The sequence below is a fragment of the Pseudomonas sp. RA_15y_Pfl1_P11 genome (assembly GCF_963970975.1).
GTDB classification, from domain to species: Bacteria; Pseudomonadota; Gammaproteobacteria; order Pseudomonadales; family Pseudomonadaceae; genus Aquipseudomonas; species Aquipseudomonas tritici.
Window position 1 is genome coordinate 112035 of sequence record NZ_CAXAOY010000003.1, and the last position, 55843, is coordinate 167877.

56 protein-coding genes, 1 other RNA gene, 2 pseudogenes and 1 riboswitch (2 of these 60 only partly in view) are annotated in these 55843 nt (G+C 60.1%); of the genes and pseudogenes, 40 read left to right on the forward strand and 19 right to left on the reverse strand.

Going from position 1 to position 55843, the window contains the following annotated elements; all coding sequences use genetic code 11:
* The 9 genes from mlaE to hisC form a co-directional block, all read left to right on the forward strand.
* Window positions 1–180, forward strand: partial view of a lipid asymmetry maintenance ABC transporter permease subunit MlaE gene (mlaE, locus tag AACY44_RS04580; RefSeq protein WP_339417522.1) — the 3' portion only. It extends 618 nt beyond the left edge of the window; the window shows 180 of its 798 coding nt (coding positions 619–798); the start codon falls outside the window, past its left edge; it ends in the stop codon at window positions 178–180.
* Entirely contained in the window at window positions 180–647 is a 468-nt protein-coding gene (gene mlaD, locus AACY44_RS04585; RefSeq protein WP_012722246.1) for an outer membrane lipid asymmetry maintenance protein MlaD, read from the forward strand. The genes mlaE and mlaD overlap by 1 nt, the downstream gene beginning before the upstream one ends.
* 11 nt (window positions 648–658) lie before the next feature.
* Complete coding sequence (locus tag AACY44_RS04590; protein WP_339417524.1) at window positions 659–1306, forward strand: MlaC/ttg2D family ABC transporter substrate-binding protein; 648 nt, start codon at window positions 659–661, stop codon at window positions 1304–1306.
* Entirely contained in the window at window positions 1303–1608 is a 306-nt protein-coding gene (locus AACY44_RS04595) for an STAS domain-containing protein (protein WP_339417525.1), read from the forward strand. Before AACY44_RS04590 ends, AACY44_RS04595 begins: the two co-directional genes overlap by 4 nt.
* A gap of 114 nt (window positions 1609–1722) precedes the next feature.
* Entirely contained in the window at window positions 1723–1962 is a 240-nt protein-coding gene (locus AACY44_RS04600) for a BolA family protein (protein ID WP_049709972.1), read from the forward strand.
* A gap of 23 nt (window positions 1963–1985) precedes the next feature.
* Window positions 1986–3251 carry a UDP-N-acetylglucosamine 1-carboxyvinyltransferase gene (murA, locus tag AACY44_RS04605; protein WP_339417528.1) on the forward strand — a complete coding sequence of 422 codons (1266 nt, stop codon included), beginning with the start codon at window positions 1986–1988 and terminating at the stop codon, window positions 3249–3251.
* A 165-nt stretch (window positions 3252–3416) separates the two neighbouring features.
* Window positions 3417–4052, forward strand: coding sequence for an ATP phosphoribosyltransferase (hisG, locus tag AACY44_RS04610; protein ID WP_049709970.1), 636 nt, complete (start codon window positions 3417–3419; stop codon window positions 4050–4052).
* A gap of 368 nt (window positions 4053–4420) precedes the next feature.
* A complete protein-coding gene (gene hisD, locus AACY44_RS04615) occupies window positions 4421–5740 on the forward strand; it encodes a histidinol dehydrogenase (RefSeq protein WP_339417530.1) in 1320 nt (439 codons plus the stop codon).
* A 3-nt stretch (window positions 5741–5743) separates the two neighbouring features.
* On the forward strand, window positions 5744–6796 hold the full coding sequence (gene hisC, locus AACY44_RS04620; RefSeq protein ID WP_339417531.1) for a histidinol-phosphate transaminase: 1053 nt from the start codon (window positions 5744–5746) through the stop codon (window positions 6794–6796).
* Between the two features lie 65 nt (window positions 6797–6861).
* Here the strand turns inward: hisC and AACY44_RS04625 are convergent, their stop codons facing one another.
* Window positions 6862–8136, reverse strand: coding sequence for a uracil-xanthine permease family protein (locus AACY44_RS04625; RefSeq protein ID WP_339417532.1), 1275 nt, complete (start codon window positions 8134–8136; stop codon window positions 6862–6864).
* Between the two features lie 2 nt (window positions 8137–8138).
* Window positions 8139–8777: a uracil phosphoribosyltransferase gene (gene upp / locus AACY44_RS04630; protein WP_339468488.1), complete on the reverse strand. Its 639-nt coding sequence runs from the start codon at window positions 8775–8777 to the stop codon at window positions 8139–8141.
* Window positions 8778–8940: 163 nt separating this feature from the next.
* Between upp and AACY44_RS04635 the strand changes: the two genes are divergently transcribed.
* From AACY44_RS04635 to AACY44_RS04650, 4 genes are all read left to right on the forward strand, one after another.
* On the forward strand, window positions 8941–9498 hold the full coding sequence (locus AACY44_RS04635) for a hypoxanthine-guanine phosphoribosyltransferase (protein ID WP_339417533.1): 558 nt from the start codon (window positions 8941–8943) through the stop codon (window positions 9496–9498).
* Window positions 9499–9501: 3 nt separating this feature from the next.
* A complete protein-coding gene (locus AACY44_RS04640) occupies window positions 9502–9969 on the forward strand; it encodes a WbuC family cupin fold metalloprotein (protein WP_339417535.1) in 468 nt (155 codons plus the stop codon).
* A 35-nt stretch (window positions 9970–10004) separates the two neighbouring features.
* Window positions 10005–10490, forward strand: a complete 486-nt coding sequence (locus AACY44_RS04645; protein ID WP_339417538.1) for a hypothetical protein — start codon at window positions 10005–10007, stop codon at window positions 10488–10490.
* Between the two features lie 153 nt (window positions 10491–10643).
* Window positions 10644–10931 (forward strand): PA4642 family protein, encoded by a 288-nt coding sequence (locus AACY44_RS04650; protein WP_339417539.1) that lies wholly within the window; start codon window positions 10644–10646, stop codon window positions 10929–10931.
* A gap of 67 nt (window positions 10932–10998) precedes the next feature.
* Here AACY44_RS04650 and mqo read toward each other — a convergent pair whose 3' ends face one another.
* A complete protein-coding gene (gene mqo, locus AACY44_RS04655) occupies window positions 10999–12507 on the reverse strand; it encodes a malate dehydrogenase (quinone) (protein WP_339529863.1) in 1509 nt (502 codons plus the stop codon).
* Window positions 12508–13233: 726 nt separating this feature from the next.
* Window positions 13234–13467 (reverse strand): hypothetical protein, encoded by a 234-nt coding sequence (locus tag AACY44_RS04660; protein ID WP_065875076.1) that lies wholly within the window; start codon window positions 13465–13467, stop codon window positions 13234–13236.
* 194 nt (window positions 13468–13661) lie between these two features.
* Here AACY44_RS04660 and AACY44_RS04665 point away from each other — a divergent pair, with 194 nt between their 5' ends.
* Window positions 13662–14249: a YajG family lipoprotein gene (locus AACY44_RS04665; RefSeq protein WP_065875075.1), complete on the forward strand. Its 588-nt coding sequence runs from the start codon at window positions 13662–13664 to the stop codon at window positions 14247–14249.
* A gap of 54 nt (window positions 14250–14303) precedes the next feature.
* On the opposite strand, the gene AACY44_RS04670 is transcribed toward AACY44_RS04665, so the two are convergent.
* Entirely contained in the window at window positions 14304–14513 is a 210-nt protein-coding gene (locus AACY44_RS04670) for a hypothetical protein (RefSeq protein ID WP_049709958.1), read from the reverse strand.
* 183 nt (window positions 14514–14696) lie between these two features.
* Between AACY44_RS04670 and AACY44_RS04675 the strand changes: the two genes are divergently transcribed.
* Window positions 14697–14954, forward strand: a complete 258-nt coding sequence (locus AACY44_RS04675; RefSeq protein WP_339436111.1) for a hypothetical protein — start codon at window positions 14697–14699, stop codon at window positions 14952–14954.
* A gap of 119 nt (window positions 14955–15073) precedes the next feature.
* Here the strand turns inward: AACY44_RS04675 and AACY44_RS04680 are convergent, their stop codons facing one another.
* A complete protein-coding gene (locus AACY44_RS04680) occupies window positions 15074–16237 on the reverse strand; it encodes a 1-acyl-sn-glycerol-3-phosphate acyltransferase (protein ID WP_175402970.1) in 1164 nt (387 codons plus the stop codon).
* 133 nt (window positions 16238–16370) lie between these two features.
* On the opposite strand from AACY44_RS04680, the gene AACY44_RS04685 reads away from it, so the two are divergent.
* From AACY44_RS04685 to AACY44_RS04695, 3 genes are read left to right on the forward strand one after another with little or no spacing between them, the layout of a single operon-like run.
* On the forward strand, window positions 16371–16553 hold the full coding sequence (locus AACY44_RS04685; protein WP_065875072.1) for a CPXCG motif-containing cysteine-rich protein: 183 nt from the start codon (window positions 16371–16373) through the stop codon (window positions 16551–16553).
* An 11-nt stretch (window positions 16554–16564) separates the two neighbouring features.
* The gene (locus AACY44_RS04690; RefSeq protein WP_003171843.1) at window positions 16565–16825 is read left to right on the forward strand and encodes a putative signal transducing protein; all 261 of its coding nucleotides are present in this window, start codon (window positions 16565–16567) and stop codon (window positions 16823–16825) included.
* A 36-nt stretch (window positions 16826–16861) separates the two neighbouring features.
* On the forward strand, window positions 16862–17482 hold the full coding sequence (locus AACY44_RS04695) for an SOS response-associated peptidase (RefSeq protein ID WP_339436110.1): 621 nt from the start codon (window positions 16862–16864) through the stop codon (window positions 17480–17482).
* 59 nt (window positions 17483–17541) lie between these two features.
* Here AACY44_RS04695 and AACY44_RS27645 read toward each other — a convergent pair whose 3' ends face one another.
* Both AACY44_RS27645 and AACY44_RS27650 read right to left on the reverse strand, forming a co-directional pair.
* Complete coding sequence (locus AACY44_RS27645) at window positions 17542–18384, reverse strand: methyl-accepting chemotaxis protein (RefSeq protein ID WP_370468017.1); 843 nt, start codon at window positions 18382–18384, stop codon at window positions 17542–17544.
* Between the two features lie 15 nt (window positions 18385–18399).
* A pseudogene (locus AACY44_RS27650) lies at window positions 18400–19749 on the reverse strand (HAMP domain-containing protein); the annotation flags it as partial.
* Window positions 19750–19922: 173 nt separating this feature from the next.
* Here AACY44_RS27650 and AACY44_RS04705 point away from each other — a divergent pair.
* Complete coding sequence (locus AACY44_RS04705; protein ID WP_339417550.1) at window positions 19923–20741, forward strand: M48 family metallopeptidase; 819 nt, start codon at window positions 19923–19925, stop codon at window positions 20739–20741.
* Window positions 20742–20809: 68 nt separating this feature from the next.
* Here AACY44_RS04705 and AACY44_RS04710 read toward each other — a convergent pair whose 3' ends face one another.
* The 3 genes from AACY44_RS04710 to AACY44_RS04720 form a co-directional block, all read right to left on the reverse strand.
* A complete protein-coding gene (locus tag AACY44_RS04710; protein WP_339417552.1) occupies window positions 20810–21394 on the reverse strand; it encodes a TMEM165/GDT1 family protein in 585 nt (194 codons plus the stop codon).
* Window positions 21395–21482: 88 nt separating this feature from the next.
* A riboswitch (yybP-ykoY riboswitch) is annotated at window positions 21483–21604 on the reverse strand.
* A 50-nt stretch (window positions 21605–21654) separates the two neighbouring features.
* Window positions 21655–22653, reverse strand: coding sequence for a class I SAM-dependent methyltransferase (locus AACY44_RS04715; protein ID WP_339417553.1), 999 nt, complete (start codon window positions 22651–22653; stop codon window positions 21655–21657).
* A 30-nt stretch (window positions 22654–22683) separates the two neighbouring features.
* On the reverse strand, window positions 22684–23649 hold the full coding sequence (locus AACY44_RS04720) for a 2-hydroxyacid dehydrogenase (protein ID WP_339427149.1): 966 nt from the start codon (window positions 23647–23649) through the stop codon (window positions 22684–22686).
* An 84-nt stretch (window positions 23650–23733) separates the two neighbouring features.
* Here AACY44_RS04720 and AACY44_RS04725 point away from each other — a divergent pair, with 84 nt between their 5' ends.
* The 5 genes from AACY44_RS04725 to AACY44_RS04745 all read left to right on the forward strand — a co-directional run bounded on the left by AACY44_RS04725 (window position 23734) and on the right by AACY44_RS04745 (window position 32734).
* The gene (locus AACY44_RS04725; protein WP_339417556.1) at window positions 23734–24366 is read left to right on the forward strand and encodes a LysE family translocator; all 633 of its coding nucleotides are present in this window, start codon (window positions 23734–23736) and stop codon (window positions 24364–24366) included.
* A gap of 175 nt (window positions 24367–24541) precedes the next feature.
* Window positions 24542–26224: a fatty acid--CoA ligase gene (locus AACY44_RS04730; protein WP_339417557.1), complete on the forward strand. Its 1683-nt coding sequence runs from the start codon at window positions 24542–24544 to the stop codon at window positions 26222–26224.
* A gap of 331 nt (window positions 26225–26555) precedes the next feature.
* Window positions 26556–28424, forward strand: coding sequence for a DUF1302 domain-containing protein (locus tag AACY44_RS04735; RefSeq protein WP_339417558.1), 1869 nt, complete (start codon window positions 26556–26558; stop codon window positions 28422–28424).
* A 29-nt stretch (window positions 28425–28453) separates the two neighbouring features.
* Window positions 28454–29818 (forward strand): DUF1329 domain-containing protein, encoded by a 1365-nt coding sequence (locus tag AACY44_RS04740; protein WP_339417560.1) that lies wholly within the window; start codon window positions 28454–28456, stop codon window positions 29816–29818.
* Window positions 29819–30004: 186 nt separating this feature from the next.
* Window positions 30005–32734, forward strand: coding sequence for a LuxR C-terminal-related transcriptional regulator (locus tag AACY44_RS04745; RefSeq protein ID WP_339427148.1), 2730 nt, complete (start codon window positions 30005–30007; stop codon window positions 32732–32734).
* Between the two features lie 12 nt (window positions 32735–32746).
* Here the strand turns inward: AACY44_RS04745 and AACY44_RS04750 are convergent, their stop codons facing one another.
* From AACY44_RS04750 to AACY44_RS04765, 4 genes are read right to left on the reverse strand one after another with little or no spacing between them, the layout of a single operon-like run.
* On the reverse strand, window positions 32747–33307 hold the full coding sequence (locus AACY44_RS04750; RefSeq protein ID WP_339417562.1) for a PqiC family protein: 561 nt from the start codon (window positions 33305–33307) through the stop codon (window positions 32747–32749).
* A gap of 17 nt (window positions 33308–33324) precedes the next feature.
* On the reverse strand, window positions 33325–34980 hold the full coding sequence (locus AACY44_RS04755; RefSeq protein WP_339529867.1) for a PqiB family protein: 1656 nt from the start codon (window positions 34978–34980) through the stop codon (window positions 33325–33327).
* Window positions 34961–35605, reverse strand: a complete 645-nt coding sequence (locus tag AACY44_RS04760; RefSeq protein ID WP_339417565.1) for a paraquat-inducible protein A — start codon at window positions 35603–35605, stop codon at window positions 34961–34963. Before AACY44_RS04760 ends, AACY44_RS04755 begins: the two co-directional genes overlap by 20 nt.
* Window positions 35602–36192 (reverse strand): paraquat-inducible protein A, encoded by a 591-nt coding sequence (locus AACY44_RS04765; RefSeq protein ID WP_339417567.1) that lies wholly within the window; start codon window positions 36190–36192, stop codon window positions 35602–35604. Before AACY44_RS04765 ends, AACY44_RS04760 begins: the two co-directional genes overlap by 4 nt.
* Window positions 36193–36354: 162 nt before the next feature.
* On the opposite strand from AACY44_RS04765, the gene AACY44_RS04770 reads away from it, so the two are divergent.
* From AACY44_RS04770 to AACY44_RS04780, 3 genes and pseudogenes are all read left to right on the forward strand, one after another.
* On the forward strand, window positions 36355–36999 hold the full coding sequence (locus AACY44_RS04770) for an MBL fold metallo-hydrolase (RefSeq protein WP_339417568.1): 645 nt from the start codon (window positions 36355–36357) through the stop codon (window positions 36997–36999).
* 191 nt (window positions 37000–37190) lie between these two features.
* Window positions 37191–37964 (forward strand): OmpA family protein, encoded by a 774-nt coding sequence (locus AACY44_RS04775; protein ID WP_339417569.1) that lies wholly within the window; start codon window positions 37191–37193, stop codon window positions 37962–37964.
* Window positions 37965–38231: 267 nt separating this feature from the next.
* Window positions 38232–38791, forward strand: a pseudogene (locus AACY44_RS04780) (IS4 family transposase); the annotation flags it as partial.
* Window positions 38792–38916: 125 nt separating this feature from the next.
* Here AACY44_RS04780 and AACY44_RS04785 read toward each other — a convergent pair.
* The 4 genes from AACY44_RS04785 to AACY44_RS04800 form a co-directional block, all read right to left on the reverse strand.
* The gene (locus tag AACY44_RS04785; RefSeq protein ID WP_065875057.1) at window positions 38917–39498 is read right to left on the reverse strand and encodes a BON domain-containing protein; all 582 of its coding nucleotides are present in this window, start codon (window positions 39496–39498) and stop codon (window positions 38917–38919) included.
* The gene (locus AACY44_RS04790; protein ID WP_007904374.1) at window positions 39495–40088 is read right to left on the reverse strand and encodes a phosphoheptose isomerase; all 594 of its coding nucleotides are present in this window, start codon (window positions 40086–40088) and stop codon (window positions 39495–39497) included. Before AACY44_RS04790 ends, AACY44_RS04785 begins: the two co-directional genes overlap by 4 nt.
* 92 nt (window positions 40089–40180) lie before the next feature.
* Window positions 40181–40552 carry a YraN family protein gene (locus AACY44_RS04795; protein WP_061435353.1) on the reverse strand — a complete coding sequence of 124 codons (372 nt, stop codon included), beginning with the start codon at window positions 40550–40552 and terminating at the stop codon, window positions 40181–40183.
* Window positions 40552–42363 carry a penicillin-binding protein activator gene (locus AACY44_RS04800; RefSeq protein ID WP_339417571.1) on the reverse strand — a complete coding sequence of 604 codons (1812 nt, stop codon included), beginning with the start codon at window positions 42361–42363 and terminating at the stop codon, window positions 40552–40554. The genes AACY44_RS04795 and AACY44_RS04800 overlap by 1 nt, the downstream gene beginning before the upstream one ends.
* 176 nt (window positions 42364–42539) lie before the next feature.
* On the opposite strand from AACY44_RS04800, the gene rsmI reads away from it, so the two are divergent.
* The 13 genes from rsmI to murC all read left to right on the forward strand — a co-directional run.
* Window positions 42540–43445 (forward strand): 16S rRNA (cytidine(1402)-2'-O)-methyltransferase, encoded by a 906-nt coding sequence (gene rsmI / locus AACY44_RS04805; RefSeq protein ID WP_339417572.1) that lies wholly within the window; start codon window positions 42540–42542, stop codon window positions 43443–43445.
* Between the two features lie 96 nt (window positions 43446–43541).
* Window positions 43542–43895: RNase P RNA component class A (rnpB, locus tag AACY44_RS04810), an RNA gene on the forward strand.
* Between the two features lie 353 nt (window positions 43896–44248).
* Window positions 44249–44704 (forward strand): division/cell wall cluster transcriptional repressor MraZ, encoded by a 456-nt coding sequence (mraZ, locus tag AACY44_RS04815; protein WP_339417574.1) that lies wholly within the window; start codon window positions 44249–44251, stop codon window positions 44702–44704.
* Window positions 44701–45648 carry a 16S rRNA (cytosine(1402)-N(4))-methyltransferase RsmH gene (gene rsmH, locus AACY44_RS04820; protein ID WP_370467843.1) on the forward strand — a complete coding sequence of 316 codons (948 nt, stop codon included), beginning with the start codon at window positions 44701–44703 and terminating at the stop codon, window positions 45646–45648. Before mraZ ends, rsmH begins: the two co-directional genes overlap by 4 nt.
* Window positions 45645–45938, forward strand: coding sequence for a cell division protein FtsL (ftsL, locus tag AACY44_RS04825; protein WP_339417576.1), 294 nt, complete (start codon window positions 45645–45647; stop codon window positions 45936–45938). Before rsmH ends, ftsL begins: the two co-directional genes overlap by 4 nt.
* A complete protein-coding gene (locus AACY44_RS04830) occupies window positions 45938–47680 on the forward strand; it encodes a peptidoglycan D,D-transpeptidase FtsI family protein (RefSeq protein ID WP_339417606.1) in 1743 nt (580 codons plus the stop codon). The genes ftsL and AACY44_RS04830 overlap by 1 nt, the downstream gene beginning before the upstream one ends.
* Entirely contained in the window at window positions 47680–49143 is a 1464-nt protein-coding gene (locus AACY44_RS04835; RefSeq protein WP_339417578.1) for a UDP-N-acetylmuramoyl-L-alanyl-D-glutamate--2,6-diaminopimelate ligase, read from the forward strand. The genes AACY44_RS04830 and AACY44_RS04835 overlap by 1 nt, the downstream gene beginning before the upstream one ends.
* The gene (locus AACY44_RS04840) at window positions 49136–50509 is read left to right on the forward strand and encodes a UDP-N-acetylmuramoyl-tripeptide--D-alanyl-D-alanine ligase (protein ID WP_339417580.1); all 1374 of its coding nucleotides are present in this window, start codon (window positions 49136–49138) and stop codon (window positions 50507–50509) included. Before AACY44_RS04835 ends, AACY44_RS04840 begins: the two co-directional genes overlap by 8 nt.
* The gene (gene mraY, locus AACY44_RS04845) at window positions 50509–51591 is read left to right on the forward strand and encodes a phospho-N-acetylmuramoyl-pentapeptide-transferase (RefSeq protein ID WP_065875052.1); all 1083 of its coding nucleotides are present in this window, start codon (window positions 50509–50511) and stop codon (window positions 51589–51591) included. The genes AACY44_RS04840 and mraY overlap by 1 nt, the downstream gene beginning before the upstream one ends.
* 6 nt (window positions 51592–51597) lie before the next feature.
* Entirely contained in the window at window positions 51598–52944 is a 1347-nt protein-coding gene (murD, locus tag AACY44_RS04850) for a UDP-N-acetylmuramoyl-L-alanine--D-glutamate ligase (RefSeq protein ID WP_339417581.1), read from the forward strand.
* Window positions 52941–54164 carry a putative lipid II flippase FtsW gene (gene ftsW, locus AACY44_RS04855; RefSeq protein ID WP_339417582.1) on the forward strand — a complete coding sequence of 408 codons (1224 nt, stop codon included), beginning with the start codon at window positions 52941–52943 and terminating at the stop codon, window positions 54162–54164. Before murD ends, ftsW begins: the two co-directional genes overlap by 4 nt.
* Window positions 54154–55224, forward strand: coding sequence for an undecaprenyldiphospho-muramoylpentapeptide beta-N-acetylglucosaminyltransferase (murG, locus tag AACY44_RS04860; RefSeq protein WP_339417583.1), 1071 nt, complete (start codon window positions 54154–54156; stop codon window positions 55222–55224). The genes ftsW and murG overlap by 11 nt, the downstream gene beginning before the upstream one ends.
* Window positions 55217–55843: the 5' end (the start) of a UDP-N-acetylmuramate--L-alanine ligase gene (gene murC / locus AACY44_RS04865; protein WP_339417584.1), read on the forward strand. Its footprint extends 819 nt past the window's final position; 627 of the gene's 1446 nt are visible here — the first part of the coding sequence; its start codon is at window positions 55217–55219; its stop codon lies beyond the right edge, outside the window. The genes murG and murC overlap by 8 nt, the downstream gene beginning before the upstream one ends.

Here is a 55843-nt window from a genome sequence, read left to right on the forward strand (position 1 = left end):
ATCATAAAGAGCATCGTCTTCGCTTTTGTAGTGACCTGGATCGCCGTATTCCAAGGCTACGACTGTGAGCCCACTTCAGAAGGGATCAGTCGCGCCACCACCAAGACCGTTGTGTACGCCTCGCTGGCTGTACTGGGCCTTGACTTCATTTTGACCGCCTTGATGTTTGGAGATTTCTGATGCAAAACCGCACTGTGGAAATCGGTGTAGGCCTTTTCTTGCTGGCTGGCATCCTGGCTTTATTGTTGTTGGCCCTGCGAGTCAGCGGCCTTTCGGCCAGCCCTACCGCCGATACTTATAAACTTTACGCGTACTTCGACAATATCGCCGGTTTGACGGTCAGAGCTAAAGTGACCATGGCCGGTGTGACCATCGGCAAGGTCACGGCAATCGATCTGGACCGCGACAGCTTCACCGGGCGAGTGACCATGCAGCTGGATAAGAAGGTGGATAACCTGCCAACTGACTCCACTGCATCTATCCTCACTGCGGGTTTGCTGGGCGAGAAATACATCGGTGTCAGCGTGGGCGGGGAATCAGCTCTGCTCAAGGATGGTTCGACAATCCACGACACACAGTCGTCGCTGGTGCTTGAAGACCTGATCGGTAAATTCCTGCTTAATACGGTCAATAAAGACGCTAAATGAGGAATCTGTACATGATCTCTACCTTGCGACGTGGCCTCCTGGTACTGCTTGCAGCGCTGCCGTTGATGGCCAACGCAGCAGGTTCTGCGCACGAATTGGTGCAGGACACAACCAACAAGATGTTGGCTGACCTGTCGGCCAACAAAGAAAAGTACAAACAAGATCCAAGTCAGTTCTACAGCGCGCTCAATACTATTGTCGGTCCTGTTGTGGATGCCGAAGGCATTTCCCGCAGCATCATGACGGTCAAGTACTCGCGCAAGGCTACCCCGGCGCAGATGCAGACCTTTCAGGAAAACTTCAAGAAAGGCCTGTTCCAGTTCTACGGTAACGCGCTGCTTGAGTACAACAACCAGGGTATTACCGTCGCTCCAGCCGGGGATGAATCAGGTGATCGCACCAGCGTGAACATGAGCGTCAAGGGCAACAATGGCGCTGTCTACCCTGTGCAGTACACGCTGGAGAAGGTCAACGGCGAGTGGAAGCTGCGGAACGTGATCATCAATGGCATCAACATCGGCAAGCTATTCCGTGATCAGTTCTCTGATGCCATGCAACGCAATGGCAATGACCTGGACAAAACCATCAATGGTTGGGCCGGTGAAGTGGCCAAGGCCAAGGAAGAAACCGATAAAACTGCCGGGACGCCCGCACAATGACCGAGTCGGCTGTTCGTCTCGGCGACGCCGGCGAGCTCTTCATCAGCGGCGTGCTGGATTACCGCACCGGGCCTGACCTGCGCAAGCAGGGCCAGGCACTGATCAACACCAGCGCTGCGCCTGCACTGGTGCTGGATTGTTCGGGTGTGACCAAGTCCAGCAGCGTTGGTTTGTCGCTGCTGTTGTGCTTTATGCGTGACGCCGAAGCGGTTAATAAGCCGTTTAGCATCCGTGCGATGCCCGAAGACATGCGCGAAATTGCCGAAGTTTCCGAGCTGACCGAGTTGTTGGCGCATCCTTAATACACATTATTAGAGAAGCCCCCCGTCAGAGTCCTGCTATGCGGGGTTCGCAGGCGCGGGGCTTTTTTGTATGATGTGCGACCCGCGCGCACTGGGCGCCGATAGAGGTTGATCATGCAGGCCCTAGAAGTTAAAAGCTTCCTTGAAGGAAAGCTGCCCGAAACGAGTGTTGAAGTCGAAGGCGAAGGCTGCAACTTCCAGCTGAATGTGATTAGCGATGAACTGGCGGCACTTAGCCCGGTCAAGCGTCAGCAGCAGATCTATGCCCATTTGAACCCGTGGATCACCGATGGCAGCATCCATGCGGTCACTATGAAATTTTTCAGCCGCGCGGCCTGGGCCGAGCGCACCTGAGCCCCCAAGGCGTCGAGATTCTTATGGATAAATTGATTATTACCGGCGGTGCCCGTCTTGATGGCGAGATCCGCATCTCCGGTGCAAAAAACTCCGCCTTGCCGATCCTGGCAGCGACCCTGCTGTGCGATGGCCCGGTCACCGTGGCCAACCTGCCACACCTGCACGACATCACCACGATGATCGAACTGTTCGGTCGCATGGGCATCGAGCCGGTGATCGACGAGAAGCTGTCCGTCGAAATCGACCCACGCACCATCAAGACCCTGATCGCCCCGTACGAGTTGGTGAAAACCATGCGTGCGTCGATCCTGGTGCTCGGCCCGATGGTTGCCCGTTTCGGCGAAGCTGAAGTGGCATTGCCTGGTGGTTGCGCCATTGGTTCGCGTCCGGTCGACCTGCACATCCGTGGCCTCGAAGCCATGGGCGCGACCATCGACGTCGAAGGCGGCTACATCAAGGCCAAGGCGCCTGAAGGAGGCCTGCGTGGCGCCAGCTTCTTCTTTGATACCGTCAGTGTGACCGGTACCGAGAACATCATGATGGCCGCAGCCCTTGCCAAAGGCCGTAGCGTGCTGCAAAACGCCGCCCGTGAGCCTGAAGTCGTCGACCTGGCGAACTTCCTGAACGCTATGGGTGCCAAGGTCTCCGGCGCCGGCACTGATACCATCACCATTGACGGTGTTGAGCGCCTGCACACGACCACCTACAAGGTCATGCCGGACCGCATCGAAACCGGTACCTACCTGGTTGCTGCTGCTGTTACCGGTGGCCGCGTCAAGGTCAAGGACACCGATCCGACCATCCTGGAAGCGGTCCTGGAAAAACTGCGCGAAGCTGGCGCAGAAATCACCACCGGTGAAGACTGGATCGAGCTGAACATGCACGGCAAGCGTCCTAAGGCCGTCAACGTACGTACCGCTCCGTACCCGGCGTTCCCGACCGACATGCAAGCGCAGTTCATCTCCTTGAACGCCATTGCTGAAGGCACCGGTGCCGTGATCGAGACCATCTTCGAAAACCGCTTCATGCACGTGTATGAACTGCACCGCATGGGCGCCAAGATCCAGGTTGAAGGCAACACCGCCATCGTTACCGGTACCGAGAAACTCAAGGGCGCGCCAGTCATGGCGACTGACCTGCGGGCTTCGGCGAGCCTGGTGATCTCGGCGCTGATTGCTGAAGGCGACACTCTGATCGACCGCATCTACCACATAGATCGTGGCTACGAGTGCATCGAAGAAAAACTGCAGATGCTCGGCGCTAAAATCCGCCGCGTACCGGGCTAGTTCCGGGCTTGTAGTGAGCGGGGCAAGCCCGCTCACTACAAGATGATTGCCGCTGAATAGGCGGTATGCTGAATTTGTTTCAAATCGAGGCTGTAATGGCCTCGATCTGTGTCTGGCGCCGTTTGTGCCCGGACAGCAATAGCCAGATGAAGGACTGACGCTTCCATGTTGACCATCGCACTGTCCAAGGGCCGTATCCTTGACGACACGTTGCCGCTTCTGGCTGAAGCGGGCATCGTGCCGACCGAAAATCCGGACAAGAGCCGCAAGCTGATCATTCCCACGACCCAGGACGATGTTCGCCTGTTGATCGTGCGGGCTACTGACGTGCCGACCTATGTTGAACATGGCGCGGCCGACTTGGGTGTCGCCGGTAAAGACGTGCTGATGGAATACGGTGGCCAGGGCCTGTACGAGCCGTTGGACCTGCGTATTGCGCTGTGCAAGCTGATGACCGCCGGGCGCGTCGGTGACGTCGAGCCCAAGGGCCGCCTGCGCGTGGCCACTAAGTTCGTCAACGTTGCCAAGCGCTACTACGCCGAACAAGGCCGTCAGGTCGACATCATCAAGCTCTACGGCTCGATGGAGTTGGCGCCGCTGATCGGCCTGGCCGACAAAATCATCGACGTGGTCGACACCGGCAACACCCTGCGTGCCAACGGCCTCGAGCCCCAGGAATTCATTGCCGATATCAGCTCTCGCCTGGTCGTAAACAAAGCGTCGATGAAGATGCAGCACGCCCGTATCCAGGCGTTGATCGACACCCTGCGCAAAGCAGTGGAGTCGCGACACCGCGGTTGACTTACCCGCGTAGCTGAAAGGCTGCGCCCGTCTATCCGCCTCATAGCCAGAGTTCTCAGGTGGATCGACTGCTGGGAAGGTGCGCTGACGTTCAATAACGAATCGCGCCTTACCCCAAAAGGCAACTTATGTTAGTAGAAGATTCTTTTTCAATAATTAGCGACGCGTAGCAGTCTGCCTTTTAGGTAAGGCCCTGCGGGTTGGCACTGTGGTTGCGCCATGCTGCGTTGCGGGACTTGGTAAGGAAACAACCCTTACCAGCGTCCCGCGCCTTGCCTGGCACAACCACAGTACCAACGCGCTTCGTTATTGAACGTCAGCGCACCTTCGGGCGCGTGAGTTTTTGCCAATCCAATGAGGCCCTCGCTATGACCACGTCCACTGCAATTGCCCGACTCAACGCTGCCGATCCGGATTTCGCCCATCATCTGGATCATCTGCTGAGCTGGGAAAGCGTGTCCGACGACTCGGTCAACGTGCGGGTGCTCGACATCATCAAGGCTGTTCGCGAGCGCGGCGATGCGGCGTTGGTGGACTTCACTCGCCAGTTTGACGGGCTGGACGTCAAGTCCATGTCCGACCTGATCCTGCCCCGCGAACGCCTGGAGTTGGCGCTGACGCGTATCACCGCGCCACAGCGAGAAGCCCTGGAAGTGGCGGCAACGCGGGTGCGCAGCTATCACGAAAAGCAGAAGCAAGACTCCTGGAGCTACACCGAGGCAGACGGCACTGTACTGGGCCAGAAGGTCACGCCACTGGACCGCGCCGGCCTTTACGTGCCGGGCGGTAAGGCGTCGTACCCATCGTCGGTATTGATGAACGCGATCCCGGCCAAAGTGGCGGGCGTGACCGAAGTGGTCATGGTCGTGCCAACACCGCGCGGTGAAATCAACGAGCTGGTATTGGCCGCCGCCTGCATTGCCGGCGTCGACCGCGTTTTCACCATCGGTGGCGCGCAAGCCGTTGCCGCCCTGGCCTATGGCACCGAAAGCGTGCCGAAGGTCGATAAGGTGGTTGGTCCCGGCAACATCTACGTCGCCACCGCCAAGCGTCACGTGTTTGGCCAGGTCGGTATCGACATGATCGCCGGCCCATCGGAAATCCTCGTGGTATGCGACGGCCAGACCGATCCGGACTGGATCGCCATGGACCTGTTCTCCCAGGCCGAGCACGACGAAGACGCTCAAGCGATCCTGGTCAGCCCGGACGCCGAGTTCCTCGACAACGTTGCCGCGAGTATCAATAAGCTGCTGCCGACCATGGAGCGTGCCGAGATCATCGAGAAATCGATCAATGGCCGTGGCGCGCTGATCCTGGTGCGCGACATGGAGCAAGCCATCGAAGTGGCCAACCGTATCGCGCCGGAGCACTTGGAGTTGTCCGTGGTCGACCCACAAGCCTGGTTGCCATCGATTCGCCACGCCGGTGCGATCTTCATGGGGCGCCACACCAGCGAAGCGCTGGGTGACTATTGCGCAGGCCCGAACCACGTGCTGCCGACCTCCGGCACCGCGCGTTTCTCATCGCCACTGGGCGTGTACGATTTCCAGAAGCGTTCGTCGATCATCTTCTGCTCACCGCAGGGTGCGTCCGAGCTCGGCAAGACCGCCTCGGTGCTGGCTCGTGGTGAATCCCTGAGTGCCCACGCCCGCAGTGCTGAATACCGCATCCTTGAAGAGGGGAACTGAGACATGAGCAAATTCTGGAGTCCCTTCGTCAAGGACCTCGTGCCCTACGTGCCTGGCGAACAACCGAAGCTGACCAAGCTGGTCAAGCTCAACACCAATGAAAACCCCTACGGCCCGTCGCCCAAGGCGTTGGCCGCGATGCAGGCCGAGCTGAACGACAACCTACGCCTGTACCCGGACCCCAACAGCGACCTGCTCAAGCAGGCCGTGGCCAAGCATTACGCGATCGACGCCAGTAAGGTCTTCCTCGGTAACGGTTCCGATGAAGTCCTCGCACACATTTTCAACGGCCTGTTCCAGCACGAACTACCGCTGTTGTTTCCGGATATCAGCTACAGCTTCTACCCGGTTTACTGCGGCCTCTACGGCATCAAGTCCGACCCGATGCCGCTGGACGAACAGTTCCAGATTCGCGTGGCGGATTACGCCAGGCCCAACGGCGGGATCATCTTCCCCAACCCGAACGCGCCGACTGGCTGCGTGCTGGCGCTGGACGCGGTGGAGCAGATCCTCAAGGCCAACCCGGACTCGGTGGTCGTAGTGGATGAAGCTTATATCGACTTCGGCGGCGAAACCGCGATCAGCCTGGTGGATCGCTACCCGAACCTGCTGGTTACCCAGACGCTGTCCAAATCGCGCTCACTGGCCGGTTTGCGCGTGGGCCTGGCCGTGGGCCACCCGGACCTGATCGAGGCGCTGGAGCGGGTCAAGAACAGCTTCAACTCTTATCCGCTGGATCGCTTGGCGATTGTCGGCGCGGCGGCAGCGTTCGAGGACCGTGAGTACTTCGAGAAGACGTGCCAGTTGGTCATCGACAGCCGCGACAAGGTGGTTGCGCAGCTGGAGGCAAAAGGTTTTGAAGTGTTGCCGTCGGCGGCCAACTTTATCTTTGCTCGCCACCCTCAACATGACGCCGCAGGCCTAGCGGCCAAGTTGCGTGAGCAGGGTGTGATCGTGCGGCACTTCAAACAGGCGCGGATTGCCCAGTTTCTGCGGATCAGCATCGGTACGCCGGAGCAGAACCAGGCGCTGATTGATGGGCTTGGTGAGCTGTAAGCCACACTGAGGGTCAAAAAAATGTGGGAGCGGGCTTGCTCCCACATTTGGTTTTGCGGTGTTAGCTAGAGCAACGGCTCATCCGGCTTCTTGTTCTTCCAGCCATCATTGCCCGGCAGCAGCAGGTTCAAACCAATCGCTACCACCGCACACAGGGCGATACCCTTCAGGCCGAAATCATCCGGGCCGGTGCCCGTGCCGACCAGCACACCGCCAATCCCGAACACCAACGTCACCGACACAATCACCAAGTTGCGCGCTTCGCCCAGGTCGATCTTGTGGCGGATCAGCGTGTTCATCCCCACTGCGGCAATCGAACCGAACAGCAGGCACAGAATCCCGCCCATCACTGGCACCGGAATGCTCTGCAGCAGTGCGCCGAACTTACCGATAAACGCCAGGCTGATGGCAAACACCGCCGCCCAGGTCATGATCTTCGGGTTGTAGTTCTTGGTCAGCATCACCGCGCCTGTCACTTCGGCGTACGTGGTGTTCGGCGGGCCGCCAAACAGGCCCGCGGCCGTGGTGGCAATGCCGTCACCCAGCAGGGTACGGTGCAGGCCCGGCTTTTTCAGGTAGTCACGACCGGTCACGCTGCCGACTGCAATCACACCGCCGATATGCTCGATCGCCGGGGCCAGGGCCACCGGGATGATAAACAGGATCGCCTGCCAGTTGAACTCAGGCGCGGTGAAGTGGGGCAGGGCGAACCAGGGGGCGGCGGCGATCTTTGCTGTGTCGACCACACCAAAATAGAACGCCATGGCAAAACCGACCAACACGCCGGAGATGATCGGCACCAAGCGGAAGATGCCCTTGCCGAACACCGCCACGATCAACGTGGTCAGCAGCGCCGGCATCGAGATCATCATTGCTGTCTGGTAATGAATCAGCTCGGCACCGTCGCCGGATTTCCCCATCGCCATGTTGGCAGCAATCGGCGCCATGGCCAGGCCGATGGAGATAATCACCGGCCCGATCACCACCGGCGGCAGCAGCCGGTCGATGAAACCGGTGCCCTTGATCTTCACCGCGAGCCCGAGGAAGGTATAGACGAAACCGGCCGCCATTACCCCGCCCATGGTCGCCGCGAGGCCGAACTGGCTTTTGGCGAGAATGATCGGAGTAATGAAGGCAAAGCTCGACGCCAGAAAGACCGGCACCTGCCGCCCTGTCACCACCTGGAACAACAACGTGCCCAGGCCTGCGGTGAACAGTGCAACGTTTGGATCAAGACCTGTGATCAGCGGCATCAACACCAGCGCGCCAAATGCCACGAAGAGCATTTGTGCGCCAGACAGGATCTGGCGCCAAAGCGGGTCGTTGAATTCATCCTGCATGCTCAACCGTCCTTCTGCTTGGTACCGAAGATCTTGTCACCTGCATCGCCCAGGCCTGGGATGATGTAGCCGTGTTCATTCAGGCGCTCATCGATGGACGCGGTGTAGATCTCCACGTCCGGGTGGGCCTTCTCAACGGCGGCGATGCCTTCGGGCGCGGCCACCAGCACCATGGCGCGGATGTCCTTGCAACCGGCTTTTTTCAGCAAGTCGATGGTGGCGACCATGGAACTGCCGGTGGCGAGCATCGGGTCGATGATCATCGCCAGGCGCTCGTTGATTTCCGGCACCAGTTTTTCCAGGTAGGTGTGGGCCTGCAAGGTTTCTTCATTGCGGGCCACGCCCACGGCGCTGACCTTGGCGCCCGGGATCAGGCTGAGTACGCCTTCGAGCATGCCGATACCGGCGCGCAGGATCGGCACGACGGTGATTTTCTTGCCGGCGATTTTCTCGACCTGCACGGTACCGGCCCAACCTTCGATGTCGTAGGTTTCCAGGGGTAAATCTTTAGTGGCTTCGTAAGTCAGCAACGCTCCGACTTCCTGAGCAAGCTCACGGAAGTTCTTCGTGCTAATGTCGGCGCGGCGCATAAGGCCGAGCTTGTGTCGGATCAGCGGATGGCGGATCTCGCGAGTAGGCATGGGAATGGCTCCGGCGGCGGGCAAAAAAACCGGCCTAGATTAATCTATCCGAGGGTGTTGTCCTATAGACATCTAGCACGTTAGTCCATTAAGGCTTGCCCGGAGCGCACGAGAAGCGTACCTTCGCCCGCTTTTCTTGCCACAGCACCCCTTGGAGAGCGCCATGTCCGCTGATCTCGAGCATATCCGTCAAATCATGCGCGAGGCTGACTGCCTGTACACCGAAGCGCAAGTCGAAGAGGCGATCGCCAAGGTCGGCGCGCACATCACCCGCGAAATGGCTGACACCAACCCGGTGGTTTTCTGCGTGATGAACGGTGGTCTGATCTTCGCTGGCAAATTGCTCACCCACCTGCAATTCCCGCTTGAAGCGTCCTATCTGCACGCCACCCGCTATCGCAACGAAACCACCGGCGGCGACCTGTTCTGGAAAGCCAAGCCGGAAGTCTCGTTCATCGACCGCGACGTGCTGATCATCGACGACATCCTCGACGAAGGTCACACCCTCGGCGCGATCATTGACTTCTGCAAGCACGCTGGCGCGCGAAAAGTGCACACTGCCGTGCTGATCGACAAAGACCACGATCGTAAGGCCCGCCCAGAGCTGAAAGCCGATTTCGTTGGCCTGCCGTGCATCGACCGCTACATCTTCGGTTATGGCATGGACTACAAAGGCTACTGGCGCAACGCCAATGGGATCTACGCCGTCAAAGGGATGTAAGCCATGACCCGCTTTCTTGATCAAACGCTGTTTGCCGAATTGGCTGAGAAAGCGGGCGCCAGCCCCCGTGGCCGGCACCATCACAACTTCCACCAGATGGAAGAGCCGTGCCATCGTCTGGCCGTGGGCCTGCAGCCCAGCACTTATGTGCCGCCGCATCGGCACCTGAGTGCGGACAAGGCGGAAACCTTGCTCGTGCTTCAGGGCCGCCTGGGTCTGCTGGTGTTCAGCGAAACCGGCGAGGTGCTGGCCAAGCGCGTCATGCAGGCGGGGGGCGAATGCGCGGGTGTCGATCTGCCACCCGGTGTGTTTCACGGTTTGGTGGTGCTGGAGCCCGACACGGTGATGTTCGAGTGCAAAGCCGGACCTTATCGCCCGGTAGGCGAGGGTGAGCTGGCCAATTGGGCGCCGCGTGAAGGCGAGGCTGGCGTGGCCGCGTATCAACGTTGGATGCTTGCGCAGTTCGATTGAGCTACAGTGCTGGGCTTTCTCGCACGGAGCGGCCCATGAACCTGTTGATACGTACTTGCGCCGCCCTGGCGTTGACCCTCAGTTTGCCGCTGGCCGCCGCGCCTGCGCCGTTGCACAGCCAATTTCTGCCCTCCGACGACCTGACCCTGCGCGCCGAAGCCCCTGACCAGCAGCAATTGCTGCAAGTCACCGAGTACGCGGTAGTGGTGGGCAATCAGCGCCAATCCAGCCAGCAACCGATCCCGGTGACCTCGCCGCTGATGATCCGCCTCAAGGGCAAGTCCCTGAACAAGGGTGCGACCATCAGCCAGGTGGTGCTCAACTTCGATGCCGAAAGCAAAAGCCTGAAAAAGCCGGTCTACGACGACAAGAGCAAGACCCTGACGTTGTCCTACCCGGTGGCCCAGTACCGAGTGATCGTCGACCTGCTGCGCAATGACACGGTCTACGTGCAGTTCCTGAGTTATGCCAATGGGCATATCTGGGCGGATTTGCATACCGGCGCCGTTCGCGCTCGATAGCGAGAACACTGATGTCCAAATGTGGGAAGCAGCGCAGACCCCATGTGGGAGCGAGCAAGCCCGCTCCCACATGGGGTCTGCGCTGCTTCCGAAGCCTGCGTCTCACAGGTAGACTTCAAACCCCGTGTAAATGTCTGCAGGCTGGAGTCGGTAATGCGTAAAGATAAGAAACAGGTGATTGGTGACGAGATTGGCGACGATCAGATCAAGTTGTTCCTCGACTTCGAGCCGGTTGACGCGATTTCCCCGTCCCTGCATAAACTCATCAAGGCCTACCGTGGCCTGCGTATCGACGACTTTGAGCGCTTCCTGGGTTTCTTCAAGGAAGCCGGTCTGGACCTGGACGGCAAGGATGAGCATGGCCTGACCTTCGTCGACCTGATCAAGGACCAGCGTCACGCAGACGAGTACATCGAGTTGATCAACAACGCTCGCGGTTGATTCTCCAGGCAATAAAAAACGCCCCGTTCTCATACCGAGAGCGGGGCGTTTTTATTGCCTTAAAGCCTCAAGCGTAGCTCTCGGTCTCGGCAGCAGGCTCAACCAGTTCCAGGCTGATGTTGTTCTGCTCATTGATCTTGCGATACAGCTCGGCATCTGTTTCCAGGACCTTTTCCCGCGCCGGGAAGATCTCGTGCAGCTTGGCCGCCCACTCTCCGGCAGCCTTGGCCGGGAAGCAGCGCTCGATCAGGTCGAGCATGATCGAAACGGTCACCGAAGCACCCGGGGACGCGCCCAGCAGTGCCGCGAGCGAGCCGTCTTTGGCCGCGACCAGTTCGGTGCCGAATTGCAGCACGCCGCCTTTTTTCGGGGCTTTCTTGATGATCTGCACCCGTTGGCCGGCCACTTCCAGGCGCCAGTCTTCGGCTTTGGCTTGCGGGTAGAAGCGGCGCAGGGATTCCAGGCGCTGTTCCATCGACTGCATCACTTCGCTGACCAGGTACTTGGTCAGGTCCATGTTGTCGCGGGCCACGGCGAGCATCGGGCCAATGTTGCCGGCGCGAACCGACAGTGGCAGGTCAAGGAACGAACCGTGCTTGAGGAACTTGGTGGTGAAGCCGGCATAGGGCCCAAACAGCAGGGACTTTTTGCCTTCCACTACGCGAGTGTCCAAGTGCGGCACGGACATTGGCGGCGAACCCACGGCGGCCTGGCTGTAGACCTTGGCCTGGTGGTGCTTGACCACTTCCGGGTTGTCGCAACGCAGCCACTGGCCGCTGACCGGGAAACCGCCAAAGCCTTTGCTTTCTTCGATACCCGAGGCTTGCAGCAGCGGCAGCGCCGCGCCACCGGCGCCGAGGAACACGAACTTGGCGTCCACTTCACGGCTGTTGCCGCTGTTGACGTCCTTGATGCTTACGGTCCAGCCCGCGCCGTTGCGCTTGAGGCCGGTCACGCGCTTGCTGTACTTGACCTGGGCGTCTGCCGAGCTGGTCAGGTGGCTGAGCAGTTGGTTGGTCAGCGCACCGAAGTTGACGTCGGTGCCGTTCATGACACGGGTCGCCGCGATTTTTTCGTCGAGCGGGCGGCCTGGCATCATCAGCGGCATCCACTCGGCCATCTCGCTACGGTCTTCGGTGTAGTGCATGTCCGAAAACGCGTGGTGCTGGCTGAGGGTTTCAAAGCGCTTCTTGAGGAAGGACACGCCTTTTTCGCCCTGCACGAAGCTCAGGTGCGGCACCGGACTGATAAAAGACTTGGACGAGCCAAAGGTGCCCTTTTTGGTCAAGTACGCCCAGAACTGTTTCGACACCTCGAACTGGGTGTTGATGTGCACGGCTTTCTTGATGTCGATGGAGCCATCGGCAGCCTGCGGTGTGTAGTTCAGCTCACACAGCCCGGCGTGGCCGGTACCGGCGTTGTTCCACGGGTTGGAACTCTCCGCGGCACCCGAATCCATCAGCTCAACGACTTCCAGCTTGAGGCCGGGGTCGAGCTCTTTGAGCAGTACGGCCAGAGTGGCACTCATGATGCCGGCCCCTACCAGTACTACGTCGACTGCTTCGTTATGCGCCATTTAACGCGTCTCCAAAATCTGCAGCACCAAATTGACGGCATGGCTGCCAGGAGTGACGGGGCGGTTCACGTGTTGCCCCAGGTTACCCATGGCCAGGATCGCCATGTCCGTTTCGCAATTCTTTGCAACTTCAGCACACGCTTCCTACCGGGCTAATCTGCCTATGAACGCATTCATGGGCGCCTGTGGCAATTCGACTTATGGTCAAAGCGTGTGATTCGTGCAATCAATCCGTAGCGGACAGGCTCAAGCTCCGATTTTTAAGGCGTACTCGGTCCTGTGTGGTTGGGCTGTTCCAGACGCTGATGGTGCTTGTACAAACGCCAAACTATTCATTTGCTCGCCACACTCTTGTGAAGTTGTGAAAACCCGTTTTTTCACGCTCTTTTGAAGACGTGAACCTCAAAAAAGGGCTGCCCCAGCCTGGCACCTGGCCCGGAAAACCTTGCCGACATGCGGCAAAACGGGCAAACAACTCAAGTGGCCGAGCGCAATGGCAGCTCTGGCAGATTCGGTAAAGACGGGTGGTTTGCAAAGAAAACAGCAAGCGCGCCAGCTTCACTCGATCTGTGTGGGCGGCTCTCTGTGGGCGATTCTTGGGGTTAATACCGAGGCATTAACGATGCTGCGAGGCCCGATCAGGAGACGTCCTTATAATCGGGGGGAGATTGTAGCGAAGAACGCTGGGGAAATGGGCGTGTTTTATGACTTTTATTAGGCGTTCGGTCAGGCAGCCAACGGCTGGTGCCGTGACGACCGCGCTGGGCGTGGGCTGACGCGGGCGCGAGCGGGCAGTGGGTGATGCATCCAGCTCAGGCGAATCTCATCGATTTCTACCCAGCCGTCGCCTACGGGCGGCTGGCAGCACTCTTTGAAGGCCTGGCAACGACCTTGTGCATCGAGCAGGGCGAACTGACGAAGGGCCGGCTTGCGCGTAAACAATGACCAAAGAAACTGCATGACGATTGACCTCCTGAGATTGAGGCCAAGCATGCCTGCGCTGGATGACGAGCCCATGTAACGGGTGTGACATCTTGGTGACAGCGAACCGCGCTCCACACGTGGGGTCACAGGTTGTAACTGATGCTAGTTCCCCGCAGTGGCGCCCCGCTATACTGCCGGCCTGTCGGATCCTGATTTCTGGAGAGAAGCGCATGTTGCAACGCCTGTTGTTCGGTTTGATCACTGTGACCAGTTTGACCCTGGTGGGCTGCGCCAACAGCCCGCAACAACTGACCCCGGAACCGAAACTCACCACGCAGCTGGCCCCGGTGGGCCACGGCCAGGCGGTGTCGGTGCGGGTGGTGGATGGTCGTCCATCGCCTACGCTCGGCTCACGCGGCGGCCTGTACCCGGAAACCGCTCTGATCTCGGTGAACGCTCAAGACGTACTGCCCAAGCTGCAGGCCCAGGCTGAAGCCGCCGTGCGCTTGCTGGGTTTCACCCCGAGCGCCAATGCACCGGGTGCTCCGCAATTGACGATCACCCTGGCTGAATTGAAGTATCAATCGCCTAAGGACGGGCTGTACGTGACCGAAGCTTCCATCGGTGCGACGTTCAAGTCTGACGTCACCGCCGGTACCCGTCGCTACAGCGGTCGCTACGGCGCCTCCCTGAACCAGCGTTTCGGCATGTCGCCGAACCAGGAAACCAATACCAAGTTGGTCAGCGACGTCCTGAGTGACGCCTTGACCCGACTGTTCAAAGACCCAAGCATCGGTTCGTTGCTCAGCGCGCAATAAACGATTGTTAAAAAACCGGGCTCAGTTGAGTCCGGTTTTTTTTCGCCTCCTGTTTCACGCGGCGGTGTCGATGCAGAAGTCCAGCAGGCTCACCCCCGTTAACAGATCGGTCTCCGGAAGGTCCGCATGCTGGTGCCCGCCAAGGGCGCAATACACCAGCCAGTGGCGATCCTGGACGTTGAAAGCCAGGCCGCCGATCAGCGCTTCCTGCTCATCGCTTTGGGCGACCAGATACAGCCGATCCTGGTTTTGCGCGTGCAACATGACAAGCTCCTGAGGCGTCAAAGGGCAACAGAGTGGACTGTTAAGGTGACGTTCAGGTGACGCCGTAAATTACTGGATACATTAGACGTCAATGGGGGAGGGAGCATTTCAGGCGCCGGACGCCACTATCGTTCAGGTTGGTAACTGAGCTGATACCAAGACACTGTTCCACTGAGGTTCGCCATGGCGCTGTCCGCACTACTGATCAATGTTGTAGCGTTAGCGGTAGCGTGCCCGGGAGCGGCACTGTTGTTCATCACCCGCCTGCGCGAACAACGCGCGATGGCCGACCTGACCGCGAAAAGCGAAGACCGCACCATCGACCAGCCGATGCTGTTTCTGGATGTGTGCACCGAGCGCGCGCATCGGGTGGCTTACCGTGTTGGGTTTGCCTGCCTGGGGATGGCGCTGGTTATTTCCTGGCTCAGTACCCATTTGTAATTACGGCGCAGAACACATGTGGGGGTGGGTTGGCTCGCGGAGGCGGAGTGTCAGTCAACACATGATTGACTGACTAACCGCCTTCGCGAGCTAGCCTACCCCCACATTTTTGGTCTGTATTACAAAGGTATGCCGGCCTTGACCCGATACTGATTACGCACCGGCGTGGCGTATTGCACCACCAGGAACGGTCGGTGCTCGGCCGGGCACTCGTTCAAGCGCCGCTCCCATTCTGCTTTCGCCTTGGCCAGTTCGTCGGCCGGGAATACCTCGGCCGCCGTCGGCACCTGCAATTGCGGGTCGGCGTCGCTCCATTGGGCATACGCCAGGTAATGCACCGGGAACAGCCGGTAACCGCCGAGAATCTGCCGGTCCATTTCCACGGCCAGCAGCTTGGTGTCTTCGAAACGCTCGGTGATCGGCGGTGCGAAGTTGATGTGCACCCGCCCCTTGTAGCCCGTGATGCCAAGGGCGATGCTCACGTCATCCTCGCCCGGCGCCTTGCTGTAGGTGCCGGTGGTGGCGCGGATGTAAAGCTCGCGAGCCTTGGCGGTATCGCACGGGTCGTACTCGTAGCTGATCGACACCGGCGTCAGGTTCAACGACTGGATGACCTCGGCAAACGGCTCATCCTTGCGGCTGACGTGGAACATCTTGAGGATCGCCGACTCGGTGCGGTCATCCCCATCCTTGGCGCGCCCTTCGGCCTGGGCAATCCAGATCGATTGGCAGTCGTTGCGGATCGAATGGTTGATGTAGGCTGACAGTAGGTTGAATGCCGCCATCTTTTCCTTTCGCCCGGTGATCGAGCGGTGCACGATAAAGCTCTTGTTCAGGCGCATCAGGTCGCTGACAAACGGCTTTTGCAGCAGGTTGTCGCCGATGGCGATACGCGGCGTCGGCAGGCCGGCGTGGTACACGGCGTAGTTGACGAAGGCCGGGTCCATCACGATATCGCGGTGGTTGGCGAGGAACAGGTAGGCGGTGCCGGACTTGAGCTGCTCGACGCCGGTGTAGGTCACACCGTCGGTCGCCCGGTCAATAGTGTGGTCGACGTAGTACTCGACTTTGTCCTGCAGCGTAGCAACGGTGGTGACGCCGGCGAATTCACGGCGCAGTTTGCGGGCGATCATCGGCTTGAGCAGCCAGCCCAGGGCGCCGGCAAAGCGCGGGAAGCGGAAGTGGGTCAGGATGTCCAGAAAGGCCTTGTCACTGAACAGGCGTGCCAGCACTGCCGGGACTTCGCTGTCGTTGTAAGGTCGGATGGTATCGAATTCGCCCATCATGCTCTCTTGTTAGAAACGGCTAGGGTAAGTAAAGGAAATGCCAGGGTGCGGCCTGAGTAATGGGCTCAGCCGAAATATAACCCTGTAAATAGACCGGCGATTATACGCACAAGTCACCTTGGAGGCTGCGATGCTGGAAACTGCGACGTACGATTGTCCTTATTGTGGTGAAGAGGTCGAGACAACGGTGGATTTGTCCGGCGGCGATCAGACGTATATAGAAGACTGTCAGGTGTGTTGCCGGCCAATCAGTTTCAATCTGCAGGTGCATGGTGACGAGTGGATGCTCGAAACCCGTAGCGAAAACGAATGACAGGTACGCCCATGCAGCGAATCTACGAACCGGAAAACCTGATGGAAGGCGAGCTGCTGCAACAGATGCTCGCCAGCGAAGGTATCGAGGCCCACCTGGTGGGCCGGCATTTGCTCGGCGGCACTGGCGAACTGCCCATCTTCGGCCTGCTGGGCCTGGAGGTGGACAACGACCGGGCCGTTGACGCGCGTGAGCTGATCACCGCCTACATCGGCGCGCAACCCCTGCCGGGTGATGAACCTGACAGCTTCCCCGACGTGCTGGTCTGTTAGGCTGTCGGTCGGTTTACCCAAGAGTCATGTTGCCCCATGTGTGGACGTTATGCCCTGTTTCGCTGGAACCCCGCTTTTGCTGCCTTGCCGGGTTTCCCGGCCGACCAGCAGGCCCAGTGGAACATCTCCCCGAACGATTCGGTGCTGATCCAGCGCACCACCGACGGCCAGCTCAGCCTGGCGCGGGCCCGCTGGGGCCTGACACCGCCCTGGCTGACCGACCTTTCGCGCACGCCGGCCCATGCCCGCGCCGAAACCCTGGTCGAACAACCGATGTTTCGCGAAGCGTTCCGCCTGCGCCGTTGCCTGCTGCCGGCCAATGGGTTCTACGAATGGCGCGGCACCCAGCGCAAGCGTCCGTACTGGCTGACGCCAGGAGAGGGTTCCACCTTGTTTTTTGCCGCGATCTGGGAAGCGTATCCGGTGCAGGAACAGGTGTGGCTGAGCACGGCAGTGGTGACCCAGGCTGCGCAGAGTCAGCGTCGGCCGCTGATCCTGGATGCAGCGGGGCAGGCGGCCTGGCTCAATCCCGAAACACCGCTGCCGGTGTTGCAGGCTTTACTGGCCAGTGAGCCCACCGCGTTGCGCGAGCGGGTGCTGGCCAACATGGTCAATGATCCGAAGCTCAATGGGCCGGAGTGCTTGACCCCGGCTTGAGCCTATTGGCTATCTGTTGCTTTCACTGGTCTGTTCGCGAGCAAGCCCGCCGCAGATCCCTAAACCTTGAACTGATTGATCAAGCGCCGCTGCTGCTCCGCCAGCTTGGTCAAATCCGCACTGGCCGCGCTGGATTCATCCGCGCCGCCCGCCACTTCATTGGCCACCTGGCCGATGTTGATCACGTTACGATTGATGTCCTCTGCCACCGCGCTCTGCTCTTCGGCCGCACTGGCGATCTGGGTGTTCATGTCGTTGATCACCGACACCGCCTGGGTGATGGTTTCCAGCGCTTCGGCCGCCTTCGCCGCGTGTTGCACGCTTTCATCGGTGCGGCTTTGGCTGTCCTCCATCACCCGTACCACGTCCCGCGTGCCTTGTTGCAACTGCTGGATCATGGTCTGGATTTCTTCAGTGGCTTTTTGAGTCTTCTGCGCCAGGTTGCGCACTTCGTCAGCGACTACGGCGAAACCTCGGCCTTGCTCGCCAGCACGTGCCGCCTCGATTGCAGCATTGAGCGCCAGCAGGTTGGTCTGCTCGGCGATACCGCGAATCGCGGTGAGGATGGCGTTGATGTTCTCGCTGTCCTTGGCCAGGGTTTGCACCACGCCCACTGCCTTGCCAATTTCTGCGGCCAGCGCGCCAATCGAGATCGAAGTGTCGCGCACAATGCGCATGCCCTGGCTCGCGGCCTGATCGGCATGGCTGGCGGCTTGCGCGGCCTGGGTGGCATTGCGCGCAACGTCTTGCGCAGTGGCAGTCATCTCATGCACGGCGGTGGCCACCTGGTCGATTTCCACCATTTGTTTATGCACGCCCTGGTTGGTGCGAATCGCAATGTCAGCGGTGTGCTCCGACGAGTCACTGACCTTCTGCACTGAACTCACCACCTGGGTGATCATGCCTTGCAGCTTGATCAGGAAGGTGTTGAAGCCGTTGGCGATCGCGCCCAGTTCATCGGCGCGATCGCTGGCCAGGCGCCGCGTCAGGTCGCCTTCGCCCTGGGCGATGTCATTGAGCATGGCCACCATTTGCTTGAGGGGGCGGGCGATGCCGTGGCCCACCAGCCAGATCACCAGCAAGCCGGCACCGGCGATCATTAGGCCGGCAATGGTCATGCCGAAGATATCGGTCTTGCGCTGGGCTTCCAGGTCGCTTTGCAATTTCTGCGAGTCGGCCATCACTGCGCCCAGGGGCAACTGCATCATCAAGGTCCAGCGCGCGTCGGTCTGGCCGATGCTGAAGGGCAGGAACAGCTCGATATGCCCGTGTTCCCGGTCGATGTCGTAGCGCACTTCACCGGCTTTGAGTTGGCCGAGGTTGGCCAGTTCGTTGCCGTCGAGCAGGTCGCTGGCTTTTTCGCCGAGTTTGCTGGCGTCCTTGGTATAGGCCACAAGGCGTCCGTTACTGGAGATCAGTGCCAGTTCACCGGCACCGTCGTAGAGTTTCTGATCGGCGCTGGTGAGCATGTCCTGGATGAAATTGACCGAGAGATCGGCACCGACGATGCCCTGGAAGGTGCCGTCGATCAGGATCGGCTCGATAAAAGAAGCCAGCATCACCATCGCATTGCCCACCTTGTAAGGGGCCGGGTCGATGACGCAGGCTTTTTTGCTTTCCCTGGAGCACAGGTAGTACTCGCTGGCACGCACCCCGGTGGAGAGGATTTTCTGGTCGGCCACGTCAGCGAGTTTATCCAGGCCCATGCTGCCATCCGCGTTGCGGTACCACCACGGCAGGAAACGTCCGTCTGCGCCTATGCCAAGAATGGGGCTGTTCACGTAGGCCGTGTCGTTGTGATCAATGGCATTGGGCTCCCAGCCAATGTAGGCACCGAGGATCTTCGGGTTGCGCACCACGGTTTCATGCAGCAGGTTGATCAATTGTTCACGTCCGACCTGCAGGGCAGGTTCGCCATTAGCGTCTTTCATGCCGAGCAGGGCGTTGGCGGTGGACAGGCTCTTGGCAGTCACCAGCGGGGCTTCCAGCTCACGCTGGATCAACGTGGCCTGGGTGTGCGCCAGGGCGGTGAGGCGTTGCTCGACGATCTGTTCGAACTGAGCCTGGGTGCGCTCCTGCACCATCGCCTGGGTTCGCGCGCCGGCAAACAAGGCGTAAAGCACCAGCACTGCGACCACACTCAGGACAATAGCGCCAGCCAGTGCCGCGACAGAAAATTGAATCGACTTGAATTTCATAAAAGCTCCGGGCACTGAGGGGAGGGTCCGCCTTTTTGTATCGGCCACGGCCGCGTTGGGCATGAGCATTTTTCCGACAAAAATGTCAGGGGTGTCGCGAATGGAATGCCCGCCGCCGTTGATGGGATAGGTGAGATGTATCCGAAAATCGTTAGTTACACGTCTGGTGTATCTGGCGCAGATACAAATGTGCGCCTACGATACGCGCCATGTTTCAGGGCGTATTTTCAGGGAGAGTGTTCATGAAGAAGTCATTGGTGATAAGTGGTTTGGTTGCAGCGATGCTGCTGGCCGGGTGTCAGTCGGTCAATACCACCAGCGGCGGTGCCGTTGGAGTGGAGCGCAAGCAGTACATGTTCAGCATGCTGTCGAGCCAGGAAGTCGACCAGATGTATGCCCAGTCCTACCAGCAGACGTTGGGCGAAGCCAGCAGCAAAGGCCAGTTGGACAAGACCAGTGCCAACGCCAAGCGCGTGCAGGCCATTGCCAAGCGTTTGATCGCCCAGGCGCCGACCTTCCGCCCCGATGCTGCGCAGTGGAAGTGGGAAGTGAACCTGATCAAGAGCGACGAGATGAACGCCAACTGTGGGCCTGGCGGCAAGATCTTCGTGTACAGCGGGTTGATCGATAACCTCAAGCTCACGGATGACGAACTGGCCGCCGTGATGGGCCATGAAATCGCCCACGCCTTGCGTGAGCATGGCCGCGAAGCCATGTCCAAGGCCTACGGGATCGAGATTGCCAAGCAGGGCGCCGGTGCGTTGTTCGGCCTCGGCCAGGACAGCCTGGCACTGGCCGACACGGTCGCCAACTACGGCATGACCTTACCCAACAGCCGCAGCAATGAAAACGAAGCGGACTTGATCGGCCTGGAACTGTCGGCCCGCGCCGGCTACAACCCGAACGCGGCCATCACGCTGTGGAACAAAATGGCCAAGGCTTCGGAAGGCGCACCGCCGGAGTTCATGAGTACTCACCCGGCTTCCGACAGCCGGATTGCCTCGTTGCAGGCGGCGATTCCGAAGGTGATGCCGCTTTACCAGCAGGCCAGGAAGTCTTAGGGTTTTAGCGGCAAGCTTCAAGCTGCAAGAAAAGGTACTGCTACCGTCTTGCAGCTTGCAGCTTGTAGTCAGACCCATCCGCTGCTTTGCATGGCCTTGTACACTGCCACGATAGCCAGGATGAAAAACGCCGTAGCTGCCAACCGGCGAATCAAGGTCAACGGCAGTTTCTCCGCCGCAAAATTACCCGCCAATACCACCGGCACGTTGGCAATCAGCATGCCCACGGTCGTCCCGATAATCACCAGCCAGAGTTCCGGATACTGCGCCGCCAGCATGACCGTGGCGATCTGCGTCTTGTCTCCGATCTCGGCGAGGAAGAACGCAATCAGTGTGGTCAGGAACGGCCCGAATTTACGCGTGGTGCTGGCTTCGTCATCGTCGAGTTTGTCCGGTACCAGGGTCCACAGGGCCGTGGCGCAGAAGCTTGCCGCCAGGATCCAGTGCAATACCGCGTCCGAGAAGAAACTTCCGAACCAGGCGCCAACGGCACCTGCGGCCGCGTGGTTGGCCAGGGTCGCGGCAACGATGCCGGCGATGATCGGCCAGGGCTTGCGAAAGCGAGCAGCAAGGATGAGCGCGAGCAGTTGCGTCTTGTCGCCGATTTCGGCCAAGGCAACGACTGCAGTAGGAACGAGTAATGAATCCAGCATCAGGTAGGTTTCCAGGGGCGGGTCGACACGGCTATGACACGTACAGCCTTCCCGCCCCGGGTAAGGTGTGCGTGTCATAGGTCTTGTCAAACCCCGGTCCGTCTGTGCGGACTCCTGGGTCGCATACGCCATGGTCTGTTGACCAAGTATGTTGACGTATGCCGGACGAGCGTGGCGCTCGTGGGAGACTACTCCCCTAGGACGGAGCGGATTCTGCCTAGGCAAAATCCATTCGGCAAGCCTTCTTTTTCAAACGCCCGTCAGCCGCGCTTGGCACGGTAGATGCGAAAACCATTGCCTTCGGCCTTGACCGCACAGATACCCAAGTGCTCTTCAATCAAGGGTTGGTACTTGAGGAAGCTGTTCGCGACTACGCGCAGTTCGCCGCCTTTTGCCAGATGTTTGCTGGCTTTTCGCAGCAGGTTTTCTGTGGCGAAGTAATCGGTGTGCACCCCGACATGGAACGGCGGGTTGGTCAGGATCGCGTTCAAACCCATCGGCGCTGCGTCAATGCCATCACCGGTCAGCACCTCGGCTTCCAGGCCATTGGCGGCCAGGGTCAGACGACTGCTGGCGGCGGCAAACGCATCCACGTCGAGCATCGTTACGGTGTTGTGCGGGTAGCGGCGTTTTACCGCAGCACCCAGCACACCGGCACCGCAACCGAAGTCCAGCAGATGGCCGCTCGGCAGTTTATCCAGGTGCTCCAGCAACAGCTCGGTGCCGCGATCCAGGCGACCATGGCTGAACACACCGGGCAAGCTCACCACCTTGAGTGGCCCTTCAGCCAAAGGCACGTCGAACACCTGAGCCAGGCTCTCCAGCTCGACCGCTTGTGGGGCATTGGCCACGGTGACTTGCCACAGTTGGCAATGCCGCGCGTTGTCGAGCTTGCGCGGTTTGCCAAAGGGAATCATCTGCTTGGCGGCGCTTTCGATACCGCCTTTTTTCTCCCCCACCAGATACACCTCGGCGCCGGGCAGGCGCGCGGCCACGGCGTTAAGCAGGTAGTCGGTGAGGTCCTTTGACTTAGGCAGGAAGATCACCGCCGCGTCGAATTCGCGCTCAGGCACATTCACGCCGAATTGGCAGCGCTCGGGGAAGCGCGCGTCCAGCGCCGCCTGGTCGCCGGCATGCCAGCACCAGCCGTGCGCGTTGGGCAGGCGACCGAGCAGGTCGTCGGCGGGCAAACCTACCAACAGCAGGTTGCCTTGAAAAAGTTCGGCCTGACGAAGCAGTACTTCACTGCGCGGATCCATGGTCTGCTCCTCGAAAAGGGGCGCAGTTTATCAACTCACGACGCGCAGCGGGGCGCCGCTGAAAAAGCCCCGGGCGTTTTCCGCCAACTGGCCGACAATGCGCTGGCGCGCCTCGCGACTGCCCCAGGCATTGTGCGGGGTCACGATCAGCCGGGGAATATCGCCGGCCAGCAGCGGGTTGCCGTTCACCGGCGGCTCTACGCTCAGCACATCGGTCGCCGCGCCGCCCAGGTGGCCGTTACGTAACGCATCGGCCAAGGCTTGCTCGTTGATCAAGCCACCGCGCGCGGTGTTGAGCACAAACGCGCCGGGCTTGAGCAGCGCCAGCTCGCGGGCGCCGATTACGTCGCGGGTGTGGTCGTTGAGGGGGCAGTGCAAGGTGAGCGCGTCAACCTGCGCCAACAGCTCATCCAGGGGAACGCGATCAGCGCGGGCCGGGCGGCCCGGAATGGCTCCCAGTAACACGCGCATGCCAAAGGCTTCAGCCAGGCGCGCGACCGCGCTTCCCAATTCACCGTGGCCGAGCAAGCCAAGGGTTTTACCTTCCAGCTCGACAATCGGATGGTCCAGCAGGCAGAACTGTTTGGCTTGCTGCCACTGACCGGCGCCCACATCCCGTTGATAATCCTTCAAGCGCGTCGCCAGGTTGAGCAACAGCATGATCGTGTGCTGCGCCACGGACGGCGTGCCGTAGCCCTGGCAATTGCTCACGGTAATGCCGTGCGCGCGGGCGGCCTCGAGGTCGACGTTATTGGTGCCGGTGGCGGACACCAGGATCAGCTTGAGCGCCGGGCAGGCCGCCAGGGTTTCGCTGTTGAGGGCGATCTTGTTACTGATCGCAACCTGAGCGCCTTGCAGGTGTTCGATCACGTTCAGCGGCGTGGTGTCGCTGAACAAGTGCAGGTCGCTGAAGCTGTTGCGCAGTTCGCTGAGGTCGAGGTCCCCCAAATCCAGCGACGGGTGATCAAGGAAGACGGCGCGGCGATTGTTCGTCATCAACTGTACCTTTTGCGACAGGGTTTGAAGGCGTAATCTGTCGAGACTATCAGATGAAATAATCCGTTACTTAATGGAGTGAGTATGTACGCCACCGAGTTTTTGACCGTAGCGCTGATTCACTTATTGGCGGTGGCCAGCCCCGGCCCGGATTTCGCGGTGGTGGTGCGTGAGAGCGTGACCCACGGCCGTCGCGCCGGGACCTGGACTGCGCTGGGCGTGGGCTCGGCTATTTTCCTGCATGTGGGTTATTCGTTGCTCGGTATCGGCTTGATCGTGTCCCAATCCATCGTGCTGTTCAACGCGCTGAAATGGGCGGCGGCCGCCTACTTGCTGTACATCGGCTTCAAGGCCTTGCGCGCGCAGCCGGCCAAGCCCACGGGCGAGGGTGAATTGCATCGCGAAGCGGGCGAACGCACGCCCCGTGGCGCGTTTACCGCAGGTTTTGTGACCAATGGCTTGAACCCCAAGGCCACGTTGTTCTTCTTGTCGTTGTTCACCGTGGTGATCAACCCGCACACGCCACTGGCGGTCCAGGCCGGTTACGGCGTGTACCTGGCGGTGGCTACGGCGCTGTGGTTCTGCCTGGTGGCGATGTTGTTCAGCCAGCAACGCGTGCGCGCCGGGTTTGCGCGGATGGGGCATTGGTTTGATCGGACCATGGGTGCGGTGTTGATTGCGATTGGGGTGAAACTGGCGTTTACCAGCATGAAGTAAACGACATTCTCGAGTGAGCACCGCCGCATTGGATCTTAGTAAGGCTTCAGTGCTGGCGCAAAGCTAGCATTCGCTGGGTTCTGCAAATCATTCCTTTGGCTGATTTGGCTGAAACATAAGGTCTCTAAAGTGCAGGTCTTCAAGCCAAGACCGTGCAGTCATAAAAGGGATTCGTATGTTGCAGACCCGTGTCATTCCGCCCGCCGAAGGTGCGTACCAATACCCGCTGCTGATCAAGCGCCTGCTGATGTCCGGGACCCGCTACGAGAAAACCCGGGAAATCGTCTACCGCGATAAATTGCGCTACACCTATCCAACCCTGATCGAGCGGGTCGCTCGCCTGGCCAATGTGCTGACAGAAGCCGGGGTCAAGGCCGGTGACACGGTGGCGGTGATGGACTGGGACAGCCATCGCTACCTGGAATGCATGTTCGCCATTCCGATGATTGGTGCGGTGATCCACACCATCAACGTGCGCCTGTCGCCGGAGCAGATCCTCTACACCATGAACCACGCCGAGGACCGCTTTGTATTGGTCAACAGCGAGTTCGTGGGGCTTTACCAGGCCATTGCCGGGCAACTCACTACCGTCGACAAGACGTTGCTGCTCACCGATGGCGAGGCCAAGACCGCCGAGCTGCCAGACCTGGTGGGCGAGTACGAAACCCTGCTCGCCGCCGCCAGCCCGAAGTACGACTTCCAGGACTTCGACGAACACTCCGTCGCCACCACCTTCTACACCACCGGTACCACCGGCAATCCCAAGGGCGTGTATTTCACCCATCGCCAACTGGTGCTGCACACCATCGGCGTGGCCACCATCATGGGGAGCGTCGACAGCGTGCGGCTATTGGGCACGAATGATGTGTACATGCCGATCACGCCGATGTTCCACGTACACGCCTGGGGCCTGCCGTACGTGGCGACCATGCTTGGCCTGAAGCAGGTCTACCCCGGCCGCTACGAACCGGAATACCTGGTGGAGCTGTGGCGCAAGGAAAAGGTCACTTTCTCCCATTGCGTGCCGACCATCCTGCAAATGGTGCTCAATGCAAAAGCCGCCCAGGACGTGGATTTTGGCGGTTGGAAAATCGTCATTGGCGGCAGCGCGCTCAACCGCACTTTGTATGAAGCGTCCAAGGCCCGTGGCATTCAACTGACCGCCGCCTATGGCATGTCCGAGACTGGGCCGCTGGTGTCCTGCGCGCACCTCAACGAAGAGCTGATGGCGGGCACCGAGGATGAGCGCACCACCTATCGCATCAAGGCCGGCGTGCCCGGGCCGTTGGTGGAAGCCGCGATCATCGACGGCGACGGCCATTTCCTGCCCGCCGACGGCGAGTCCCAGGGCGAACTGGTATTACGTGCACCGTGGCTGACCGAAGGTTATTACAACGAGCCGCAGAAAGGCGCCGAGCTGTGGGCGGGCGGCTGGATGCACACCGGCGACGTGGCGACGCTGGACGCCTTTGGCGTGATCGATATCCGCGACCGCATCAAGGATGTGATCAAGACCGGCGGCGAGTGGATCTCTTCCTTGGCCCTCGAAGACCTGGTCAGCCGTCACCCGGCGGTACGCGAAGTAGCGGTGGTGGGCATCGCCGATCCGCAATGGGGGGAGCGTCCGTTTGCGTTGTTGGTGGTGCATGATGGCCATGTGATAGGGGCCCGCGAGCTCAAGGAACACCTCAAGCCGTTCGTGGAGTTGGGCCACTTGAGCAAGTGGGCGATCCCAAGCCAGATCGCTGTTGTTACTGAAATTCCCAAGACCAGCGTCGGCAAGCTCGACAAAAAACGTATCCGCATTGACATCATCGAATGGCAGGCCAACAACAGCACGTTCCTGTCCACCCTCTGAAGCCCCTCGCCGTGCCCGTCCGGGCACGGCAATGCTCTATCTGGCGCCTTTACTTGTGATTTGCCAATTTTCAGCCATCCTTCCCGGGTCGGCCTTCGCCGACATGGCGAAAGGGTCGTGGCAGACGGGTTGGTGATGCAAATCACACTTTAGAGGGATCAAGCACTACCCCCTGCTGGCTATAGTCCCTTCCAGAGTTTTTCAAGGATGCGGTGCTGCGGACCATGGAGGTTCAGTTGCAGTCCGGCATTGGAATCGTTGTATTCCGGCCGTTACAAGCATCAAAGAACGAACTCACTGCCATAACAATAATGCACATGGAGTAGCGTCGATGACCTCAGTAAACCAGTTCTGGCGCCGGGCAAAACTGCCCCTGGCCGTCAGTCTCGCCTCTACGCTCGCCGGGCCCGCATTCGGCGTCAGTTTCAATATCGGTGAAATCGAAGGGAGTTTTGACTCGTCTCTTTCCGTGGGTGCGAGCTGGTCGACAGCCAAGCCCAATCAGGATCTGATCGGCGCCAACAATGGTGGCAATGGTCTGTCCCAGACGTCCGATGACGGCCACCTGAACTTCAAGCGTGGTGAGACGTTCTCGAAAATCTTCAAGGGCATCCATGATCTGGAGCTGAAATACGGCGACACCGGCGTATTTGTGCGTGGCAAGTACTGGTATGACTTCGAACTCCAGGACGAGAGTCGCGAGTTCAAGGACATCAGCAACAGCAACCGCAAAGAGGGCGCCAAGTCCTCGGGCGGGCAAATTCTCGATGCGTTCATCTACCACAACTACAGCATTGCCGATCAGCCGGGTAACGTGCGATTCGGTAAGCAGGTAGTGAGCTGGGGTGAAAGTACCTTCATCGGCGGCGGCATCAACTCCATCAACCCGATCGACGTGTCTGCGTTTCGTCGTCCGGGGGCTGAAATCAAGGAGGGCTTGATTCCGGTCAACATGTTCTATGTGTCGCAGACGCTGACCGATAACTTGTCGGCGGAAGCGTTCTATCAGTTGGAGTGGGACCAGACGGTTACCGATAACTGCGGTACGTTCTTCTCGCAGCCGGACATTGTGTCTGATGGCTGTAAAGACAACCTTCGCGTGCTGAATAGCCGCCGTACGCTACCGGCCGCACTTAACCCAGGGTTGGCGGCTGCGGGTGTTGACGTCAACAACGAGGGCGTGCTGGTTCGTCGTGGGCCCGACCGTGATGCGCGTGACAGCGGCCAATTCGGCGTCGCGTTCCATTACAACTTCGAGCCGTTGGACACAGAGTTCGGCGCCTACTTTATGAACTATCACAGCCGTGCGCCGATTTTCAGTGCGCAGGGTGCTCCGCAATCGGCCTTTACCGGTCCTACGCCTGGACTGCCGCCACAGTTGCGCCCATTGGTTGTCGCGGGCAACTCCAATTACTTCATCGAATACCCAGAAGACATCCGGCTCTACGGTTTGAGCTTCTCCACCACGTTGCCTACGGGTACCGCGTGGAGTGGTGAGTTGAGCTACCGTCCCAATGCGCCGGTGCAGTTGAACTCTACCGATATACTGTTCGCGGGCGTCAAGCCGATTGGCGGGCCAGTATTGGGTAACGCATCCTTGCTCAATGGCAGCCCAGGCCAAGACCTGCATGGCTATCGTCGTAAGGAAATTTCCCAGTTCCAAACCACCTTTACTCACTTCTTCGACCAAGTCATGGGCGCGAGCCGCTTGACGTTGGTGGGTGAAGTCGGTGTTACCCATGTGGGTGGCCTAGAGAGCAAATCGGACGTGCGTTACGGTCGTGACCCGGTCTTTGGTCCAGGCACACTTCCGAACAATGCTTGTGCAGCACTCAACCTCTCTACGGCTCAAGGCGCTGGCTTGGGCAACGCCAACGGCCTGAACACCAACTGCAACAATGATGGTTTCACCACCGCCACTTCCTGGGGCTATCGCGGTCGGGCTATCTGGGAATACCCGGATGCCTTCGCGGGTGTGAACCTCAAGCCGAACGTGGCCTGGTCTCATGACGTCAAGGGTTATTCCCCTGGCCCAGGCGCTAACTTCGAAGAAGGTCGCAAAGCCGTCAGCCTCGGCCTGGACGCCGAATACCAGAACACCTACACCGCCAGCCTGAACTACACCAACTTCTTCGGAGGTGATTTCACGACCGTGAATGACCGCGATTTTGTTGCGCTCAGCCTTGGCGTGAACTTCTAAGCACACTGTATTTTCAGGAAGACCAGAACATGAAAATAACCAAAAGTCTGTTGCACGTAGGTGTGCTTGGGCTGTCGATCCTGGCGAGCAACGTCATGGCGGCCGTCTCGGCGGATGAAGCCGCGAAGCTGGGCACGAGTCTTACCCCGATGGGCGCTGAAATGGCCGGTAACGCCGCAGGCACCATTCCTAAATGGTCGCCGCTGCCAACCAACGCTGGCGCTGTCGACGCCCGCGGATTCCTGGCCAATCCTTACGCCAGTGAACAGCCGCAATTCACCATCACCGCGCAAAATGTCGAGCAGTACAAAGACAAGCTGGCGCCGGGGCAGTACGCGATGTTCAAGCGTTACCCGGACACCTTCAAGATGCCGGTCTACCCAACCCATCGCGGCGCTACGGTGCCAGCGGATGTGTTCGCGGCCATCAAGAAGAACGCCACCACCACTAACCTGGTATCTGGCGGTAACGGCCTGGAAAATTTCGAAACCGCCGTGCCGTTCCCTATTCCGAAAAGCGGCGTGGAGGTGATCTGGAACCACATCACTCGCTATCGCGGGGGCAGCGTGACCCGCTTGGTAACCCAGGCTACGCCGCAAACCAACGGCTCTTTCAGTCTGGTGTATTTCAAAGACCAGTTCGTGTTCCGCGACAAAATGAAAGACTTCGACCCGAAAAATCCGGGCAACGTGCTGTTCTACTTCAAGCAGCAAGTGACCGCGCCGGCCCGTCTGGCCGGTGGTGTGCTGCTGGTGCACGAAACCCTGGACCAAGTGAAGGAGCCACGTTCGGCGTGGGTCTACAACGCCGGCCAACGCCGTGTGCGCCGGGCACCGCAAGTGTCCTATGACGGTCCGGGTACCGCGGCCGATGGCCTGCGTACCTCCGATAACCTCGACATGTACAACGGCGCACCGGACCGCTACGACTGGAAGCTGGAAGGCAAGAAAGAAATCTACATCGCCTCCAACAGCTACAAGATCGACGATCCGAAGCTCAAGTATGCAGACATCATCAAGGCCGGCCACATCAACCAGGACCTGGCTCGCTACGAGCTGCGCCGCGTCTGGCATGTAGTCGCCACCTTGAAAGAAGGTCAGCGCCACATCTACGCCAAGCGTGATTTCTTCATCGACGAAGACACCTGGCAAGCAGCCGTCATCGACCACTACGATGGCCGTGGCCAACTGTGGCGCGTGGCTGAAGCGCATGCTGAGAACTACTACGACAAGCAAGTGCCGTGGTACGCCCTGGAAACCCTCTACGACCTGCAGTCCGGCCGCTACCTTGCACTGGGCATGAAGAACGAAGAGAAGCAGGCGTATGACTTCGGCTTCACCGCCACCACCAGCGACTTCACCCCAGCGGCGCTGCGTCAGGACGGCGTGCGCTAGGCTGAGTTAACCGAGGCAGCCTCCTTGGAAAGAAGCCCCGACCCGTTCGGGGCTTTTTTGTGTGGCGAATTTTTTTGTCGCAGTTCTTTTCAGGCAAATGTTGCAAAGATCTACAAACCTGCTGCTTTTACCGCTAGTCTGCGGACATCTGCAATGCCGACAACAGCCTTCTACAAGAGCCCGGCGATGACTGATCTGTCCCGAATCCAAGGGCCTGCCAGTGCGGTAATCCCCACGCTGGAGGGTCGCTTCTACAGACCACCGCTGCCTGACGGCTATGTGCTGCGTCCGTGCCTGTGCGAACGCCTGAGTGCTGGCCTGGAAGGGCGGCTGCTGCTGGTGAGTGCACCCGCAGGGTTCGGCAAGAGTTCGTTGGCGGTGGAGTTCTGCCAGAGCCTGCCGGCCCATTGGCAAAGCCTGTGGCTGGGCCTGAGCCCACGGGATAACGACCCCGGCCGTTTCCTTGAGCGCCTGCTCGAGGGTCTGCAGCAATTTTTCCCGCAACTCGGCGCCCAATCCCTGGGGCTGCTGAAAATGCGCCAGCGTCACCAACCCTTTGCCTTTGAAGAATGGCTGGACGGCCTGCTCGATGAGCTGACCGTGCACCTGTCCCCGCGCGCGCCGTTGTTATTGGTACTGGATGACTACCATCTGGCCCAGGGGCCCGTGCTCGACCGTTGCCTGCAGTTTTTCCTCAACCACTTGCCCGATGGCCTGGTCGTGCTGGTCACCAGCCGTCAGCGCCCGGACTGGCATCTGGCGCGGCTGCGTTTATCGCGCCACCTGCTGGAGTTGCACGAACAGGATTTGCGCCTGACGCACAGCGAATCCCTGGCGGTGCTGGATCGCCACAGCAGTTCCTTGCGCGGCGAAGCCCTCGACAACCTGATCCGCCGTAGCGAAGGCTGGGTTGCCGGGCTGCGCTTCTGGTTGCTCGCCGCTTCCGAGGCCGGCAACGACGGTGCATTGCCGCAGAGCCTGCATGGCGGCGAAGGGCTGATCCGTGATTACCTGCTGGAAGAGGTGATCGACTGCCTCCCGGCCGAGGTACAGGCGTTTTTGTACGACACGGCCCCTCAGGATCGGTTTTGCAGCGAACTCTGCGACGCGGTGCGCGAAGCCCATGACAGCGCTGAAATCCTGCGTTACCTGCAAGCCCACCAAGTGTTCCTGGTGCCCCTGGACGAGCAGGGCCACTGGTACCGTTATCACCATTTGTTTTCAGACCTGCTGCGCACCCGCCGCGCCAGCAGCAATGTGCTGCCGCCGGCCAGCCTGCACCTACGCGCGTGCCGCTGGTTCAATGCCCAGGGCTTGATCGATGAGGCAGTGGAGCAAGCGTTGCGCGCCGGCCATCTGGATGTCGCCGCCAACCTGGTTCAGAACCTGTCCGAAGAGCAACTGCTGGCCGAGCAGAATGTGGGCATGCTGCTGCGTTGGAAAATGGACTTGCCCGACAGCTTGCTGATCAGCACGCCGCGCCTGATCGTGCTCTACAGCTGGGCCTTGGGCCTGGCCTGCCAGTTGGATGCGGCGGAAGAATTATCCAGCTACCTCAGCCGCTTCCTGCCAGCACCGTCGGCCACCGCACAAAAATCGATGCTGGCACAGTGGCTGGCGCTGAGCGGGATCATCGCCCGGGGCCGGGGCGATCGCGAGCTGACCCAGCGCTATTGCAGCCAGGCGCTGGAAAGCCTGCCGCAACGGCGTTACGGCCAGCGGTTGATGTGCCTGTCGACCCTTTCCAACCTGGCCATTGTCGATGCCGACCTGTGGCGTGCGCGTGGCTTGAATCGCGAATCCCTGGAGTTGGCGCAGCGCGTCGGCAACCCATTGTTCGAGGCCCTGGCCCATTACGATCGTGCGCGGGTGTTACAGGCCCGCGGTGAAATCCTGCGCTCCCTGGATGAAGTGCATCAGGGCCTGCAACGCCTGCAGGGCTTAGCGCCGCAGCGGTTGTACGCGGTGCGCGCGCGGTTGTCACTCTACGAAGGTTTTTTGCTGCTGGTGCGGCTACAACCCGAAGCCGGACTCGCCCGCTTGCGCGCCGGGCTCGTCGAAGCCCGTGCCTGCCGCGACATCAGTGTGTTGATCGGGCATTGCGTGATCGCCAATTTCGAAGGCCGCCGTGGTGACTTCGCCAAAGCCTTTGCTGAACTCGCCGAGGCCGAGCGCCTGATGCATATCTGGGACGTGCCGCCGATCTACTACCTGGCAATGATCACCCTGATTAAATGCGAGCTGTGGCTGGCCCAGGGCCGCACCGATTTGGCCGACGCCTGGCTGATGCGCCTGGGGCAAACCTACAACGGCGAGCAGGCCGCCGCCGCGCCGGAATTTCACCCGCACCTGCCACAACATATCGAGCTTCAACAAGCGGCGCTGGATGCCACTCGCCATCAACCCGTTGCGGCATTGCAACGGCTTGCAGCGTTGGCGCAGCAGGCGCACAACAGCGGCCGCCAGATGATTGCACTGATGGCGCTGACGCAGCAGGCCCAGTTGCTCTTGGAAAGTGGCCAGGAAGCCAAGGCGCGCGCGGTTCTGGTCCAGGCCCTTGAGGCCGGCGCCGGAGGGGCGTTGCAACCTTTCCAGCGCTTGCTGGAAGGGCACCCTGGCTGGATGCGCGAGCAACTGGGCAAGGATGCGCAGGGTCCGCTGAACCAGAGTTTGCTGGTGCGTCTACCGACGATCGTGACACCTGAGATAGCGCCGGCTCACGAAACCTTGAGCGCGCGTGAGTTGGCGGTGCTGAAACTGATTGCCCAAGGCTGCTCGAATCAGGAAATCAGTAACCAGCTCTTCATCTCACTGCACACCGTGAAGACACACGCCAGCCACATCAACAGCAAGTTGGGGGTGGAGCGGCGGACCCAGGCGGTGGCCCGTGCCAAGGCAATGGGCCTGCTGGCGTAGACCCTCCGACGTCTATGGCGCGCTTGGGCACTGGTTGGACGACCTGTCGACTGCCTGAAGAATCTGCGCCGCGAAGCGTTTGAGATTGTTCTGGTGGGCGAGCACCAGGTCGTCAATGCTCGCGCCGGCCGGCGACTGCAAGGTGGTGCGGCAGGTCAGTGGCGCGCGATCACTGCCGCTGGCTGACCGCAGACGCCATTTGACGTCGAGCAGTGCGTACTGGCCGGGCACGGAGTCAAAGCGCTGCACCTCAACGCGCAACAGCATGGGTTGCCGAGGGTTGCTGTTCGCCAATTGATCCACCAGCGCGCTCCTCAACTCATCCACCAGGCTGGCAGCCCACCACTGGGTGTCCAGGATCGCCACGCCACTGTTGCCTTGGCGAATCACTATCTGCGGACGGTCGACTTGTGGCGGCACACTGATACTTTCGATTTTTATCCCACCCGCGGCGGCCCCGGTGGTATTGCTCCACTGCGCCGGGGTCAGGGTATGAAAAGTAATCGGTGTACTGCTGCATGCCCCCAGCGCGAGCAATGCGCTGAGCAGGGTGATTTTCAACGTTAACGTCATGGCGCTTGCTCCACGGTTCATTTGCGCGGCGGCCCTTGCAGGTCCAACGGGGCGGCGTTGTCGGGGCGGCCGCGAATCAGTGATTCCGGGTGTCGGCCCAGGTAGTCCGATAGCTCGCGCAAGGAACGCGACATGCGACCCAGTTCATCCAGGGTCTGGGTCAGTTGCTCGCGTTGCGGTGAGTCTTCGGCCAGGGTCGAGTTGGCCGATTGCAACGTCTTGCTTACGTCAGCCAGGGTGTTCTGGACGCTGGGCAAGGTCTTGGCGTTGAACTGGGTCAGTCCTTTGCGCAATTCCACGAGGTTGCTGTCGAGGTTGCCGGCGATACGTTCGATCGGCAACTGGTTGATCTTGTTGACGATATTTTCGAATTTTTCCTGCAACTGTTCCAGGTTGCCAGGAATCGTGGGAATGCTGACCGGACGGGCTTTGGGATCGAACGCCACCTTCTCGGCTTTCGGGTAGAAGTCCAGGGCGATATACAACTGGCCGGTCAGCAAATTGCCGCTGCGCGCCTGGGCCCTCAGGCCGTTTTCGATAAACGAACCGATCAGGCGCACACCGGCGGCTTCGTCATTGGGGTCATGGTTCATCGTCTTGAGCAACTTGGTATGGGCCTGACCGAGCAATTGCGGGTAGATCACGATGCCGACGTTGAGCGGAAAGCTGCGCTTCTTCGCGTCGAAATCCAGGTTGATCGACACCACCTTGCCAAACGCGACGCCTAGGAATTCCACCGGTGCGCCGATCTTGAGCCCCCGCAGCGCCTGGTCGAAGCGCAGGCTCATGTATTGCCCCTGGCCATTGGGCGGGGCGAGGGCGGCGAGCTGATCGTCGAACAGTTCAAACGTGCGCTCTTCACCGGCCGGCTTGTCATTGGGGCTGTAAGGCGGTGCCAGGAAAGCGATACCGCCGACCAGCATGGACGACAGTGATTCGGTTTTCAGCGCGAAGCCATTGGCGCCCACACTCAGGTCAATGCCGCTGGCGTTCCAGAACCGCGTATTCTCGGTGACGTAGACATCGTTGGGCGCGTGCACGAACACCTCGATATCGACGCCCTTGCCTTCGGCATCCAGCTTGTACGCCACGACCTGGCCGACCTCGATTTTGCGGTAATACACCGGCGAGCCGATATCCAGCGAACCCAGGTTCTGCGCGTGCAGGGTGAAGCGTTTGCCCGGTTCGCCGTAAGTGATGGGCGGCGGGTTTTCCAGGCCGGTGAACTGTTTGGCGCGGGTGTCGGACTGGCCAATGTCGGCGCCGATGTAGTCGCCGGAGAGCAGGGTGTCGATGCCGGACACGCCGCCGGCGCCGATGCGCGGGCGTACCACCCAGAACTGCGAGTCGGCGCGAGTAAAGCTGTCGGCCTGCTTGGCCAGCTTTACGGTGGCGTTGACGTTTTTCTGGTCGTCACTCAAGGCCACTTCGGTCACTTGGCCGATCACCACGTTGCGGTATTTAACCTCGGTTTTATTCGCGGTCAGGCCACTGCCTGTCTTGAAACTAAGGATGATAGTCGGGCCTTGCTGGAGCACGCTGTGAACCACCAGTGAAATCCCCACTAACACCGCAACGATCGGTACGATCCAAACCAGCGATACGCTGAAACGCCGAGTCTTGACGGCCGGCGAGCCAGGGGATGGCGGGGTGTCAGGGGTGGGGGACGTCATCCGAGGTATCCTTGGTGTGTGGGGTTTCCCAGATCAGCCTCGGGTCGAAGCTCATGGCGGCCAGCATGGTAAACACCACCACCAGCCCGAAAAACAGAATGCCCAGGCGTGGCTCGATGGTGCCCAGGGCCTGGAACTTGACCAGCGCGGCCACCAGCGCAACCACGATCACGTCGAGCATGGACCAGTAGCCGATCAGTTCGACAAACCGAAACAGCTTCGAACGTTCCTTGCGCGCCCAGCGGCTGTTGCGCTGCACGGTGACCAGCAGCAGTGTCAATGACACAAACTTGATGCCCGGCACCGCGATGCTGGCGATGAAAATAATCAGCGCAATGTCCCACGCACCATGCTGCCAGAACTCCAGCACGCCGCTCATGATGGTGCTGTCCGCGCCTGAACCGAGCATGGTGGTGTTCATCACAGGCAGCAGGTTGGCCGGTACATAAAACACCAGCGCCGTCAGCATATAGGCCCAGGTACGGGTCAGCGAGTTGACTTTGCGCCGGTGCAGGGGGGCGTCACAGCGCTGGCATTCCGGCGCGCCGGTGCTGATGTCGGCAGACAGGCCGCAACTGTGGCACAGGCACAGGTTAAGCTCGCTGGCCGTCGGTGGCGGGTTCATACGGCGTCCCACAGATCGCGCACGTCACGACCGGCAATGCGGATCAGCAACAGGCTGAGCGCCGCCAGGGCAAATAGCCCGGTGCCGGGGATCACATCCAGCATACCGGCCAGCTTGAACACGGCCACCATCGCACCGAGCAGGCACACTTCCAGCATGCTCCAGGGTCTGAGCGCTTCCAGCCAGCGCATGCATAGCTTGAAGGCGGGAGAACGTCTGCCCGAGAGGGCGAAACTCAGCACCCAGGTCAGCAGCAATAGCTGAAACACCGGTGCGATGATGATGGAAATAGCGGCCACCAAGGCGATAAAGGTAATCGGCCCCAGGCTCAGCGCAACCACTGAATCCCACAGGGTGGCGCTGTTTTTCAGGCCTTGCAGGCTGATGCTCATCACCGGATAGAAATTGGCGAAAGTCCATAACACGGCGGCGGTAACGGTCAGGGCGAGACGTTGTTGTACTGACAGACCGTTGTAACGCTGGAGTACGCCCGCGCAGCGCACACAATGGGCTTTTTGATGTTTGGCGAGCGTGACTTTTTCGTACACACAGTCGCAGTGCTCGCAGATGATCAGCTGATTCGCCATGGGGCTCGCTCCAGCGCGGCGCGGTTGCGGTCTTGGATGGTTCTTTAATGGCGCTTGGAAAGCATAGCCGTTGGTACTCGGGACGCAATGCTCCCTTTCGGGTCAGGGGTGTCGTCAACCATACTCTGTGCCGAATATGCCATAGAGCCTGCTGGAGCACTGATGAATATTGAACACGCTGCAGTCATCCGCGAGACCTTTCCGGTCGGCCCTTTGCAGTGCAACTGCACCATCATCGGCGACCCGATCAGCAAAAAAGCCATCGTGGTCGACCCGGGTGGCAACCATGAGCTGATCCTGGCGCGCCTTGATGCATTGGGCCTCAAGGTCGTGAGCATTATCCACACCCATGCCCATCTCGATCACTTCCTGGCGTCCGGTCAGTTGAAAGAGAAGACCGGCGCCACGTTGCACTTGCACAAGGAAGATCAATTCCTCTGGGACAATCTGGAAATGCAATGCCAGATGTTTCGCGTTCCCTACACCCCGGTGCCTTCGCCTGATCGCTGGTTGGAAGATGATGAAGAATTGGCCTGCGGCTGCGGTGTGGCGTTGCACACACCGGGGCATACGCCGGGGTCGATGAGCTTTTGGTTTGCCGATGCCAAGCTGCTGATTGCGGGTGACACGCTATTTCGTCGCGGTATCGGGCGAACAGATTTGTGGGGCGGGGACCAGGCGACCATTGTGCGTTCGATCAAGCAGCGCTTGTATACCTTGGATGAGGGCGCGACGGTGGTGACCGGTCACGGCCCCGATACCCGGCTGGGTGATGAAATGCGCGAGAACCCTTTTGTGCGGGCGTAACGCAATAATTGCCAGGCAGGTGCTGTTCTATAGCAGGCACGCCTTGTCGGAAAAACTCAGGTCGTGTTCAGCGTGCGTCTGCTACGGTTTCTGTAGCCACGGAATTTTTACCGTTTGTCGCGTTCCAAACTCGGCACAGGTCCATTGCCAATGTCCTTTGCACCTTAGAATGCAAAAGTAGGAGCTCCCCCATGTTCACTTCGCGTCGTCTGCTTGTTGTTGCTACCGCTGTAGCCTTGTTGTCCGGCTGCGCATCACCTAACCCTTATGACGGCAGCAGCCAGGGACAGGCGAGTAACCAGTCCGGCGGTATGAGCAAGACCGCCAAGTACGGTGGCCTGGGTGCCCTGGCGGGTGCGTTGGCGGGCGCGGCCATCGACCATAACAACCGTGGCAAGGGCGCACTGATCGGTGCCGTGGTTGCGGGCGCCGGTGCTGCGGGCTATGGCTACTACGCCGACCAGCAGGAAAAGAAACTGCGTGAAAGCATGGCCAATACCGGTGTTGAAGTTCAGCGACAGGGCGACCAGATCAAGCTGATCATGCCGGGCAACATCACTTTCGCGACCAACTCGGACGCGATCTCCAGCAGCTTCTACCAGCCTCTGAACAACCTGGCCAACTCGCTCAAGCAGTTCAACCAGAATACCATTCAGATCGTTGGTTACACCGATAGCACCGGCAGCCGCCAGTTGAACATGGACCTGTCCCAGCGTCGTGCGCAGAGCGTGGCCAACTACCTGACGTCCCAGGGTGTCAATGGTGCCAACCTGACTGCACGCGGTGCCGGCCCGGATAACCCGATTGCCAGTAACGCAGACGTTAACGGCCGTGCCCAGAACCGTCGCGTTGAAGTGAACCTCGGTCCAATCCCAGGCCAGCAGTATGGCCAGCCAGGTGCCCAGCAACAGGCGCCACAGCAGAACAACCAGTTCCAGGGCAATCCGTACTCTCAATACCAATAAACGTTAATAAAAAAGGGCGCCATGCGGCTAATGCCGATCAGTTAAGCCTCATTGTTTGACCTTTGGCCGCAAGAAATCAAAATCCGATGCCTGAATAGGCGTCGGATTTTTTTATGCGTCTGGCTCTGGCATTGGAACTAGCCCACAACGTCGTCTCGACTCCCGATTCCCTCAAGGGATTGGATTCATGGCTTGATCCCTCTCTGGTCGAGCAGGCATTGCAACAGGCCGGTGTCGCCACCTTGTGCAAGCGGCGCTTATCGCAGCAACGAAATGAAGCTGGCAGAGCAACTGATCGACACCACGCCGGATCACTCGTTGACGTTGTTCGATCCCGGCTTTTACTCCCTGGGGTTGCTGCATCAGTGGCCGCAGGCCGGCACCGAGCGGCATTGGTTGATGCCGTTACGCAAAGGGGCGCAGTACGAAGTCATTCAGCGATTGGGCCGTCAGGATGCGGTGGTCTCGTTAAGCACTTCGCCGCAGGCCCGCAAGCAATGGCCGGGATTGCCGGAGCGACTGACCGCAAGGCTCCTGAGCAAAACCGTCAAGGGCAAGGTCTGTCAGACTTTGACGTCGATGGCCGACTCGCTGCGCTTCCCACCTGATGAAATCGTCGACCTGTACAGCCATCGCCGGGAGATCGAATTAGGGTTCCGGGAGATGAAACAGACACTGCTCAACAGCAGCTACATGCTGGGTAGCAAGACGCCCGAGATGATCGGCCAAGAGTTGTGGGGGAGGTGCTGGGCTACAACCTGTTGCGTTATCAGATGGTGGGAATGAGCCGCCATTGTCCGGGCATCCATCCGTGCGAACTGAGCTTCACCGCGTGTACTTGTGCTATCCGGCTGAAATCGCCGAAGTACCCGATCAAAAACAAAAATGCCAGTCAGCTTAACTGACTGGCATTACGCCATGCGGCGGCCTTTTTTGTGGCTGCGTGTTCAGGTCAATCGATGTACTCGAAGACCTTGACGATTTTTTGCACGCCGGACACACCCTGCACCAGATTGGATGCACGGGTTGCTTCCGCCTGGGTCAGCAGGCCCATCAGGTAAACGATGCCGTTGTCGGTGACGACCTTGATGCGCGAACCAGGGATCGCGTTATCAGTGAGCATCTGCGCCTTGATCTTGGTGGTCAGCAGGGCGTCATTACTGATGGCCAGCAGAGTGATCGGTTCCATCACCTGCAACTCGTTGTGCACCTTCTTCACGCGCTGCACAGCGGCAGCGGCTTGCTCGGCCTGGGCCTTGAGGTCGGCGCGTGGTGTCTGGCCTGCTAGCAGCACGACGCCGTTGAAGCTGGTGACAACAATGCGTGATGCGCCGTTGCCCAGGTCGGTCGCGGCCTTGGCGACGTTGACTTCGACCTTGGTTTCGATCAGCGAGTCATCGATCTTGCTGCCGAAGGTACGGGTGCCCTTGTCGTCCTGAATAGGGGTGTCACGTGTTGCGGTGATGGCCGTGCTGCAGCCGCTGATAGCGAGGCACAGGGTAATGGCCAAAAGGCTGAGGCGGTTAACGGTCATTCTTCACTCCCAAACAGTTGGCTGTCGATCAGATCGCACAGGCAGTGGATCGCCAGCAGGTGGACTTCCTGAATACGTGCGGTGACATTGGCCGGGACGCGAATCTCCACGTCTTCCGGCAGCAGCAACGAGGCCATGCCGCCACCATCGCGTCCGGTCAATGCTACGACAATCATTTCGCGATCATGTGCGGCCTGGATCGCTTGAATAATATTCGCCGAGTTGCCGCTGGTGGAAATCGCCAGCAGCACGTCACCCGGTTGGCCCAGGGCGCGGATCTGCTTGGAGAAGATTTCGTTGTAGCTGTAGTCGTTGGCGATCGAGGTGATCGTCGACGAGTCGGTGGTCAAGGCAATGGCCGGCAGGCTCGGGCGTTCACGTTCGAAACGGTTGAGCAGCTCCGACGAAAAATGCTGGGCATCGCCGGCCGAACCGCCGTTGCCGCACGAGAGCATTTTGCCCTCGTTGAGCAGGGCATTGACCATGACCTGACTGGCTTGCTCGATGTGCGGTGCAAGTACGTCCATCGCCTGTTGCTTGGTGTCGATGCTGGCCTGGAAAAGCTGGCGAATTCGGGATTGCATGTCCATCTGTGTGACCTTAAGTAGCGCGGCTGTTTGGCACAGGAATGTGTAGCCCGCAAAGCAAAGAGCAAAAGTGTGTGGTGAAGATGTCCGGCGAATCAGCTGTCGAAGGCATTTTTAAGCCAGTTCAGATCAGCCTGACCAGACGGTGTGCTTTCTATGGCAACCACATCGAAACGGCAGGGGGCGTCGGCCCAGCGATGCTCTTTTTGCAGGAAAAACTGCGCCGCGAGTATCAGTTTCTGACGCTTGCGCCCGTCGATACTGGCGAGCGCGCCACCCCATTGTGCGTGTTTTCTGTAGCGGACCTCGACGAATACTACTGTATCGCCGTCAAGCATGACCAGATCAAGCTCGCCGCGTTTGCACAACCAGTTCTGCGCCAGTAGGCGCAGACCCTGCTGTTGCAAGTGTTTCAATGCTTGAAGTTCGGCGTCCTTGCCGCTTTGTGCGCTGGACCGCTCGGGCATCAGCGCGGGGTGTCCGGCAGGCGCTGGATCCCGCCACCGACGAACTTGGCCCATGGCAGCTGGCGATCAACGCGCTGGTTGGTGCTGATGCCCAGGTTGCCCGAAAGGCCGTCAACACGGGTATCCGGCAATGCCTTGAGTTGGCCCAGGCGCGGCGCCAGGCGGTAGGCATCGACGCCCATCGCATACAGGCGGCCCAGGCTGCCATTGGCTTGCGGCCATTGGGCAGCAACCTGGTTGCGCAGAGGATCGGTGGTGTTGAGCAGCCAAGGGGTTTCGCAGAACATCACGTTAGTCATGTCCAGGTACTGGTTCTTGTCGCCGCTGGCGCTGAACACGTGGGACGTGGCGTACACCGGCAAATCACCGGCGTATTGGAAGTTCAGGGTCGGCTTGATCTGCTGGGCCAGCTGCGGGGTCACGGCCAGGAAGATGAACTCGATGTCCTGGCGACGCGAGGGTTGCGCGGCTACGTCGGTGCCGACGGTGCTTTGCAGGCTCTTGGCGCGGCCTTCGCTTTTACGCAGTTGGAGCAGTTCGGCAATTTGCTGGGCGAGGGCGACTGGCTGGTCGACATACTCGACACCCATCGCCGTGCCGCCATTGGCTTCCCAATCCTGGCGGAAGGCCTTGTAGACACGCTCGCCCCACTCACCACGTGGCACCATCGCCGCAGCGCGATGCAGGCCGTCGGCACGTGCGCGGCGCGATACTTCGCGGGCTTCGTCTTCAGCAGCCAGGCCGAACTGGAACAGCTGCGGCGGGCCTTGGTCAGTCTCGCTGTAGTTCAGCGCCAGGGTGGTAATCGGCAACTGCGCACGTGCACTGAGCTGTTTGACCAGTGGTTTTTCCAGCGGACCGACCACCAGTTGCACGCCTGCGGCCTGGGCCTTGGCGTAGAACTCATCAATGGAGGTCAGGCGCGAGCTGTCATAGAACTCGATGACTGGCGGCTTCTGCCCGGCTTGTTCAGCCTGGTAGTGCGCAGCCATGAAACCCTCGCGCAGTGCTTTGCCGACGGCGGCCAGCGGGCCGTCTTGGGGCAGCAGCAGGGCAATCTTGGTCAGGGGCTGGCTGGCCAGCTCCTTGAGTTTGATCAGCGGCGACGGCAGTTGCACGGCGGCTGGGTGGCCCGGGTTCTGTGCACGCCAGGTGTCGATCGCGGCTTGTTGTTGCTCCAGCGTACCGGCGCCCTTGACCGACTGGGCGAGGGTGATCCAGCCGTCCAGCACTGGGTTCCCGCTGGCTTGCAGCTGTTCGGCCGGCAGGGCGCCAATCAGTGCCCAGATGGCTTCGTGGTTGCTGTTGGCGGCATCGCCAGTGAGCAGCGGGGCCATGGCAACACGCTCACGCGCAGCCGCCAGGGTCTGGCCATCGGCCTCATAAGCACGGGCGTGCACGCTGCCTGTGCGGATCTGCTGTTCAGGCGGCAGGTCCTTCAGGTTTTGCAGGCTCGGGTGGTTCAGGGCGGTCAAGGCGGCCTTGGGCTGGTTGCGTGCCATGGCCAATTCGGCGGCCAGGGTGCTCGCAAAAACCTGCGGGGCTGGCTTGAGGATATCCAGGGGCACCTGCGCCAGAATCTGCGCCGAGCGCCCTGAGTTGTTCTGTTTGTAGGCCATGTCTGCCGCACTCAGGCGCAGCATGGCGGCCTTTTCTGGCGTGTTGGCAGTCGTGGCCTGTTCGAGCAGTTGCTCGATACTGGCGTCCGGAGTCCGTGGAAGGTCGCCAAGGCTGGACGAGGGCGAGCTGGCGCAAGCGGCCAGCAAGGCAGCGAGGCAGAGGGCGGAGAGCAGCCGCAGGCAAGCGATCATGTAAGTGTTCCTGATACCGATCAAATAAGCGTGGAATTGTACCCAAGCACTGGCCCAGGCGCGATGTTAGTGGCGTGAAACTGTCAATTTAGGTCGTGCAAATGTTGCTACCGGCGACTAACGGCTGAAACGGCATCGACCTTGATGGCATATTTTCAAGGCGCCTACGCGCTACAATGCCGCTTTTGCCAACCATCGAGGTGTGCGTTTTGACTGCTCCAGGTCCTTTGAATTCCACTTCAGGCTCGCTTTTTGTCGTGGCGACGCCCATTGGCAACCTGGACGACATCAGTGCGCGGGCGCTTAAGGTGTTGCGCGACGTCAAATTGGTCGCGGCTGAAGACACGCGGCACTCCCAGCGATTAATGCAGCATTTTGGTATCAGCACCCCACTTGCGGCCTGCCATGAACATAATGAGCGCGAAGAGGGCAGTCGTTTTATCGTGCGCCTGTTGGCCGGCGACGATGTGGCGCTGATCTCCGACGCGGGTACGCCGCTGATTTCCGACCCAGGCTACCATCTGGTGCGCCAGGCACGGGCTGCGGGTATCAATGTAGTGCCTGTTCCGGGGGCGTGCGCGCTGATCGCCGCATTGTCGGCGGCAGGTTTGCCCTCCGACCGTTTTATCTTCGAAGGTTTTCTGCCGGCCAAGGCCGTGGGCCGTCGCGCGCGTCTTCAGGCGTTGAAGGAAGAACCGCGCACCCTGATCTTTTACGAGGCCCCACACCGCATCCTTGAATGCCTGCAAGACATGGAGCTGGTGTTTGGCGGCGAACGCCTGGCACTGCTGGCCCGTGAGCTGACCAAGACCTTTGAAACACTAAAGGGCCTGCCTTTGGAAGCGCTGCGCGGGTTTGTCGAGGGCGACAGCAATCAACAGCGCGGCGAGTGCGTTGTGCTGGTGGCGGGCTGGACGGCGCCGGAGGATGAAGACGCCGTGGGCAGCGAGGCGATGCGCATCCTTGACCTGCTGCTCAAGGAAATGCCCCTCAAGCGTGCTGCGGCCCTGGCGGCGGAAATTACCGGCGTTCGCAAGAACCTCTTGTACCAGGCTGCGCTGGATAAACAGAAAGCCGAATAGTTTTGGGCTAAAACCTGTATTCCGTCTGAACGTGATGGCAATTCTGAACTTTTATTACTTGTCCTAAGTCCGCCGTGCCGTTAACCTTCGCGGCGGAGAGTCGATTGGACAGTCGCTGCCTTCTATGAAAATTAGGAGGGGGAGGAAAGTCCGGGCTCCATAGGGCGAAGTGCCAGGTAATGCCTGGGAGGCGTGAGCCTACGGAAAGTGCCACAGAAAATAACCGCCTAAGCGCTTCGGTGCCGGTAAGGGTGAAAAGGTGCGGTAAGAGCGCACCGCACGACTGGCAACAGTTCGTGGCTAGGTAAACCCCACTTGGAGCAAGACCAAATAGGGTCCCAAGGCGTGGCCCGCGCTGGGACCGGGTAGGTTGCTAAAGGTGTCCAGTGATGGCCATCGTAGACGAATGACTGTTCAAGACAGAACCCGGCTTACAGATCGACTCTCCACCTTTTTTCTTCTGTCTGAATCTCGGGCGGAAACCGGTAGTAACGCAAGAATCCCTCCCTGCCAAATCATTGGCAGATGCATCTTCGTAATACCAAAAAAATCTTACTCTTAATAAATCACTTTAACTTTAAGCCATAGCTCTTTGAGCTATCTGCGCTTGTTGAGCCAAAAATACCGACGAACTCGGGTTTCTCCTCCGTTTACGCTCCTAAATCTCCGTTCTGTAAGGCTTTTCCTTGAATCCGCGCCTTGACGGTGTGGTGGGCGCATTCCTATAGTGTGCGCAAGTGGCGGAAAGTGGCACAAAGTGGGTTTTTTGAACGTAAAACGCTAAAATTTGGAGAAACGCATCTGTGTTTCGCGGAGCTAATGCAATCAGTCTCGATGCAAAAGGCCGTCTCGCTATGCCGAGCCGGTATCGTGACGAGCTGATTTCGCGAAGTTCCGGGCAGTTAATCATCACCATCGATGCCGTTGACCCTTGTTTATGTGTTTATCCGCTCGATGAGTGGGAGTTGATTGAAACCAAGCTGCGCGCCCTGCCTTCATTGCGTGAAGAAAACCGCCGCCTGCAGCGTTTGCTGATTGGTAATGCCGTCGACCTTGAACTCGATGGCAGCGGTCGCTTCCTGGTGCCTGCGCGTTTGCGCGAGTACGCCAAGCTGGATAAGCGCGCAATGCTGGTCGGCCAACTGAACAAGTTCCAATTGTGGGACGAAGATGCTTGGGATGCTGTTTCTGCAGCAGACCTGGCTGCTATTCAACAACCGGGCGCTATGCCTGATGAACTGCGTGATTTGATCCTGTGACTATTGATAGCGGCTTTAACCACATCACCGTACTGCTTGACGAAGCCGTTGAGGCTCTCGCCGTACGCGCGGATGGCTGCTATTTGGATGGCACTTTCGGCAGGGGCGGGCATAGTCGGTTGATCCTCAGCCAGCTTGGGTCGGACGGTAAACTCCTCGGGTTTGACAAAGACCCCCAAGCGATTGCCACCGGGCAAGCGCTAGCGGCCGAAGACGGCCGCTTTGTCGTTGTGCAGCGTAGCTTTGCCGAACTGGGCGCTGAAGTCGCCGAGCGCGGCATGGCGGGCAAGGTGGCCGGGATTTTGCTCGACCTGGGCGTGTCTTCGCCACAGCTCGACGACCCGGAGCGCGGCTTCAGTTTCATGAACGACGGCCCGCTCGACATGCGCATGGACCCCACGCGTGGCGTCAGTGCTGCACAGTTCATCGCCACCGCACCCGTGGAAGAAATCGCCCGTGTGTTCAAGGAATACGGTGAAGAACGCTTCGCCGGTCGCATGGCCCGTGCCGTGGTCGAGCGTCGCGAAATCCAGCCATTCGAGCGCACCGCTGATCTCGCCGAAGTACTGAAAGTCGCCAACCCCGCGTGGGAAAAAGGCAAGAACCCGGCGACCCGTGCGTTCCAAGGCTTGCGTATTCACGTCAATAACGAATTGGGCGACCTGGAGGCCGGCCTCGAAGCTGCCCTCGAGGCGCTGGAAGTGGGCGGTCGACTTGTTGTGATCAGCTTCCACTCCCTGGAAGACCGTATCGTCAAACTGTTCATGCGTCGCCTGGTCAAGGGTGAGTCCGACAACCTGCCGCGCAACCTGCCGGTACGTTTCGACGCCTTTGTGCCGAAAATCAAAATCCATGGCAAGCCGCAGTTCGCTTCCGAGGCCGAACTCAAGGCTAACCCACGTTCCCGCAGTGCCGTCATGCGCGTCGCGGAGAAGTTACGGTGAGCAAGCTTTTTGCCAAGCCTCTTCCGGGCGGCAGCTTCTTCATGATGCTGTTGTACGTTGGCGTGCTGGTGTCCGCGATTGCGGTGTCCTACAGCGCGCACTACAACCGTCAATTGCTCAATACCCTGTACGGGGAATTGAGTGTGCGGGACAAGGCGCAAGCCGAGTGGGGCCGGCTCATCCTGGAGCAAAGCACCTGGACTGCCCATAGTCGCATCGAAGTGCTGGCCACCGAACAGTTGAAAATGCACATCCCCGGCGCGGCCGAAGTTCGCATGGTGACGCCATGATGAAGCTCGAAGGCGCACTCTACCCATGGCGCTTCCGCCTGGTGGTGGGGTTGCTGGCATTGATGGTGGGTGCGATCGCCTGGCGGATCATTGATCTGCAAGTGATCGACCGTGAGTTCCTGATCAGCCAGGGCGATGCACGTAGTCTGCGGCATATTCCGATTCCTGCGCACCGCGGCCTGATCACCGACCGTAATGGCGAGCCTTTGGCCGTCAGCACCCCGGTGACTACCCTGTGGGCAAACCCCAAGGAACTGCAGGTGGCCAAGGACCGTTGGCCAGCGCTTGCCGCTGCCCTCGGCCAAGACCCGAAAGCCTTGGCCCAGCGTCTGGAAGCGCAAGCCAACAAAGAATTCATCTACCTGGTTCGCGGCCTCACCCCCGAACAGGGCCAGCAAGTGCTCGATCTTAAAGTCCCCGGTGTCTACGGCATCGAGGAATTCCGTCGTTTCTACCCGGCGGGTGAAACCACCGCGCACATGGTCGGCTTTACCGACATCGATGACCACGGCCGAGAAGGTGTGGAACTCGCCTACGATGAATGGCTCGCCGGAGTTCCCGGCAAGCGACAAGTCATCAAGGATCGGCGCGGGAGGTTGATCAAGGATGTCCAGGTCACCAAAAACGCCAAGGCCGGTAAGCCCTTGGCGTTGTCGATTGACCTGCGCCTGCAATACCTGGCCAACCGCGAGCTGCGTAACGCGATCATCGAGAACGGCGCCAAGGCCGGCAGCCTGGTGATCATGGACGTGAAGACCGGCGAGATCCTTGCCATGGTCAACCAGCCGACCTACAACCCCAACAACCGTCGCAACCTGCAACCGGCGATGATGCGCAACCGCGCGATGATCGACGTGTTCGAACCAGGTTCGACCATGAAAGCCATCTCGATGAGTGCCGCCCTGGAAACCGGACGCTGGAAACCCAGCGACAAGGTCGAGGTGTACCCAGGCACCTTGCAGCTGGGAAAATACACCATTCGCGACGTATCGCGCTCCGAAGGTCCTGTGCTGGATTTGACAGGTATCCTGATCAACTCCAGTAACGTGGGCATGAGTAAGGTCGCCTTCGATATTGGTGGCGAAACCATTTACCACCTGGCGCAGAAGCTCGGTTTGGGCCAACCCACCGGCCTGGATTTCCCTGGCGAACGTGTGGGCAACCTGCCTAACTATCGCGACTGGAAAAAGGCCGAGACCGCCACACTTTCCTACGGCTACGGCCTGTCGGTGACGGCGATCCAACTGGCCCATGCTTTCTCTGTATTGGCAAATAATGGCCGGATGGTTCCACTGAGCCTGATCCACATCGACGAAGCGCCGAAAGCCACCCAGGTCATCCCGGAAAACGTCGCCAAGACCATCCAAGGCATGCTGCAACAAGTGATCGAAGCACCGCGCGGTGTATTCCGTGCCCAAGTGCCGGCGTATCACGTGGCCGGCAAGTCGGGTACCGCGCGCAAGACATCGGTCGGCACCAGGGGCTACGCCGAAAACTCCTACCGTTCGTTGTTCGCCGGCTTCGGTCCGATGAGCGACCCACGCTACGCCATCGTCGTCGTGATCGATGAGCCGAGCAAAGCGGGCTACTTCGGCGGCCTGGTATCGGCGCCGGTGTTCAGCAAAGTGATGTCCGGCACCCTGCGCCTGATGAACATCACGCCGGACAACCTGCCGCCGACTCAACAAGCGAGCGCCGGACCACCGACCGCTGCTGTAAAAGCCAATGGAGGGCGCGGCTGATGTCTCTTAGCCTGAACAAGATTTTTGCCCACGCTGGTCGCGATTTGTTGATTCGCGAGTTGAGCCTGGACAGTCGTAGTGTGCGTGCCGGTGACCTGTTCCTGGCCGTGCCTGGCGGTAAATTCGATGGCCGCGCGCATATCGCAGACGCGTTGCAGCGTGGTGCAGCCGCCGTGGCTTACGAAGTGGAAGGCGCTACCGTGCTGCCGATCACTGACGTGCCATTGATTCCGGTCAAAGGCCTGGCTGCGCAATTGTCCGACATTGCCGGCCGCTTCTATGGCGACCCGAGCCGCCAGCTCAATCTGGTCGGCGTGACCGGTACCAACGGAAAGACCAGCGTGACCCAATTGGTCGCCCAGGCCCTTGACCTGCTCGGCCAGCATTGCGGCATTGTTGGCACCTTGGGCACCGGTTTCTACGGCGCGCTGCACAGCGGCCTGCACACCACGCCAAACCCGATCGCCGTGCAAGCGACCCTGGCCGACCTGAAAAAGGCCGGTGCCAAGGCGGTTGCGATGGAAGTGTCGTCCCATGGCCTGGACCAGGGGCGCGTCACCGCGCTGGCGTTTGATGTGGCGGTGATGACCAACCTGTCCCGTGATCACCTGGACTACCACGGCACCATGGAAGCCTACGCGGCAGCCAAGGCCAAGCTGTTTGCCTGGAATGACCTCAAGTGCCGGGTCGTGAACCTGGACGACGCGTTTGGTCGCCAACTGGCAGCCGAAGACCGTGAATCGCGCCTGATCAGCTACAGCCTGGAAGACTCCAGCGCTTACCTGTATTGCCGCGAAGCCCAATTCAATGACGAAGGCGTGCGCGCCACCTTGGTTACACCGCAAGGCGAACACCATTTACGCAGCACCTTGCTCGGTCGCTTCAACCTGAGCAACGTACTCGCCGCTATCGGCGCGTTGCTCGGCCTGGACTACGCCCTGGACGAAATCCTGCGCGTACTGCCCAAGCTGGAGGGGCCGGCCGGTCGCATGCAGCGCCTGGGTGGCGGCACGCAGCCGTTGGTGGTGGTCGATTACGCCCACACGCCAGACGCTTTGGAAAAAGTACTGATGGCCCTGCGTCCGCACGCCAAGGGCAAATTGCTATGTCTGTTTGGTTGCGGCGGCGATCGCGATCGCGGCAAACGCCCGCTGATGGCCGACATTGTCGAACGCCTGGCTGATGGTGTGCTCGTCACCGACGACAACCCACGCAGCGAGGACCCGAGCCAGATTTTTGACGACATCCGTGTTGGCTTCAAAGAGGCGTCCAAGGTCACTTTCGTTGCCGGTCGCGGCGCCGCTATCGCCCAACTGATCGCCAGCGCCAGCGCTGACGACGTGGTCGTGCTGGCCGGCAAAGGTCACGAGGACTACCAGGAAATCAACGGCGAGCGGCATGCCTTCTCCGATCTGCTCGAGGCTGAGCATGCCTTGACGGCCTGGGAGGTCGCTCATGCTTAAAGCGATGACGTTCAGCGAACTTGCCCAGGCGCTGTCGGCCCGTGTGTTGTCGGGCGATTGCAGTTTCGACGGCGTCAGTATCGACAGCCGCGCCATCACGCCGGGGCAACTGTTTGTTGCCCTGACCGGTCCGCGTTTCGACGGTCATGACTACCTGAACGACGTCGCCGCCAAAGGCGCCGTCGGCGCGTTGGTGCAGCACGAAGTCGCCGACTCCACCTTGCCGCAATTGCTGGTCGCCGATACCCGTCTGGCCTTGGGCCAGCTGGGCGCGTTGAACCGCGCCGCCTTTGTTGATAAGCCGGTTGCAGCCATCACCGGCTCCAGCGGTAAGACCACGGTCAAGGAACTGCTTGCCGGTGTGCTGCGCACGCGCGGGCCGGTCCTTGCCACACGTGGCAACCTGAACAATGATTTCGGCGCTCCGCTGACCCTGCTTGAACTCGCCCCGGAACACACCGCGGCTGTGATCGAACTGGGCGCTTCGCGCGTCGGTGAAATTGCCTACACCGTGACCTTGACCAAGCCTCACGTGGCAATCATCAACAATGCCGGTACCGCCCACGTCGGCGAGTTCGGTGGCCCGGAAAAAATCGTCCAAGCCAAAGGTGAAATCCTTGAGGGCCTGGATGCGTCGGGCACTGCTGTTCTGAATCTTGACGACAAGGCTTTCGAAACCTGGCGGGTACGCGCTGCCGGGCGCAAGGTCCTGACGTTTGCCGTGCTGAATGCAGCGGCCGATTTCCATGCCTCCAACATCACGGTCGATGCGCGTGGATGCCCGTCCTTTACCTTGCATACTCCGCAAGGCAGTGAGCACGTTCAGTTGAACCTGCTGGGCAACCACAACGTCGCCAACGCCTTGGCCGCCGCCGCTGCTGCTTACGCCTTGGGCGTATCGTTGTTCGGTATCGCCACCGGGTTGGGCGCGGTGCAGCCGGTCAAGGGCCGCACTGTGGCGCAGTTGGCCACCAACGGCATGCGCGTGATTGATGACACGTACAACGCCAACCAATCCTCGGTCTGCGCCGCCATTGACCTGCTCAAAGGCTTTGACGGTCGCAAGGTACTGGTGCTGGGTGATATCGCCGAACTGGGCGAGTGGGCCGAACAGTCGCACCGTGAAGTCGGTGCGTATGCCGCAGGCAACGTTGACGCGCTCTACGCCGTCGGCCCGAACATGGCTCACGCGGTAAACAGCTTTGGTTCCGGCGCGCGGCATTTCGCGACCCAGGCCGAGCTGATCCAGGCGCTGACGGCGGCTGAACAAGACAAACACACAACCATTTTGATCAAGGGATCGCGCAGCGCGGTGATGGAAAACGTCGTCGCGGCCTTGTGTGGCTCAAGTACGGAGAAACATTAATGCTGCTGCTGCTGGCTGAGTATCTGCAACAGTTCCACAAAGGCTTCGCGGTCTTTCAGTACCTGACCCTGCGCGGGATCCTGGGTGTGCTGACCGCGCTGTCTCTGTCACTGTTTTTGGGGCCGTGGATGATCCGCACCCTGCAGAACCTGCAAATTGGTCAATCGGTTCGCAATGACGGCCCGCAGTCGCACCTGTCCAAATCCGGCACGCCGACCATGGGCGGCGCGCTGATCCTCTCGTCCATCGGCATCAGCACCTTGCTGTGGGCTGACCTGCACAACCGTTATGTCTGGACTGTGCTGCTGGTGACCTTGTTGTTCGGCGCCATCGGCTGGGTGGATGACTACCGCAAGGTGATCGAGAAAAACTCCAAGGGGCTGCCGAGCCGCTGGAAGTATTTCTGGCAATCGGTGTTCGGCCTGGGCGCAGCGATTTTCCTGTTCATGACGGCGCCGAGCGCCGTCGAGACCACCTTGATCATCCCAATGCTCAAGGACGCCAGCATTCCACTGGGCATCGGCTTTGTGGTGCTGACCTATTTCGTGATCGTTGGCTCAAGCAACGCGGTGAACCTGACTGACGGCCTCGACGGCCTGGCGATCATGCCGACGGTGATGGTCGGCGGTGCGCTCGGCATCTTCTGCTACCTGTCGGGTAACGTGAAATTCGCTGAATACCTGCTGATCCCTTACGTACCGGGCGCGGGTGAGTTGATCGTGTTCTGCGGCGCGCTGATCGGTGCTGGCCTGGGGTTCCTGTGGTTCAACACCTACCCGGCACAAGTCTTCATGGGCGACGTCGGCGCACTGGCACTGGGCGCGGCCCTGGGCACCATCGCGGTGATCGTTCGCCAGGAAATCGTGTTGTTCATCATGGGCGGTGTGTTCGTGATGGAAACCCTGTCGGTGGTCATCCAGGTGGCCTCCTTCAAATTGACCGGGCGTCGTGTGTTCCGCATGGCGCCGATTCACCACCACTTTGAACTCAAGGGCTGGCCCGAGCCGCGCGTGATTGTCCGTTTCTGGATCATCACCGTGATTCTGGTCCTGGTCGGCCTTGCCACCCTGAAACTGAGGTAGAAACGAGTGTCCCTGATCGCTTCAGACCACTTCCGTATCGTTGTCGGCCTCGGCAAGAGCGGCATGTCCCTGGTTCGCTTCCTGGCGAACCGGGGCACGTCGTTTGCCGTGGCCGACACGCGGGAAAATCCACCGGAGCTGGTCACGCTGCGCCGTGACTACCCGCACGTGGAAGTGCGTTGTGGCGAGTTGGATGTCGAGTTTCTGTGCCGTGCCGACGAGCTCTACGTGAGCCCCGGCCTGGCAATCGCGACACCGGCCCTGCAAGCCGCAGCAGCGCGGGGCGTCAAGCTGTCCGGCGACATTGATCTGTTCGCACGTAACGCGAAGGCACCGATCATCGCCATCAGCGGCTCGAACGCGAAAAGCACCGTGACCACTCTGGTTGGCGAGATGGCGGCGGCGGCCGGCAAGCGCGTGGCCGTGGGCGGCAACCTCGGCACGCCGGCGCTGGAACTGCTGAGCGACGACGTCGAGCTTTACGTGATGGAGTTGTCGAGCTTCCAGCTGGAAACGACTCACGACCTCGGTGCTGAAGTCGCCACCGTATTGAACGTCAGCGAAGATCACATGGACCGCTATAGCGGCCTGCCTGCGTACCATCTGGCCAAGCACCGGATCTTCCGTGGCGCCAGGCAAGTGGTGGTCAATCGCCAAGATGCATTGAGCCGCCCGCTGATGGGCGAGGGCCTGCCGTGCTGGACCTTCGGCCTCGGCAAGCCGGATTTCAAAACCTTCGGCATTCGCGAAGAGAACGGCGAGAAATACCTGGCCTTCGAATTCCAGAACCTGATGCCGGTGCGCGAGCTGAAAATCCGTGGCGCACATAACCAGTCCAACGCCCTGGCGGCCTTGGCGCTCGGCCATGCCGTGGGCCTGCCGTTCGACGCTATGTTATCGGCCCTGCGCACCTTCGGCGGTCTTGAGCATCGCTGCCAGTGGGTCCGCGACCTGGATGGCGTGAGCTATTACAACGATTCCAAGGCCACCAACGTCGGTGCGGCGCTGGCTGCCATCGAGGGCCTTGGTGCCGATATCGAAGGCAAGCTGGTGCTGATCGCTGGCGGTGACGGCAAAGGTGCCGACTTCAAGGACCTTAAAGGTCCGGTCGCTGCACATTGCCGTGCCGTGGTGCTGATGGGGCGCGATGCTGACTTGATCGCTGCTACGTTGGGCGAAGGCGTGCAACACATACGCGCCACGTCCCTGGACGACGCCATCGCCCAGTGCAAAGCCCTTGCCCAGCCCGGCGATGCGGTCCTGCTGTCGCCGGCATGCGCCAGTTTCGACATGTTCAAGAACTACGAAGAGCGCGGCCAGCTGTTCGCCCGCGCCGTGGAGGCCTTGGCATGAGTATCGACTTCAGAAACATCATCAAGCCGTACCCGTCGCCGATTATTACCGGGCGCGGTATCGACCTGGATTTCCCAATGCTCGCCGGTTGCCTGGCCCTGCTTGGCCTGGGCCTGGTGATGATCACGTCGGCGTCCTCCGAAGTGGCCGCCGTGCAGTCGGGCAACACCCTGTACATGATGATCCGTCACTTGGTGTACCTGGTGATCGGCCTCGGTGCCTGCGTCGTAACCATGATGATCCCGATCGCTACCTGGCAACGCCTGGGTTGGCTGATGCTGATCGGTGCGTTTGGCTTGCTGGTCATGGTGATCCTGCCCGGCATCGGCCGCGAGGTGAACGGTTCGATGCGCTGGATCGGCTTCGGTGCATTCAACGTGCAGCCTTCGGAAATCGCCAAGGTATTCGTGGTGATCTACCTCGCCGGCTACCTGGTGCGGCGCCAGAAAGAAGTGCGCGAAAGCTGGATGGGTTTCTTCAAGCCATTCATCGTGCTGCTGCCTATGGCCGGCCTGTTGCTGATGGAGCCTGACTTCGGTGCCACCGTCGTCATGATGGGCGCGGCGGCGGCGATGCTATTCCTCGGTGGCGTCGGGCTCGTACGCTTCGCCTTGATGGTCGTGCTGGCGGTGGTCGCGGTCTACCTTCTGGTCCTGGCGCAACCCTATCGGATGGCCCGCCTGATTACCTTTACCGATCCATGGTCCGATCAGTTTGGCGCGGGTTACCAGTTGACCCAGGCGCTGATCGCCTTTGGCCGCGGCGGGTGGTTTGGCGTGGGCTTGGGGAACAGTGTGCAGAAACAGTTTTACCTGCCGGAAGCCCACACCGACTTCGTGTTCTCGGTACTGGCGGAAGAGCTTGGTGTAGTGGGTTCGCTGTGCACTGTTGCGCTGTTTGTATTTGTCTGTGTGCGCGCCATGTACATAGGCCTGTGGGCAGAGAAAGCCAAGCAGTACTTTGCCGCCTACGTTGCGTATGGGTTGGCTTTCCTATGGATCGGCCAATTCCTGATTAACGTCGGGGTGAATATCGGTCGGCTGCCGACCAAGGGCCTGACCCTGCCGTTCCTCAGCTACGGCGGCAGTTCGTTGGTGATTTGCTGCATCTGTCTGGGCTTGTTGTTGCGTATCGAGTGGGAGAGTCGAACCCACTTGGGCAGCGAGGAGATGGAGTTCAGCGAAAGTGACTTCGCCGAGGAGCCGACCCATGGGCGCTAACGTGCTGATCATGGCGGGCGGCACCGGGGGCCATGTGTTCCCGGCCCTGGCCTGCGCGCGCGAATTTCAGAACCGTGGTTTCACCGTGCACTGGTTGGGAACACCGCGTGGCATCGAAAACGAATTGGTACCCAATGCCGGCTTGCCCCTGCACCTGATCAACGTCACCGGCCTGCGTGGCAAAGGCAAACTGTCCTTGCTCAAGGCGCCGTTTGTGTTGCTCAAGGCGGTATGGCAAGCGCGCAAGGTCATTCGCGAATTGAAACCGGTGTGCGTGCTCGGCTTTGGCGGTTACGTGACCGGCCCGGGTGGCGTCGCCGCCAAGCTTGCCGGCGTGCCGGTGATCGTGCACGAACAGAACGCCGTCGCCGGTACTGCCAACCGCCTGCTGGTGCCCTTGGCTGCACGGGTGTGTGAAGCGTTCCCGAATACGTTTGCAGCATCGGACAAGCGCCGCACCACCGGCAACCCGGTGCGCACTGAACTGTTTATGGACATCGCTCGCGAAGCATTGGCCGGGCGCAAGGCGCACCTGCTGATCCTGGGTGGAAGCCTCGGCGCCGAGCCGCTGAACAAACTGCTGCCGGAAGCCGTGGCGCAACTCCCTGTGGAAGTGCGCCCGGAGGTCTTCCATCAGGCCGGCAAGCATCACGATGAAGGCACCGCGACGCGCTACCGCGAAGCCGGTGTAGAGGCGAACGTACAGCCCTTCATCAAAGACATGGCCCAAGCCTATGGCTGGGCCGACCTGGTGGTTTGTCGCGCTGGTGCGCTGACCGTCAGTGAACTGGCCGCCGCCGGTCTGCCGTCCTTGCTGGTGCCTCTGCCCCACGCGATTGACGATCACCAGACCCGCAACGCCGAATATTTGGCCGGGGAGGGCGCTGCCTTCCTGCTGCCGCAAAGAACGACTGGCGCCGCCGATTTGGCCGCACGCCTGACCGAGGTTTTGATGCAACCGGAACGACTCAATAGCATGGCGAGCACCGCAAGCCGCCTGGCCAAACCTGACGCAACCCGCACCGTGGTCGATATCTGCCTGGAGGTGGCTCATGGTTGAGAATCAGAAAGCCATGCCGCAACCGGAAATGCGCCGCATCCGTCGCATCCACTTCGTCGGTATCGGCGGCGTGGGTATGTGCGGTATCGCCGAAGTACTGCTGAACCTGGGCTACCAGGTGTCCGGCTCTGACTTGAAAGAGTCGCCGGTCACCGAGCGCCTGAAAACCTTTGGCGCGCAGATCTTCATCGGCCACCGTTCCGAGAACGCCGCCGAAGCCGACGTGCTGGTAGTGTCCAGCGCTGTGAACACCTCCAACCCGGAGGTGGCCACGGCCCTTGAGCGCCGTATTCCCGTGGTGCCACGCGCCGAGATGCTTGCCGAGCTGATGCGCTATCGCCACGGCATTGCCGTTGCGGGTACCCATGGCAAAACCACCACGACCAGCCTGATCGCCTCGGTGTTCGCGGCCGGTGGCCTGGACCCAACGTTCGTGATCGGCGGCCGCCTGAATGCAGCCGGCACCAATGCCCAGCTCGGCACCAGCCGTTACTTGATCGCCGAAGCCGATGAAAGTGATGCGAGCTTCCTGCACCTGCAGCCGATGGTCGCCGTCGTCACCAACATCGACGAAGACCACATGGCGACGTACGACGGCGACTTCAACAAGTTGAAGAAA

Bases quoted from the DNA above. Each gene is read 5' to 3' on its own strand.
- AACY44_RS04800 (WP_339417571.1), bottom strand. From the start codon at position 42,363: ATGATCGCTTGCCTGCGGCTGCTCTCCGCCCTCTGCCTCGCTGCCTTG.
- AACY44_RS04750 (WP_339417562.1), bottom strand. From the start codon at position 33,307: ATGACGTTAACGTTGAAAATCACCCTGCTCAGCGCATTGCTCGCGCTG.
- murG (WP_339417583.1), top strand. From the start codon at position 54,154: ATGGGCGCTAACGTGCTGATCATGGCGGGCGGCACCGGGGGCCATGTG.
- AACY44_RS04680 (WP_175402970.1), bottom strand. From the start codon at position 16,237: ATGGGCGAATTCGATACCATCCGACCTTACAACGACAGCGAAGTCCCG.
- AACY44_RS04745 (WP_339427148.1), top strand. From the start codon at position 30,005: ATGACTGATCTGTCCCGAATCCAAGGGCCTGCCAGTGCGGTAATCCCC.
- AACY44_RS04830 (WP_339417606.1), top strand. From the start codon at position 45,938: ATGAAGCTCGAAGGCGCACTCTACCCATGGCGCTTCCGCCTGGTGGTG.
- ftsW (WP_339417582.1), top strand. From the start codon at position 52,941: ATGAGTATCGACTTCAGAAACATCATCAAGCCGTACCCGTCGCCGATT.
- mqo (WP_339529863.1), bottom strand. From the start codon at position 12,507: ATGGCGCATAACGAAGCAGTCGACGTAGTACTGGTAGGGGCCGGCATC.
- AACY44_RS04840 (WP_339417580.1), top strand. From the start codon at position 49,136: ATGCTTAAAGCGATGACGTTCAGCGAACTTGCCCAGGCGCTGTCGGCC.
- AACY44_RS04740 (WP_339417560.1), top strand. From the start codon at position 28,454: ATGAAAATAACCAAAAGTCTGTTGCACGTAGGTGTGCTTGGGCTGTCG.
- hisC (WP_339417531.1), top strand. From the start codon at position 5,744: ATGAGCAAATTCTGGAGTCCCTTCGTCAAGGACCTCGTGCCCTACGTG.
- AACY44_RS04715 (WP_339417553.1), bottom strand. From the start codon at position 22,653: ATGGATCCGCGCAGTGAAGTACTGCTTCGTCAGGCCGAACTTTTTCAA.
- AACY44_RS04790 (WP_007904374.1), bottom strand. From the start codon at position 40,088: ATGGACATGCAATCCCGAATTCGCCAGCTTTTCCAGGCCAGCATCGAC.
- murA (WP_339417528.1), top strand. From the start codon at position 1,986: ATGGATAAATTGATTATTACCGGCGGTGCCCGTCTTGATGGCGAGATC.
- upp (WP_339468488.1), bottom strand. From the start codon at position 8,777: ATGCCTACTCGCGAGATCCGCCATCCGCTGATCCGACACAAGCTCGGC.
- AACY44_RS04690 (WP_003171843.1), top strand. From the start codon at position 16,565: ATGCAGCGAATCTACGAACCGGAAAACCTGATGGAAGGCGAGCTGCTG.
- AACY44_RS04710 (WP_339417552.1), bottom strand. From the start codon at position 21,394: ATGCTGGATTCATTACTCGTTCCTACTGCAGTCGTTGCCTTGGCCGAA.
- AACY44_RS04835 (WP_339417578.1), top strand. From the start codon at position 47,680: ATGTCTCTTAGCCTGAACAAGATTTTTGCCCACGCTGGTCGCGATTTG.
- AACY44_RS04670 (WP_049709958.1), bottom strand. From the start codon at position 14,513: ATGTTGCACGCGCAAAACCAGGATCGGCTGTATCTGGTCGCCCAAAGC.
- AACY44_RS04720 (WP_339427149.1), bottom strand. From the start codon at position 23,649: ATGACGAACAATCGCCGCGCCGTCTTCCTTGATCACCCGTCGCTGGAT.
- AACY44_RS27645 (WP_370468017.1), bottom strand. From the start codon at position 18,384: ATGATCACCCAGGTGGTGAGTTCAGTGCAGAAGGTCAGTGACTCGTCG.
- AACY44_RS04775 (WP_339417569.1), top strand. From the start codon at position 37,191: ATGTTCACTTCGCGTCGTCTGCTTGTTGTTGCTACCGCTGTAGCCTTG.
- AACY44_RS04650 (WP_339417539.1), top strand. From the start codon at position 10,644: ATGCGTAAAGATAAGAAACAGGTGATTGGTGACGAGATTGGCGACGAT.
- AACY44_RS04725 (WP_339417556.1), top strand. From the start codon at position 23,734: ATGTACGCCACCGAGTTTTTGACCGTAGCGCTGATTCACTTATTGGCG.
- AACY44_RS04770 (WP_339417568.1), top strand. From the start codon at position 36,355: ATGAATATTGAACACGCTGCAGTCATCCGCGAGACCTTTCCGGTCGGC.
- AACY44_RS04640 (WP_339417535.1), top strand. From the start codon at position 9,502: ATGACCCGCTTTCTTGATCAAACGCTGTTTGCCGAATTGGCTGAGAAA.
- hisD (WP_339417530.1), top strand. From the start codon at position 4,421: ATGACCACGTCCACTGCAATTGCCCGACTCAACGCTGCCGATCCGGAT.
- AACY44_RS04765 (WP_339417567.1), bottom strand. From the start codon at position 36,192: ATGGCGAATCAGCTGATCATCTGCGAGCACTGCGACTGTGTGTACGAA.
- AACY44_RS04590 (WP_339417524.1), top strand. From the start codon at position 659: ATGATCTCTACCTTGCGACGTGGCCTCCTGGTACTGCTTGCAGCGCTG.
- AACY44_RS04760 (WP_339417565.1), bottom strand. From the start codon at position 35,605: ATGAACCCGCCACCGACGGCCAGCGAGCTTAACCTGTGCCTGTGCCAC.
- AACY44_RS04625 (WP_339417532.1), bottom strand. From the start codon at position 8,136: ATGCAGGATGAATTCAACGACCCGCTTTGGCGCCAGATCCTGTCTGGC.
- AACY44_RS04730 (WP_339417557.1), top strand. From the start codon at position 24,542: ATGTTGCAGACCCGTGTCATTCCGCCCGCCGAAGGTGCGTACCAATAC.
- mlaD (WP_012722246.1), top strand. From the start codon at position 180: ATGCAAAACCGCACTGTGGAAATCGGTGTAGGCCTTTTCTTGCTGGCT.
- rsmI (WP_339417572.1), top strand. From the start codon at position 42,540: ATGCCGCTTTTGCCAACCATCGAGGTGTGCGTTTTGACTGCTCCAGGT.
- AACY44_RS04755 (WP_339529867.1), bottom strand. From the start codon at position 34,980: ATGACGTCCCCCACCCCTGACACCCCGCCATCCCCTGGCTCGCCGGCC.
- AACY44_RS04685 (WP_065875072.1), top strand. From the start codon at position 16,371: ATGCTGGAAACTGCGACGTACGATTGTCCTTATTGTGGTGAAGAGGTC.
- AACY44_RS04600 (WP_049709972.1), top strand. From the start codon at position 1,723: ATGCAGGCCCTAGAAGTTAAAAGCTTCCTTGAAGGAAAGCTGCCCGAA.
- hisG (WP_049709970.1), top strand. From the start codon at position 3,417: ATGTTGACCATCGCACTGTCCAAGGGCCGTATCCTTGACGACACGTTG.
- AACY44_RS04660 (WP_065875076.1), bottom strand. From the start codon at position 13,467: ATGCAGTTTCTTTGGTCATTGTTTACGCGCAAGCCGGCCCTTCGTCAG.
- AACY44_RS04665 (WP_065875075.1), top strand. From the start codon at position 13,662: ATGTTGCAACGCCTGTTGTTCGGTTTGATCACTGTGACCAGTTTGACC.
- AACY44_RS04705 (WP_339417550.1), top strand. From the start codon at position 19,923: ATGAAGAAGTCATTGGTGATAAGTGGTTTGGTTGCAGCGATGCTGCTG.
- AACY44_RS04795 (WP_061435353.1), bottom strand. From the start codon at position 40,552: ATGCCCGAGCGGTCCAGCGCACAAAGCGGCAAGGACGCCGAACTTCAA.
- AACY44_RS04695 (WP_339436110.1), top strand. From the start codon at position 16,862: ATGTGTGGACGTTATGCCCTGTTTCGCTGGAACCCCGCTTTTGCTGCC.
- AACY44_RS04675 (WP_339436111.1), top strand. From the start codon at position 14,697: ATGGCGCTGTCCGCACTACTGATCAATGTTGTAGCGTTAGCGGTAGCG.
- AACY44_RS04785 (WP_065875057.1), bottom strand. From the start codon at position 39,498: ATGACCGTTAACCGCCTCAGCCTTTTGGCCATTACCCTGTGCCTCGCT.
- mraY (WP_065875052.1), top strand. From the start codon at position 50,509: ATGCTGCTGCTGCTGGCTGAGTATCTGCAACAGTTCCACAAAGGCTTC.
- AACY44_RS04635 (WP_339417533.1), top strand. From the start codon at position 8,941: ATGTCCGCTGATCTCGAGCATATCCGTCAAATCATGCGCGAGGCTGAC.
- AACY44_RS04645 (WP_339417538.1), top strand. From the start codon at position 10,005: ATGAACCTGTTGATACGTACTTGCGCCGCCCTGGCGTTGACCCTCAGT.
- AACY44_RS04735 (WP_339417558.1), top strand. From the start codon at position 26,556: ATGACCTCAGTAAACCAGTTCTGGCGCCGGGCAAAACTGCCCCTGGCC.
- AACY44_RS04595 (WP_339417525.1), top strand. From the start codon at position 1,303: ATGACCGAGTCGGCTGTTCGTCTCGGCGACGCCGGCGAGCTCTTCATC.